The 57,671-nt window shown below is 35.3% G+C and carries 58 protein-coding genes, 2 tRNA genes and 1 riboswitch (2 of these 61 cut by a window edge); of the genes, 54 read left to right on the forward strand and 6 right to left on the reverse strand.

Annotated elements, in window-relative coordinates; genetic code table 11:
- The 6 genes from BN3004_RS05500 to BN3004_RS05525 all read left to right on the forward strand — a co-directional run.
- A protein-coding gene (locus BN3004_RS05500) for an ABC transporter permease subunit (RefSeq protein ID WP_082244100.1) crosses the window boundary here: on the forward strand, positions 1-82 show its 3' end. The gene continues 1,757 nt to the left of window position 1, outside the view; only the last 82 of its 1,839 coding nucleotides appear in the window; its start codon lies off the left edge, out of view; the stop codon is at positions 80-82.
- Between the two features lie 12 nt (positions 83-94).
- A complete protein-coding gene (locus tag BN3004_RS05505) occupies positions 95-1,090 on the forward strand; it encodes an ABC transporter ATP-binding protein (RefSeq protein ID WP_058260202.1) in 996 nt (331 codons plus the stop codon).
- On the forward strand, positions 1,080-2,498 hold the full coding sequence (locus tag BN3004_RS05510) for an ABC transporter ATP-binding protein (RefSeq protein ID WP_058260203.1): 1,419 nt from the start codon (positions 1,080-1,082) through the stop codon (positions 2,496-2,498). Before BN3004_RS05505 ends, BN3004_RS05510 begins: the two co-directional genes overlap by 11 nt.
- A complete protein-coding gene (locus tag BN3004_RS05515) occupies positions 2,498-2,704 on the forward strand; it encodes a hypothetical protein (RefSeq protein ID WP_058260204.1) in 207 nt (68 codons plus the stop codon). The genes BN3004_RS05510 and BN3004_RS05515 overlap by 1 nt, the downstream gene beginning before the upstream one ends.
- A 486-nt stretch (positions 2,705-3,190) precedes the next feature.
- A complete protein-coding gene (locus tag BN3004_RS05520; protein ID WP_058260205.1) occupies positions 3,191-4,072 on the forward strand; it encodes a hypothetical protein in 882 nt (293 codons plus the stop codon).
- A 33-nt stretch (positions 4,073-4,105) separates the two neighbouring features.
- Positions 4,106-4,489: an SdpI family protein gene (locus BN3004_RS05525; protein ID WP_058260206.1), complete on the forward strand. Its 384-nt coding sequence runs from the start codon at positions 4,106-4,108 to the stop codon at positions 4,487-4,489.
- Positions 4,490-4,532: 43 nt separating this feature from the next.
- On the opposite strand, the gene BN3004_RS05530 is transcribed toward BN3004_RS05525, so the two are convergent.
- A complete protein-coding gene (locus tag BN3004_RS05530) occupies positions 4,533-6,341 on the reverse strand; it encodes an ATP-dependent helicase (RefSeq protein WP_058260207.1) in 1,809 nt (602 codons plus the stop codon).
- A 133-nt stretch (positions 6,342-6,474) separates the two neighbouring features.
- Between BN3004_RS05530 and BN3004_RS05535 the strand changes: the two genes are divergently transcribed.
- From BN3004_RS05535 to BN3004_RS05660, 26 genes are all read left to right on the forward strand, one after another.
- Positions 6,475-7,272 carry a nitroreductase family protein gene (locus tag BN3004_RS05535; protein WP_058260208.1) on the forward strand — a complete coding sequence of 266 codons (798 nt, stop codon included), beginning with the start codon at positions 6,475-6,477 and terminating at the stop codon, positions 7,270-7,272.
- A gap of 8 nt (positions 7,273-7,280) precedes the next feature.
- On the forward strand, positions 7,281-7,922 hold the full coding sequence (gene fsa / locus BN3004_RS05540; protein ID WP_058260209.1) for a fructose-6-phosphate aldolase: 642 nt from the start codon (positions 7,281-7,283) through the stop codon (positions 7,920-7,922).
- A gap of 9 nt (positions 7,923-7,931) precedes the next feature.
- The gene (glpX, locus tag BN3004_RS05545) at positions 7,932-8,900 is read left to right on the forward strand and encodes a class II fructose-bisphosphatase (RefSeq protein WP_058260210.1); all 969 of its coding nucleotides are present in this window, start codon (positions 7,932-7,934) and stop codon (positions 8,898-8,900) included.
- Complete coding sequence (gene rho, locus BN3004_RS05550; protein ID WP_432416311.1) at positions 8,900-10,336, forward strand: transcription termination factor Rho; 1,437 nt, start codon at positions 8,900-8,902, stop codon at positions 10,334-10,336. The genes glpX and rho overlap by 1 nt, the downstream gene beginning before the upstream one ends.
- A gap of 109 nt (positions 10,337-10,445) precedes the next feature.
- Positions 10,446-10,895: a ribosome maturation factor RimP gene (gene rimP / locus BN3004_RS05555; RefSeq protein ID WP_058260212.1), complete on the forward strand. Its 450-nt coding sequence runs from the start codon at positions 10,446-10,448 to the stop codon at positions 10,893-10,895.
- 9 nt (positions 10,896-10,904) lie between these two features.
- On the forward strand, positions 10,905-12,032 hold the full coding sequence (gene nusA / locus BN3004_RS05560; protein ID WP_082244102.1) for a transcription termination factor NusA: 1,128 nt from the start codon (positions 10,905-10,907) through the stop codon (positions 12,030-12,032).
- Positions 12,019-12,279: an RNase P modulator RnpM gene (gene rnpM, locus BN3004_RS05565; RefSeq protein WP_058260213.1), complete on the forward strand. Its 261-nt coding sequence runs from the start codon at positions 12,019-12,021 to the stop codon at positions 12,277-12,279. The genes nusA and rnpM overlap by 14 nt, the downstream gene beginning before the upstream one ends.
- Before the next feature lie 4 nt (positions 12,280-12,283).
- A complete protein-coding gene (gene infB, locus BN3004_RS05570; RefSeq protein WP_058260214.1) occupies positions 12,284-14,575 on the forward strand; it encodes a translation initiation factor IF-2 in 2,292 nt (763 codons plus the stop codon).
- A 12-nt stretch (positions 14,576-14,587) separates the two neighbouring features.
- Entirely contained in the window at positions 14,588-14,977 is a 390-nt protein-coding gene (gene rbfA, locus BN3004_RS05575; RefSeq protein ID WP_058260215.1) for a 30S ribosome-binding factor RbfA, read from the forward strand.
- Positions 14,961-15,920: a DHH family phosphoesterase gene (locus BN3004_RS05580; protein ID WP_082244103.1), complete on the forward strand. Its 960-nt coding sequence runs from the start codon at positions 14,961-14,963 to the stop codon at positions 15,918-15,920. Before rbfA ends, BN3004_RS05580 begins: the two co-directional genes overlap by 17 nt.
- On the forward strand, positions 15,910-16,791 hold the full coding sequence (gene truB, locus BN3004_RS05585) for a tRNA pseudouridine(55) synthase TruB (RefSeq protein WP_058260217.1): 882 nt from the start codon (positions 15,910-15,912) through the stop codon (positions 16,789-16,791). Before BN3004_RS05580 ends, truB begins: the two co-directional genes overlap by 11 nt.
- On the forward strand, positions 16,778-17,677 hold the full coding sequence (locus tag BN3004_RS05590) for a bifunctional riboflavin kinase/FAD synthetase (RefSeq protein ID WP_058260218.1): 900 nt from the start codon (positions 16,778-16,780) through the stop codon (positions 17,675-17,677). Before truB ends, BN3004_RS05590 begins: the two co-directional genes overlap by 14 nt.
- Before the next feature lie 127 nt (positions 17,678-17,804).
- On the forward strand, positions 17,805-18,071 hold the full coding sequence (gene rpsO, locus BN3004_RS05595) for a 30S ribosomal protein S15 (RefSeq protein WP_058260219.1): 267 nt from the start codon (positions 17,805-17,807) through the stop codon (positions 18,069-18,071).
- A gap of 48 nt (positions 18,072-18,119) precedes the next feature.
- Complete coding sequence (locus tag BN3004_RS05600; RefSeq protein WP_058260220.1) at positions 18,120-20,216, forward strand: polyribonucleotide nucleotidyltransferase; 2,097 nt, start codon at positions 18,120-18,122, stop codon at positions 20,214-20,216.
- Positions 20,217-20,229: 13 nt separating this feature from the next.
- A complete protein-coding gene (gene dut, locus BN3004_RS05605) occupies positions 20,230-20,667 on the forward strand; it encodes a dUTP diphosphatase (RefSeq protein WP_058260221.1) in 438 nt (145 codons plus the stop codon).
- Positions 20,667-21,494 carry an undecaprenyl-diphosphate phosphatase gene (locus BN3004_RS05610; protein WP_058260222.1) on the forward strand — a complete coding sequence of 276 codons (828 nt, stop codon included), beginning with the start codon at positions 20,667-20,669 and terminating at the stop codon, positions 21,492-21,494. Before dut ends, BN3004_RS05610 begins: the two co-directional genes overlap by 1 nt.
- A gap of 24 nt (positions 21,495-21,518) precedes the next feature.
- Complete coding sequence (locus BN3004_RS05615; protein WP_058260223.1) at positions 21,519-23,903, forward strand: FtsK/SpoIIIE family DNA translocase; 2,385 nt, start codon at positions 21,519-21,521, stop codon at positions 23,901-23,903.
- Positions 23,887-25,212, forward strand: a complete 1,326-nt coding sequence (gene rimO / locus BN3004_RS05620; protein ID WP_242854199.1) for a 30S ribosomal protein S12 methylthiotransferase RimO — start codon at positions 23,887-23,889, stop codon at positions 25,210-25,212. The genes BN3004_RS05615 and rimO overlap by 17 nt, the downstream gene beginning before the upstream one ends.
- Complete coding sequence (gene pgsA / locus BN3004_RS05625; RefSeq protein WP_058260225.1) at positions 25,196-25,735, forward strand: CDP-diacylglycerol--glycerol-3-phosphate 3-phosphatidyltransferase; 540 nt, start codon at positions 25,196-25,198, stop codon at positions 25,733-25,735. Before rimO ends, pgsA begins: the two co-directional genes overlap by 17 nt.
- Complete coding sequence (locus BN3004_RS05630; protein ID WP_058260226.1) at positions 25,719-26,186, forward strand: CinA family protein; 468 nt, start codon at positions 25,719-25,721, stop codon at positions 26,184-26,186. The genes pgsA and BN3004_RS05630 overlap by 17 nt, the downstream gene beginning before the upstream one ends.
- 19 nt (positions 26,187-26,205) lie before the next feature.
- Positions 26,206-27,264 carry a recombinase RecA gene (gene recA, locus BN3004_RS05635; protein ID WP_058260692.1) on the forward strand — a complete coding sequence of 353 codons (1,059 nt, stop codon included), beginning with the start codon at positions 26,206-26,208 and terminating at the stop codon, positions 27,262-27,264.
- A gap of 9 nt (positions 27,265-27,273) precedes the next feature.
- Positions 27,274-28,275 carry a metallophosphoesterase family protein gene (locus BN3004_RS05640; protein ID WP_058260227.1) on the forward strand — a complete coding sequence of 334 codons (1,002 nt, stop codon included), beginning with the start codon at positions 27,274-27,276 and terminating at the stop codon, positions 28,273-28,275.
- The gene (locus BN3004_RS05645) at positions 28,262-29,425 is read left to right on the forward strand and encodes an AAA family ATPase (protein ID WP_058260228.1); all 1,164 of its coding nucleotides are present in this window, start codon (positions 28,262-28,264) and stop codon (positions 29,423-29,425) included. The genes BN3004_RS05640 and BN3004_RS05645 overlap by 14 nt, the downstream gene beginning before the upstream one ends.
- 10 nt (positions 29,426-29,435) lie before the next feature.
- Positions 29,436-29,672: a hypothetical protein gene (locus tag BN3004_RS05650; RefSeq protein ID WP_058260229.1), complete on the forward strand. Its 237-nt coding sequence runs from the start codon at positions 29,436-29,438 to the stop codon at positions 29,670-29,672.
- Entirely contained in the window at positions 29,665-30,321 is a 657-nt protein-coding gene (locus tag BN3004_RS05655) for a hypothetical protein (RefSeq protein ID WP_058260230.1), read from the forward strand. Before BN3004_RS05650 ends, BN3004_RS05655 begins: the two co-directional genes overlap by 8 nt.
- 4 nt (positions 30,322-30,325) lie before the next feature.
- Positions 30,326-30,514, forward strand: coding sequence for a hypothetical protein (locus BN3004_RS05660; RefSeq protein ID WP_058260231.1), 189 nt, complete (start codon positions 30,326-30,328; stop codon positions 30,512-30,514).
- 55 nt (positions 30,515-30,569) lie between these two features.
- Here the strand turns inward: BN3004_RS05660 and BN3004_RS05665 are convergent, their stop codons facing one another.
- Together BN3004_RS05665 and BN3004_RS08395 are read right to left on the reverse strand one after the other, a co-directional pair.
- On the reverse strand, positions 30,570-32,630 hold the full coding sequence (locus BN3004_RS05665; RefSeq protein ID WP_058260232.1) for a phospho-sugar mutase: 2,061 nt from the start codon (positions 32,628-32,630) through the stop codon (positions 30,570-30,572).
- A gap of 87 nt (positions 32,631-32,717) precedes the next feature.
- Positions 32,718-32,815: transfer RNA gene (locus tag BN3004_RS08395), tRNA-Sec, on the reverse strand.
- Between the two features lie 156 nt (positions 32,816-32,971).
- Between BN3004_RS08395 and rpsT the strand changes: the two genes are divergently transcribed.
- The 21 genes from rpsT to BN3004_RS05770 all read left to right on the forward strand — a co-directional run bounded on the left by rpsT (position 32,972) and on the right by BN3004_RS05770 (position 53,528).
- A complete protein-coding gene (gene rpsT / locus BN3004_RS05670) occupies positions 32,972-33,235 on the forward strand; it encodes a 30S ribosomal protein S20 (RefSeq protein ID WP_058260233.1) in 264 nt (87 codons plus the stop codon).
- Between the two features lie 107 nt (positions 33,236-33,342).
- Positions 33,343-33,418 (forward strand) — tRNA-Lys (locus BN3004_RS05675).
- A gap of 134 nt (positions 33,419-33,552) precedes the next feature.
- Positions 33,553-36,177, forward strand: coding sequence for a DNA polymerase I (gene polA / locus BN3004_RS05680; RefSeq protein WP_058260234.1), 2,625 nt, complete (start codon positions 33,553-33,555; stop codon positions 36,175-36,177).
- The gene (gene coaE, locus BN3004_RS05685; RefSeq protein ID WP_058260235.1) at positions 36,167-36,766 is read left to right on the forward strand and encodes a dephospho-CoA kinase; all 600 of its coding nucleotides are present in this window, start codon (positions 36,167-36,169) and stop codon (positions 36,764-36,766) included. Before polA ends, coaE begins: the two co-directional genes overlap by 11 nt.
- Positions 36,750-37,325 (forward strand): lytic transglycosylase domain-containing protein, encoded by a 576-nt coding sequence (locus tag BN3004_RS05690; RefSeq protein WP_058260236.1) that lies wholly within the window; start codon positions 36,750-36,752, stop codon positions 37,323-37,325. The genes coaE and BN3004_RS05690 overlap by 17 nt, the downstream gene beginning before the upstream one ends.
- Positions 37,322-38,863: an ABC transporter substrate-binding protein gene (locus tag BN3004_RS05695; RefSeq protein ID WP_058260237.1), complete on the forward strand. Its 1,542-nt coding sequence runs from the start codon at positions 37,322-37,324 to the stop codon at positions 38,861-38,863. The genes BN3004_RS05690 and BN3004_RS05695 overlap by 4 nt, the downstream gene beginning before the upstream one ends.
- A 51-nt stretch (positions 38,864-38,914) precedes the next feature.
- The gene (rsxC, locus tag BN3004_RS05700) at positions 38,915-40,270 is read left to right on the forward strand and encodes an electron transport complex subunit RsxC (protein WP_058260238.1); all 1,356 of its coding nucleotides are present in this window, start codon (positions 38,915-38,917) and stop codon (positions 40,268-40,270) included.
- A 9-nt stretch (positions 40,271-40,279) separates the two neighbouring features.
- A complete protein-coding gene (locus BN3004_RS05705; protein WP_058260239.1) occupies positions 40,280-41,236 on the forward strand; it encodes an RnfABCDGE type electron transport complex subunit D in 957 nt (318 codons plus the stop codon).
- On the forward strand, positions 41,233-41,796 hold the full coding sequence (locus tag BN3004_RS05710) for an RnfABCDGE type electron transport complex subunit G (protein WP_058260240.1): 564 nt from the start codon (positions 41,233-41,235) through the stop codon (positions 41,794-41,796). Before BN3004_RS05705 ends, BN3004_RS05710 begins: the two co-directional genes overlap by 4 nt.
- Positions 41,797-41,805: 9 nt before the next feature.
- Complete coding sequence (gene rsxE / locus BN3004_RS05715) at positions 41,806-42,402, forward strand: electron transport complex subunit RsxE (protein ID WP_058260241.1); 597 nt, start codon at positions 41,806-41,808, stop codon at positions 42,400-42,402.
- A complete protein-coding gene (gene rsxA / locus BN3004_RS05720; protein WP_058260242.1) occupies positions 42,403-42,978 on the forward strand; it encodes an electron transport complex subunit RsxA in 576 nt (191 codons plus the stop codon). It begins immediately after the preceding gene.
- 10 nt (positions 42,979-42,988) lie between these two features.
- Complete coding sequence (locus tag BN3004_RS05725) at positions 42,989-43,897, forward strand: RnfABCDGE type electron transport complex subunit B (protein WP_058260243.1); 909 nt, start codon at positions 42,989-42,991, stop codon at positions 43,895-43,897.
- Between the two features lie 66 nt (positions 43,898-43,963).
- Positions 43,964-44,347 (forward strand): NusG domain II-containing protein, encoded by a 384-nt coding sequence (locus BN3004_RS05730; protein WP_058260244.1) that lies wholly within the window; start codon positions 43,964-43,966, stop codon positions 44,345-44,347.
- Entirely contained in the window at positions 44,344-44,859 is a 516-nt protein-coding gene (locus tag BN3004_RS05735; protein ID WP_058260245.1) for a Gx transporter family protein, read from the forward strand. The genes BN3004_RS05730 and BN3004_RS05735 overlap by 4 nt, the downstream gene beginning before the upstream one ends.
- Positions 44,852-45,553: a RadC family protein gene (gene radC / locus BN3004_RS05740; RefSeq protein WP_058260246.1), complete on the forward strand. Its 702-nt coding sequence runs from the start codon at positions 44,852-44,854 to the stop codon at positions 45,551-45,553. The genes BN3004_RS05735 and radC overlap by 8 nt, the downstream gene beginning before the upstream one ends.
- A 4-nt stretch (positions 45,554-45,557) precedes the next feature.
- Positions 45,558-46,391: a rod shape-determining protein MreC gene (gene mreC / locus BN3004_RS05745; RefSeq protein WP_058260247.1), complete on the forward strand. Its 834-nt coding sequence runs from the start codon at positions 45,558-45,560 to the stop codon at positions 46,389-46,391.
- 4 nt (positions 46,392-46,395) lie between these two features.
- Positions 46,396-46,887 carry a hypothetical protein gene (locus BN3004_RS05750; RefSeq protein WP_058260248.1) on the forward strand — a complete coding sequence of 164 codons (492 nt, stop codon included), beginning with the start codon at positions 46,396-46,398 and terminating at the stop codon, positions 46,885-46,887.
- Between the two features lie 8 nt (positions 46,888-46,895).
- Positions 46,896-50,225 (forward strand): penicillin-binding transpeptidase domain-containing protein, encoded by a 3,330-nt coding sequence (locus BN3004_RS05755; protein WP_058260249.1) that lies wholly within the window; start codon positions 46,896-46,898, stop codon positions 50,223-50,225.
- Positions 50,226-50,235: 10 nt separating this feature from the next.
- Positions 50,236-52,089, forward strand: coding sequence for a TIGR03960 family B12-binding radical SAM protein (locus BN3004_RS05760; RefSeq protein ID WP_349267120.1), 1,854 nt, complete (start codon positions 50,236-50,238; stop codon positions 52,087-52,089).
- Complete coding sequence (locus BN3004_RS05765; RefSeq protein WP_058260250.1) at positions 52,073-52,759, forward strand: TIGR03936 family radical SAM-associated protein; 687 nt, start codon at positions 52,073-52,075, stop codon at positions 52,757-52,759. The genes BN3004_RS05760 and BN3004_RS05765 overlap by 17 nt, the downstream gene beginning before the upstream one ends.
- A 59-nt stretch (positions 52,760-52,818) precedes the next feature.
- Positions 52,819-52,911, forward strand: a riboswitch (THF riboswitch).
- A gap of 56 nt (positions 52,912-52,967) precedes the next feature.
- Complete coding sequence (locus BN3004_RS05770; protein ID WP_058260251.1) at positions 52,968-53,528, forward strand: folate family ECF transporter S component; 561 nt, start codon at positions 52,968-52,970, stop codon at positions 53,526-53,528.
- 95 nt (positions 53,529-53,623) lie between these two features.
- Here BN3004_RS05770 and BN3004_RS05775 read toward each other — a convergent pair whose 3' ends face one another.
- Genes BN3004_RS05775 through BN3004_RS05785 form a run of 3 tightly spaced genes read right to left on the reverse strand, consistent with a single transcriptional unit; the run spans position 53,624 to position 56,165 of the window.
- Entirely contained in the window at positions 53,624-54,949 is a 1,326-nt protein-coding gene (locus BN3004_RS05775) for a hypothetical protein (protein ID WP_058260252.1), read from the reverse strand.
- On the reverse strand, positions 54,928-55,713 hold the full coding sequence (locus tag BN3004_RS05780; RefSeq protein WP_058260253.1) for a prolipoprotein diacylglyceryl transferase: 786 nt from the start codon (positions 55,711-55,713) through the stop codon (positions 54,928-54,930). The genes BN3004_RS05775 and BN3004_RS05780 overlap by 22 nt, the downstream gene beginning before the upstream one ends.
- A gap of 8 nt (positions 55,714-55,721) precedes the next feature.
- A complete protein-coding gene (locus BN3004_RS05785) occupies positions 55,722-56,165 on the reverse strand; it encodes a DUF4190 domain-containing protein (RefSeq protein WP_058260254.1) in 444 nt (147 codons plus the stop codon).
- Between the two features lie 125 nt (positions 56,166-56,290).
- Here BN3004_RS05785 and BN3004_RS05790 point away from each other — a divergent pair, with 125 nt between their 5' ends.
- Positions 56,291-57,671, forward strand: partial view of a DNA polymerase III subunit alpha gene (locus tag BN3004_RS05790; RefSeq protein ID WP_058260255.1) — the 5' end (the start) only. The gene runs 2,072 nt beyond the window's last position; only the first 1,381 of its 3,453 coding nucleotides appear in the window; it begins with the start codon at positions 56,291-56,293; the stop codon falls past the right edge of the window.

The raw sequence follows: 57,671 nt of genomic DNA on the forward strand, positions 1-57,671 counted from the left end.
ACTAGGTGTTTGCGTAATTTGTATTAACTTAATAGGTGATGGCTTAAGAGACGCTATCGACCCTAGATCAGCTGAAAGATAGGAGGTAAGATTAATGGCATTATTAGAAATAAAAGACTTGCATACCTTTTTTACAACAAAAAAGGGAATAATCAAAGCTGTTAATGGCGTTTCCTATTCAGTAGAACAAGGTAAAACATTAGGAGTAGTAGGAGAAAGTGGTAGTGGTAAGAGTGTTTCTGCCATGAGTATCATTAAACTACTTGATGGTAATGGATATATTGACAGTGGTGAAATTTGGTTTAACGGAGAAAATATTACTGATATACCTAAGAACAAGATGGGTCATATCAGAGGTAATGATGTTTCTGTTATATTCCAAGAGCCAATGACTTCACTTAACCCAGTATTTACTGTTGAAAAACAAGTTAGTGAACCGTTTATTATTCACCAAGGTATGGATAAGAAACAAGCAGCTGAAAAAGTTGTTGAAATGCTTAGCATGGTTAAGATACCTAATCCAGAAACTGTTGCTAAACAATATCCTCACCAATTATCAGGCGGTATGAGACAAAGAGTTATGATTGCCATGGCACTTGCTTGTGTTCCTAAGCTTCTTATAGCTGACGAACCAACAACTGCTCTTGACGTTACTATTCAAGCTCAAATACTAAGACTGATGAATGACTTAAAGAAGAGAATTGGTACTTCTATACTATTTATCACTCATGACCTTGGCGTTATTAACCAAATGGCTGACGACGTTGCTGTTATGTATTGTGGACAAGTAGTTGAAAAGGCACCAAGAGAAACAATTTTCGAAGGAAAGAGCATTTACATGCATCCATATACTGAAGGACTTATGGTATCTATACCTAGATTGGATACTCCTCAAGGAACAAAGCTTGATGCTATACCTGGTTCAGTACCGCATCCACTAAACTTACCTAAGGGCTGTAAATTTGCTCCTAGATGTAAGTATAGAACTGAAAAGTGTGACAACTATCAACCAGATTTAGTTAAGGTAGACGAAAATCATGAAGTAAGATGTTTCTATCCTGAAAAGGGGGTAAGATCCAATGGAAAATAGAGAATTATTATTTAGAATACAAAACCTTAAACAATACTTCCCAGTACAAAAAGTAGGTAAGGAAGTTCAATATGTTAAAGCTAATGATGATATCTCTTTGGATATTTACAAAGGCGAAACTATTGGTCTAGTAGGTGAATCTGGTTGCGGTAAATCTACTTTTGGTAGAACTTTACTACAATTATACAAACAAACTGATGGTAGAACTATTTACTACGGAAGAACAAGATGGGAAGTTAACCCTAAATACGTTTATAAGCTTATAAATGGTTTTGCTAGTCACAAGAATAAGATTAAAGAGCTTGAAGCTGAACTTGAAAAGGAAAAAGCTGCTTATGATTCACTTCCAGATGGCAAGGAAAAGGGAGAGGCTCTTAACAAGCTTAGAGATACTGAAAAGAAACATAGACTTTTATATCAAGACCTTGCACAAATAGCAGGTGCTTTGATATATCATGATAATGAAAGTGAAGTTAAATCTTTATTATTAAAGGAACAAGAACTTAACGCTAAGATATTTGCAGCAAAGAAAGATGGCAAAGAAGACTCTTCAGCAGAAAGCGCTTTAAAAGATGTTGAAGCAAAGCTTGATGCGCTTAGAGAAGACGTTAAGGGCAATCCTGATTATGAAAAAGCAGAAAGCTATAGAGACGCTGGTATAAACCTAGCTGAACTTGAATATGAAGAAATGAGACACTTGAGAAAAGATATGCAACTTATCTTCCAAGACCCATACTCATCACTTAACCCTCGTATGACTGTAGGTCAAATCATATCTGAAGGTTTAGTAGCTCACGATATCTACAAACAAAAAGATAAGGCTCTACAAGATTACGTTGTAAAAGTTATGCAAGACTGCGGTCTAGCTCATTACTTTATACACAGATACCCTCACCAATTCTCTGGCGGTCAAAGACAAAGAATTGGTATCGCAAGAAGTGTTGCTTTAAAGCCTGACTTCATTGTTTGCGACGAAGCGGTATCAGCTCTAGACGTTTCTATTCAATCACAAATTATAAACCTATTGATTGACTTAAAAGAAAAAGAACACTTAACTTATCTATTCATTTCACATGACTTGTCAGTTATTAAATATATATCTGATAAGGTTGGTGTAATGTATTTAGGAAATATAGTTGAGTTTGCTGACTCTAAGGAGTTGTATGCTAGACCAGTGCATCCATATACAGAAGCACTTCTAGGCGCAATACCAACTACAGATTCTAAGAAAGAAATTCAAATTCTAGAAGGGGATATTCCAAGTCCTATCAATCCACCTAAGGGCTGTAAATTCCACACTAGATGTAAGTACGCTACTGAAGAATGTAGAACAATAGTTCCAGTATTTGAAGAAGTAAGACCTGGACACTTTGTCGCATGTCATCACAAGCTTAACTTGGATAAGTAATGTTTTTTCAAAAGAAAATAGATCGCGCGTTTGAACACCTTAAGAAGACCTCAGGTAAGTATGATGAAAAAGGTAATTTAATTAATAAAGACCAAGAAGATACTGAAAAAGGTGACTTCGCTGCTATGTTTTTAGCAGCAGCAAAGGTATTCGGCCCGATATTTATAGTTTTGATTATAATTTTAATATTAACTAGACCAAGATAAAGGATAAAGCTACGAGCAATCGTAGCTTTATTTTTGTCTATAATAGATGAGTATGTAAAATGAATGGTCAATAACGATTAATCAGTGCTGAGTGGGGTTAAGGAGTGTTGGATAGGTAGAAATAAATAATAAAGAATAAGTTATGAAAATTGTGTATTGAATAATGAGTAATTAGTAATTAGTAATTAGTAATTAGTAATGTAAATTACAATTAGAAGTGAAAATTAAAATAGAATTGAATAATGAATAGTGAATAGTGAAAAATGAACAATGAGCAATAAACAATGAATAATGAATAATGAATAATGAATAATGAATAATGAATAATGAATAATGAGTGCCAAATAATGAATAAGGTTTACTTAGCTACGATATTGAGTAAATATATATATATAAAATCAATTATAATTTAAATACTTTATTAATTCTTGTTTAGTTTAACGCGCTTAAGGGTAAATAGAGAGTGAGGATAAAGGAGGTTTTCTTATGAAAAGAAAAGTATGTTTATTATTAATATTTTTACTTATGCTTACAAATGCCGCATATGCAGCGGACTTAAAGGTTAGTACACCAAATGGGTATGTATTAAGTGACTCAGAAGTAGAAAGACTAAGCTTAGTCATCAACAACAAGATGAAAGAAGAGAACAACGAGAGAGAAAATTTGGTTGGCTATGTAATACCCGTTTACAATCTTTCAACAGAGTACTTATTTAACAACGCTAACAAGACATTAGAAGATTCCTTTGTCAACAAGGGAAATGCAATTATGATTATTAAAGATAAAGTTGGTCCATTCATGCAAGCTGGTCTTATAAAGTCAAATAAAGGACTTATAGTAGAGACATATTCAGATATAAGCGATGGCCTACTTGAAGCCATTACATTACTTAAAACAAAAAGCATGACTAATGCAAGATACCTAAGCATAGATCAAACAAGTAAGCCAAGCATAATACTTGCTAATGAAGGCAAAGTAGCTAAGGCGATAGCTATAGATTTATTAAACGATAGAGAGAAAAATGATTCAAAACTTGAAGACGCCATACTTGATACAAATGATGTTTATGAACAAATCAAGCAAAACAAGATAGCTGACATGGAATTAACAGTTGAAAATCTTAAGAAAGGCGAGCCATACAAGACTGATCAAGTATCCTTATTTAAGCCAGTTGAGGTTCAAAAGACTGAAAAGAAGAGCTCAATCAAAATTATAATCATTATACTTATAGTAATACTACTAATACTAGGAACTTACTTCATCTTGATGCAAAAATCTTCAAAGAAGACAGCATTTAAGAAGAAAAAATCAAAGAAGACAAAAGATGATTATGACGATATTGATGACGATGGAGATTATTTAGTATAGAGATTCTTTTGCATATAAAGAAAGGTGATAACATTGTTAAAAGTAATTTATCTTATATCAGTGGCTTTTATTCCACTTTTACTAATAGTAATAGGAAAGATATTTGAAAAATATCCGAGCAAAGAGCCAAACATAGCTATAGGCTTTAGAACAAAACTTTCAATGATGAATAAAGAAACTTGGGACTTCGCACAAAGGCTATTCCCAAAGGTGTGGATAAGCTTAGGAAGAATAATGCTTCCACTTAGCCTCATCATACTTTTCTTACTATATAGCGAGGACAAGGACTATACAGGAAACTTAGTTCTAATACTTATGCTAGTACAAGTAGTTCTAATGCTAGGCTCGATACTTTATGTAAACTTAAAACTAAAAAAGGCTTTCAATAGTGACGGAAGCCGCAAAGAAATTCAATAAAATACAAAGGTCAAAGTTTTAACTTTGACCTTTTCTTATGGCGTTAGCCCTTAATTTCGTTTATAAATGGACTTATATCGTAGTCCGTGTTGTTTCTTTCTTTAAAAGCAAATATATATAGATTCTCTCTCGCTCTTGTCATTCCAACGTAGAAGATTCTTCTTTCTTCTTCAAGTTCTGCATCACTCGCGTTATTTGAGCCAGGTATCTCCTCATCAACTATATCAATCAAAAATACCGTGTCAAACTCAAGTCCCTTAGCACCGTGTATAGTTGAGAGCACCACATTAGAATCATTTTGGCTATAGATTTTGCTTCTTAAAACATTGAGCCTTAACTTAAGCTCATCCATGCTCTTAGTATAGAGAGCGATTTGCTTTAAAAAGTAGAGCATAGTAAGAAGTTTATTGAAGGACTCACTGTTGTCGCGGCCCTTTGTCCTTAAGTAGCCTCTGTAATTCATGTCGTTTTCAATATAATCAATGACATTTGACGGTTTCATCTTTCTTATGGCCTTGAAGTCTTTCATTAATTCAAGAATATAATCTTTCTTGTAGCTTTGAATCGATTCGGACCTATATAAGGTCTTTAAAACATCGACATCTGTCAAAGTGCTTATCTCATTTATATCTTGCTTCGATAAATAGCCTTTAATCTTGTAGTAAATCTTTCTAAATAGGGCAGCGTCATTCATATTTTGCGAAAAATTATATATATCGAAGATGTCTTCTATAAACCAGTGAGTAAAAAATCTGTCTTTCTTATCATAGGAAGTGAAGTTAATCATGTAGCGCTCTAAGTACTCAGCAAGTGGTATCTGAGAGATGTTGTTCCTATACAAGACGGCTACAGTGCCAGTGGCGTCCTTCAAGTACTTTGCTATGTAGCGGTACTCGTCAAGGTCCTTGTTAAAGAGCTTTACATTGACAGGTGCGCTTCCAGATTTGTGTGCACTTAAGTCTTTAGTGTATCTTAGTTTATTGTTCTTAATCAGTCTATTAGATGCAGTGATTATGCTGGGAGTCGACCTATAATTTTCGCTAAGCCTATAGATATGGGCGCCTTTATAATGTTTCTCAAAATTCAGTATTCTCTCAGGGCAAGCGCCTCTAAACCTATATATCGATTGGTCGTCATCAGCTACCACGAAGAAGTTATTATCCTTATTAATAAGCTTATCAAGCATCATAAACTGAATAGACGAAGTATCTTGACCCTCGTCAAGAAGGATGTACTCGTACTTATCCTTAAATTTTGAAATTATATGCCTGTCCTTTTCAAGCAAGTCGTTTGCAATCACAAGCATATCGTCAAAGTCGATAAGCCTCTTTTTCTTCTTATAAGCTTCGAAGTCATCGACAACGACTTTGTATTCAAAAGGCCCGTCCGCATCAATATAGTCCTCGTTTGAGTTCTTGATGTAGCCAAGTATAGACTGTATCTGATCAAGCTCTTCTTCGCTAGGGTAAGTTTTTAGCTTATCCATATATATCTTTCTAAGTATATTTCTTGATTTTGGTGCATTTTCAACGTCAAGCAAGGTGTATTTAATTTTTTTGTATCGCTCGTACTCTCTGATTATCTTGTATGATAGGGCATGTATAGTCAAAACGCCTACTTCCTTCGCATAGTTTTCATCAAGCGCCTCAAGTATCCTTTTTTGCATATCAAGCTGCTGGGACTTGGCAAATGTTATAGCGAGTATCTTATATGGGCTTACGCCTTTGTCTTCAATAAGATGCTTTATACGATTAACTATAACAGTCGTTTTACCAGAGCCAGGCACAGCAAGAACAAGCGCAGGACCCTTGTCATGCCTCGATGCTTCGAGCTGATTTGGATTTAGTTTCATTTCATCACCACAGATATTATATAACAAAATTAAAGAAAAATAAAGGTTTGCCAAGTAGTTCTACATGTGGTATAATATAGACGTAATTCAATTTATTTTACATATTATTCTAAGGGGGAGATATATTTTGTTAATGAATAACTTTCTAAAATCTAGAAAATCAGTTAGAGATTTTAAGCTTAAGGATCTAAGCGACGACACACTTATTAAAATTAAAGAAATTTGCAGTGAGGTATCTAAGGAAGACGGTCAAAATTCTGTAAGCTTCAATATCGTTAAAGATGGTAAGATGGTTTATGAAGCGTTAGATGGCATCGCAGGCTACTCAGGCGTTATGATTAAGTCACCTCACTACATCGTTATAAACAGAAGCGATGATTCACCAAAATCAATGATCTTACAAAGCTACTACACAGAAAGCTTAATCACAAAACTACATGCACTAGACATCGCAACTTGCTGGGTTGGTCTATTCAACGCGACTGAAGACACTAAGAGAAAAGTTTTTGATATGTACGCAAATAATCTTGACTTTATCTTGGCAATAGGCTACGAAAAACCATCGAACCCATTTGACCTTGATAAATATTCTGAAAGAAAGCCAGTTGAAGAAATCGTTTTCGATGGCAGCTTTGCGAATAGCATGGACATAGAAATGCTTGAAAACCTTGGTTTAGACGACGTTTTCTACTACGCAAGATTTGCACCATCAACATCAAACCTTCAACCATGGAGATTTGTAATCAAAGGAAGCTACGTTTATTTATATATCGACGATAACAATGGAAAGCCATCATATGTTGATGCAGGTATCATGATGTACTACTTAAGAAGTATGTTACTTATGAGAAATGACAAGAACATGTGGGAATTAGCTGAAGACGAAGAGATCGTTGACGGCTACAGATTGATAGCAAAGATTAGGTTATAGGAGGTCATATGAAATTATTTATTGATACAGCTAATGTTGACGAAATTAGAGAGATTGCTGAATGGGGCGTGGTTGACGGAGTTACTACAAACCCAAGCCTTATCGCTAAAGAAAAAAGAGATTTTAAGGAAGTTGTTACTGAAATCACTGGCATTGTAGATGGACCTATATCTGCGGAAGTTGTTTCACTTAAACATGATGAGATGGTAGAAGAAGCAAAGGAACTTGCTAAGATACACAAAAACATCATCATCAAAGTGCCAATGACAGAAGAAGGACTTATAGCTGTTAAAGAATTACACGCTATGGGCATTAAGACTAACGTAACACTTGTATTTACATCAACACAAGCACTTCTAGCTGCAAAAGCTGGAGCTAGCTACGTAAGCCCATTCTTAGGAAGACTTGATGATATATCAACAAATGGACTTAATTTAATCGAAGAAATTATGGACATATTCAACAACTATAGCTATGATACTGAAGTTATAGCTGCCTCTATTAGACATCCAATGCATGTAGTTGAATGCGCTAGACTAGGCTGTGATATAGCTACAGTGCCATATAAGGTATTTAAACAAATGCTACATCACCCATTAACAGATAGTGGTATAGAAAGATTTTTGAAAGATTGGGAAAGCGTTAAATAGGAGAGAAGTATGGATAGAAATTTAGTAATGAATTTAGCCAGAGTTACAGAAGCGGCTGCACTAAAGTCTGCTCCTTGGCTTGGTAGAGGAGAAAAGAACGCCGCTGATGGCGCTGCAGTTGAAGCAATGAGAAGAATGTTTGACACTGTTGACATCGACGGAACTGTAGTTATAGGTGAGGGCGAGATCGACGAGGCACCTATGCTATATATAGGCGAAAAGATCGGTGATCGCAAGGACGGAGCGCTTAAGGTCGACATCGCGGTTGACCCACTAGACGGAACGAACTCCATTGCCAATGGTATGCCAAACGCAATATCAGTAGTTGCTGTAGCACCAGCTGGCTGCTTATTACACGCTCCTGATATGTATATGAATAAAATTGCTGTTGGACCTAAGGCAAAGGGCGTTGTTGACATAGAAAAGTCTGTTACAGAAAACTTAAAAGCCGTAGCAAAGGCGCTTAACAAAGAAGTTTCTGAAACTACAGTAGTTATGCTAAACAGACCAAGACACGACGCTATAGTTAAAGAGCTTAGAGAAAATGGCGCTAGAATTAAATTTATAAACGACGGTGACGTTATTGCTGCTATACAAACTTGCTTTGAAGACACTAACGTTGATATGCTTCTTGGTAGCGGCGGTGCACCTGAAGGCGTTTTAGCTGCAGCAGCACTTAAGTGCATGGGCGGTGAAATGCAAGGCAAACTACTACCAAAGGATGAGAAAGAAAAAGAAAGATGCATCAAGATGGGTATAAATCCAGACAAGATACTTCACCTTGATGACCTTGTTAAAGGCGACGAAATTGCTTTCTCAGCAACAGGCGTATCGCACGGCGAACTTCTTGATGGCGTTAAATTTATCAAGAAAAACGTATGTGAGACAGAAACTCTAGTACTAAGAGCTGAAACAGGCACAATCAGATTCATCAAAGCAACTCATATACTAGACAAAAAACCGGAGTATGCTAAATGATTGTAGATAATCACTTAGATGATTATAAACTAGTAGAGCTACAAAATTTTGCAAAAAACTACGGACTTAAAAACTTTACTAAATATAAAAAGCTTGAGCTTATTGAATATATTCTTAAGAGCATCCGCGCGAATCACGATGAGGATGCTTTTAAGTCGTGTAAGAGCTTAGATGATTTTCTTCATATGGTTAATGGGGATAATAGTATTGCCAAAAATGATATGCCAAAAGAAAGAAGTAATCTTAGTGAGGCAAATGGAGAAGAAAAAACTACAAAGACTAGTTCGAGCTCTATAGATGGGCTTGAAACAGTTGAAGTAAGCGGAATCTTAGAGATACTTCCTGATGGTTTTGGCTTTTTAAGGAGAGAAAATTATTCTCAAAGCGACAATGATTATTATCTGTCACCAACATATATAAAGAAATTCCTTTTAAGACAAGGCGACGAAATCACAGGCAAGGTAAGAAAGAGGGACGAGGCAAGCGAAGAAAATTCGAAAAACGCTATAGTCTACATTAACAAAGTTAATGGTGACAGCATAGATACATGCTTTAAGAGAGCTGACTTTGATGACTTAGTTCCTGAATATCCAGATGAGCTAATTAAGCTAGAGACGACAAAGGATGAACTATCGACAAGGTTCATCGATCTAATCTCACCCATTGGCAAGGGTCAAAGAGGACTTATAGTTGCCCCACCAAAGGCGGGTAAAACGACTCTTATAAAAAAGATAGCCAACGCCATTAACATAAATCATCCAGAGATAGAACTTATAGTTTTATTAATTGATGAAAGACCGGAAGAAGTTACTGATCTTAAGAGATCAATTAAGGGCGATGTTATCTACTCGACTTTTGATGAGGACCTTGAAAATCACATCAAGGTATCGCAAATGACGCTTGAGAGGGCGAAGAGACTTGTTGAACACAAGAAGGATGTAGTAATACTACTTGATAGTATCACAAGACTTGCAAGAGCATATAATATGATGATAACGCCAACTGGTAGGTCGCTATCGGGCGGCTTGGATCCAGGCGCGCTATTTGGGCCAAAGAAATTTTTTGGAGCGGCAAGAAACTTCAAGGACAAAGGCAGTCTAAGTATACTAGCAACTGCGCTTATCGACACTGGCTCGAGGATGGATCAAGTTATTTACGAAGAGTTTAAAGGCACTGGTAACATGGAGCTCTACCTTGATAGGGACCTATCGAACATGAGGCTCTTCCCAGCCATTGACATATTAAACTCGGGTACGAGGAAGGATGAATTGCTTCTAGACGAAAAGACTTTGAACATACAAAGGAAGTTTAGAGCGATGATGACTAAGAACGGCAATGAATACGCAGTTGAATACCTTCGCAAGTTTATGATGAATACTAGGTCTAATAAGGAGCTTATTGACAGTTTAGATAAAGCTCTCGTTAAGAACGATTAATTTGATAAAAGACTTGTAAATAGTCTTCTTATATGATATAATATATAAGGTAATATTTTTGCATTGAAGAGTGGCTCGCCACTCTTTATTTTATAAGAGGGGTGAGGATATGAATTACAAAAGTTTAAAAGAAAAGCTTAGTCCTAAGTTAGATAAGGCACTTGAGGACTTAAAGGCAGAGCTCGTTGATATTGCTTTTACTAGGCACAAGGGCGAGATGACGGTAAGTGTATACATATACAAGAAGGAAGGCCTTGACATAGACCTACTTCAAAAGGCGACAGAGAGATTAAATCCAATATTCGATTCAGTAGAAGAACTAAAGGACAAGTACTACTTAGAAATATCATCTCCGGGCATAGATAGACCCATCAAGACGGATGATGATTTCAGAAGAAACATGGACATGAAACTCGATGCAAAACTAAAGAACAATGAAAAGTATATGGGCATACTTAAAAATTATGACGAAGAGTCATTCACACTTGATTGTGATGGCGAAACTATTGATATAAAGAGGGCCGATGTAAAGAAACTTACTCAGGCTATAGAATTTTAGGGGGTTATGATGAACAAAGAGTTTATAGAAGCTTTAGATGAGCTAGAAAAAAGCAAGGGTATATCAAAAGATGTAATTTTTGATGCTTTGGAGACTGCACTAGTATCAAGCTTTAGAAAGAATTTCCAAAGTGAACAAGATGTTTTCGTTGACATTAACAGAGAGACTGGCGATATAAAACTATATTCACAAAAGACTGTTGTTGATGAAGTAGAAGACGATGTTAATGAAATTTCACTAGAAGATGCTAAGAAGATCAACTCAAAGTACCAAGTAGGCGACATTGTTAACTTTGAAGAAGCTCCAAAGGAATATGGCAGGATAGCTGCTCAAACAGCTAAGCAAGTTGTGATACAAAAGATTAAGGACGCTGAGAGAGAAAAAATTCATGATGAATTTATAGTAAGACAAGGCGAAATAATCACAGGACAAATACAAAGAATATCAAATAAGAACATATTTATAGACATGGGCAAGGTAGAAGGCATAATTCCACCAAGTGAACAAATCCCAAATGAAGTCTACAAGATGGGCGACAGACTTAAACTAGTTATCTCTGAGATAAGAAAGACTAATAAGGGACCGCAAATAGTATTATCAAGATCAAAAGCACTTTTAGTAAGAAGACTTTTCGAGCTTGAAGTACCAGAAATAACAGAAGGACTTATCGATATCTACTCTATAGCTAGAGAAGCTGGATCAAGATCAAAGATTGCTGTTTACGCAAAAGATGATAGTATAGACCCATTAGGAGCTTGCGTTGGACAAAAGGGACAAAGAGTTAACTCCATCGTTGAAGAGCTTAACGGAGAAAAGATAGATATAATTATCTACAATGAAAATCTAGAGATATTCATCAAGAATGCTCTATCACCAGCTGATGTAGTTAGTTGCGAAATCAACGAGGAAGAAAAATCCGCCATTGCCGTAGTACCAAACTCACAAATCAGCTTGGCCATCGGTAAGCAAGGCCAAAATGTAAGACTTGCAGCTAAGCTTACTACTTGGAAGATAGATATTCATCCAGAAGATCCTGACACATTTACAGGACCAACAAGTGAGCCATACTACGATGCGGACAATCAAGAGATATTAAATGATTCATTAATTGATTTATTCAGAAATGACGAAGAATAAAACTTTTGATAGAAAATGTGTTGCATGCAGAAATTTTCACAATAAATACGAGATGATTAGGCTAGCAAAGACTATGGACGGCGTATTTATTGACAAGGAGCAAAAGATACAAGGCAGAGGAAGCTATGTGTGCAATAATGAAGAATGTATAAATAATGCGATTGAAAAGAATTTACTCAAAAAATCTTTAAAATGCAATATAGATAATGAAACCTTAGAGGAGCTAAGAAATGTAAAGAAGGAGTGATTATATGAAGACAAGAGTTTACGAATTAGCAAAAGAATTGAATATGGAAACAAAAGAACTACTAGATAAACTCCAAGAATTGAACCTACCGCCAATGACTCACTTAAGTGGCGTAGATGAAGAAACAGCTAATATGGTAAGAGATCTTTTCCTAGAAGAAGATAAAGTAGCGGTTAAAGAAAGACCAAAGAAAAAGATCCGTAAAGCAAAAGAAGATACAGAAAGTATAGATAAAAATGCTAATAAAGCTAAGAAAAACGCAAAACCTGAAGTAAAGAAGACTAATGTAAAAGAAGATAGAAGAGAAGAAGCTAAGAAGGAAAGCGCTGAAAATAATAATCAAAGAAGTAATAAGAAGAAGAGAAACAATAATAACAATAATAACAATAAGAATAACAATAACAATAATAACAACAACAACAATAATAACAATTATAATAACCAAGCAAATAATAAAAAAGGCAAGAAAAACAGACAAAACAATAAAAATAACGACAATAAGCCTCAAGAAGTAAAAGAAGAAAAGCAAGAAGCAAAAAAAGCTAAAGACGAAGTTGTTTATATACAAGATCCAATCATAGTTAAGGACCTTGCGGAAAAGCTAGGCGTTGGTGTAAACGAGCTAATTACAAAGCTTATCATGCTAGGATTAATGCTTAACCAAAACCAAAGCGTTGACTTTGATACAGCATCTTTAATGGCTGATGAATTTGGTGTAAAAGTAGAATTAGAAGTGCCACAAAGCGAAGAAGAAGCACTTGAACTTGACTTCGAAGACAGTGAAGACACTCTAGTTACAAGACCACCAGTAGTTACAGTTATGGGTCACGTTGACCACGGTAAGACATCACTTCTTGATGCTATCAGAGAAACAAAGGTACAAGCAGGTGAAGCGGGTGGTATCACTCAAAGAATTGGTGCCTACAGAATCAACGTTAAAGGAAAAAAAGTAGTTTTCCTAGACACACCAGGTCACGAAGCTTTCACACAAATGAGAGCCAGAGGAGCTCAAATCACTGATATATCTGTAATAGTTGTCGCAGCAGATGACGGTATCATGCCACAAACAAAGGAAGCCATCTCACATAGTAAGGCGGCTGGTGTACCCATCATCGTAGCGATAAATAAGATAGATAGACCAGAAGCAAATATTGAAAGAATATATCAAGAGCTAGAAGATAACGATTTACTTCCAGAAAAGTGGGGCGGCTCAACTATAACCGTAGAAGTATCTGCAAAGAAAAGAATCAATATAGACGAATTGCTTGAGATGATCATCCTAGTTGCTGAGATGGAAGACATCAAGGCAAATCCTAACAGAAGAGCCATGGGTACTGTAATTGAAGCCCAACTTGACAAGGGTCAAGGACCTACAGCGACTGTTTTAGTACAAAAAGGAACTCTTAAGAAGGGCGACTACGTTGTATCAGGAACTGCTTGTGGTAAGATTAGGCTTATGGTTGATGACAACGGTAAAGGCATCATGAAGGCGACTCCTTCTACACCAGTTAAGATCATGGGCTTAAGCGAAGTGCCTGAAGCGGGTGAATTTTTCTACGCAGTTGAATCTGAAAAGAAGGCTAGAGCCATAGCTGATATGAGAAAAGAAAAGCAAAGAGAAGAAATGATTACAGCAACTCAAAAAGTTTCTTTGGATAATCTATTCGACAGAATCAAAGAAGGCGAGTTAAAGGATCTAAACATCATAATCAAGGCTGATAACAAGGGTTCAATCGAAGCCATCAGCTCATCTCTTACTAAGCTTTCAAACGATGAAGTAAAGGTAAGCGTTATACACAGCGGCGTAGGCGGAATTAGTGAATCAGACGTTATGCTTGCTAGTGCATCAAACGCCATCATCATAGGCTTTAATGTAAGACCAAATAACGGCGCAATGGATTTAGCAAACGCTGAAAGCATTGAAGTTAAGACATATAGAGTTATTTATGACATAATAGACGATATCAAGAACGCTGTTAAGGGTATGCTAAAACCTAAGACTAAGGAAACTGTTTTAGGTAGAGCGACTGTACGTGCTACATTTAGACTACCTTCTGGACAAACTATAGCAGGTATCTATGTTGATAACGGCAAGATTACTAGAAACTCAAGCATAAGACTTCTTAGAGACGATGTGGTTATTCACGACGGAGGCATCTCTTCATTAAAGAGATTTAAAGATGATGCTAAAGAAGTTGCCACTGGTTATGAAGCTGGTCTAGGCCTTGATAATTACAACGATGTCAAGGAAGGCGACGAAATGGAAGCCTACATCATTGAAGAAATAAAAGCATAATTAGGTGATACTATGGACAAGAAAAGATTATATAGATTACAAGCTGAGATACAAAGAATTGTATCAGAGTTATTAATTGAAGGACTTAAGGATCCTAGGATTGATCCAATGACTAGCGTATCTAAAGTTGAGCTAAGTAACGATACATCGGTTGCCACTATATATTTTTCGATATATGGCAGTCAAAAGACTAAAGAAGACACTCTTGATGCTTTAGAAAATGCTAAAGGCTATATCAGATCTCGTCTTGCAAAGGTTTTAGAGATAAGACAAGTGCCTGAATTAAGATTTAAAATTGATGAGAGCGTTGAATATAGTATTGAGATACAAAAGATTTTAAATAAATTAAATTCAGAGAGTGAAGAAAAAGCAAACAAAGAGTTAGATGCAGATGAAGAATAATCACAGCATAAAAGATATTGGTCTAGCTATAGAAGAAGCTAATAGCATAAATATAATCTCTCACAAGTCTCCAGACGGGGACAACATGGGCTCAACGCTTGGCCTTTATCTATCACTAAAAGAAAAGTATAAGAAAAAGACTATAAATATAATAAAGCCAGATGACATTCCTAGCAAATACATCTTTATTGAGGAAAAAAAGTATTACAAAGAAAGCATGAGCGAGTGCGATTTGCTCATGGTTATTGACTGCGCTGATGAGAGAAGGCTTCTTAATGAAGATAATCTTAAAAAAGCGAAGAAAGTTATTAACATAGACCACCACAAGAGCAATAAGTATTTTGGCGATATAAACTACGTTTTAGAAGAGTATTCATCCAGCGCAGAGATAGTATACGACATCATAAAAGAGCTTGAGCTTCCTATGAACAAAGAAGTAGCTACTATGCTCTACATTGGCATAGATACTGACACTGGCAGGTTTATGTACTCATCGACAAGTGACGACACTATGCAAAAAGTTTCTAAGCTTATGAGCTACGGCATCGATATAAATGAAATCAATATCAAGCTTTATAGAAGCATGAATAAAAATATTTTTGAGCTATATAAGCTCGCTATAAATAAGATTAATTTCTATAAAGACTTTGCCTACCTTGTCTTAGATAATGATGATTTTAACAAGACTAAGACTAGTAGAGACGATACGGACGATATACTTGCCTTTCTACAAGGCCTTGAAGATTATGACATGATAGCCATAATCAAAGAAGTAAAGGACATTTACAAAGTTTCTTTAAGAAGCAAGTATAAATACGATGTAGGCAGCATTGGTGAGGACTTTGATGGCGGCGGACATAAGTACGCTGCGGGTTTAACGTACAAGGGAGAGCTTGACGAGCTAATTAAAAAGCTGAAAGGATATGTAGACGATGCAAATTAGTGGCGTAGTCAACGTGTTTAAGGAGAAGGGAAAGTCCAGTAGATACTACACAAACAAGGTGAAGCAGCTTAGCAAGATGAAGACTGGACACGTAGGAACCTTAGACCCCATGGCCTTTGGCGTCTTGCCTATAGCGCTTGGAGAGGCAACTAAGTTTATAGATTACTTAGGCTTTGATAAAAAGGCCTATATATATAGAATAATTTTTGGTAAAACTACAGAGACCTTAGACGCCGAGTCAGAGATTAGCGATGAAGAGGCATGGAACTTTGAAAAGAATGATTTACTAAGAGTATTAGAAGAGATGGAAGGTGCATACGAGCAAGTTCCACCAAAGTATTCAGCAAAGAAGATTGATGGCGTTCCTATGTATAAGCTAGCGAGAGAAAATATTGACGTAGACACTGCTTCAAGAGCAAAAACTGTTCAAATTTATAAGAACAGACTATTGAAGTTTAATAAGGAAAAGTCATACGCCATAGTCATGAGCGAGGTTTCTACTGGAACTTATATAAGGACTCTTGCCTTTGATATAGCACAAAGACTAGGGACTATATCGTATATCGATTACCTTATGAGGTACTACAGCGGCCCATTAAATATTGACGAGGCCATATGCATAGACGATATAGATGAAGATGATCTTATTCCAGTAGATACGCTTATAGATTTGCCAGTCATAAAGCTTCACGAAAAGAGGTTTAAGGCGGTTCAAAACGGCATGAACTCATATGTTAATGATGCCTACAATGAAGAGCAATACAAGGTTTACTGTGCTGATAAATTCTGCGGCATTGGCTATGTGAAAAAAGATGAGAATGGCAGAAAAAATATTTATATGAAAAAGGTTTATAAATATGAGGATAATTAATTTAAAAGATGAGTTTAGAAGTGAAGAATGCTATATAGCGCTTGGCTACTTCGATGGCATGCACTTAGGTCACTTAAAAATAATTAAGAGCTGCATAAGTGATGCTAGAAGAGATAAGCTAGAGTCAGCTGTTTTGCTGCTTGACTTTAAAGGCGCTAAGAGCATCACGCCAATTGATGACAAGATTAAGATACTTGAAGAGCTTGGCATAGATACTGTTTATCTAATTGACTTTACGGATGAGCTTAAAAGAACAGATCCAAAAGCTTTTGTCAAGGAGATACTACTAAATAGATTAAATGCGATTAGGACTTACTCGGGTGAAGATTATACCTTTGGTATAGACAGACTTGGGGACACTGCACTTCTTAAAGAGATGATGAAAGAGGCAGGCGGCGAAGCAGTAGTATTAAATTTTGAACTTGATGAAGAGATGCAAAAGATTTCATCGAGCAATATAAAAAAGTTAATACTGTCAGGCGAAGTGATGAGTGCAAACAAAGACTTATCGAGGTACTACTCAATAAAGTCAAAGGTTATTCACGGCAAAAGATTTGGCTCATCGGTCGGCATACCAACTGCAAACCTCAATATTAATACAGGCTACATCATTCCGTATCAAGGCGTATATGTAACAAAGATTAAGATCAAGGACCGTATTTATAAATCAGTTACTAGTGTAGGCAAAAACCTAAGCTTTAACGAAGACTTTGTTAGTGTTGAGACTAACATATTTGACTTCGATGATGATATATATGATGACACAGTTAGATTATATTTCATCTATAGGATTAGAGATATGTTAAACTTTGCTGACAAGGATGATTTATTTAAACAGATTAGAAGCGATATTAATTTTGCGAAAAATTTTGAAGATTATTTATAATTATGAGTATAAAATGCTTTACAAATGCTAAAGTTCATGATATACTAATATAGGTACCTTATGCTACGTATATCGTTCCCGTCGATACACTTGGCTGAGGCAAATATTATTAAGGGGGAAACATTAAATGTTAACAAAAGAAGAAAAATCAAAAATCATTGACGATTTTAAAATGCATGAAGGAGACACTGGTTCTACAGAAGTACAAATAGCTATACTTACTAAGAGAATCAATGATCTTACAGAACACTTAAAGACACACAAGAAAGACCATCACTCAAGAAGAGGATTATTTAAAATGATTGGTAAGAGAAAAGGTCTTCTAAAATATTTGTATGACACTGATATTAACAAATATCGTGAATTGATAGAAAGATTAAATATCAGAGGATAAAGAGGGCGGGGCTATCCCGCTCTTTTGTTAGATTAAAGGAGATGTGAGATGCAAGAAAATTTTAAAACTACCTTAGCAGGTAGACCTTTAGAAATTGAAACAGGAAAGATGTGCGAGCAAGCTGGTGGTTCTTGCTTAGTTAAGTATGGAGATACTTACGTTTTAGTTAATGCGACAAGCACAAAAGCACCTAGAGAAGGGGTAGACTTCTTCCCACTAAGTGTAGACTACGAAGAAAAGTTTTATTCTGTTGGTAAGATACCAGGAGGATATATAAAGAGAGAGGGAAGACCTTCAGAGAAAGCAGTTTTAACTTCAAGGCTGATTGATAGACCAATTAGACCTTTATTTCCTGAGGGCTTTTTTAATGATGTACAAGTTATAGCAACAGTTCTTTCAGTAGACCCTGACAATAGTCCAGAAATCGCTGCGATGATTGGTTCATCAGTAGCTCTATGTATTTCTGACATACCATTTAACGGACCAACTGCAGCAGTTTACGTTGGACTTATAGATGGAGAATATGTAATCAACCCAACTCAAGAAGAGATGGAAAAGTCAGACATAAACCTATGTATATCAGGAACAAAGGACGCCATCATGATGGTTGAATCAGGATCAAATGAAGTTTCTGAAGAAGAAATGATTAAGGCTATACTAAAAGGACATGAAGCTATCAAAGAAGTATGTGCATTTGAAGAAGAAATCATTAAAAAGATAGGCAAAGAAAAATATTCGTTCGAAAAATTTGAAGCTAAAGAAGAAATTTTTAAAGAAATAGATGAAGAATTCAGAGAAGATATTAAAAACTCTATATTTGAAGCTGATAAGGTTCAAAGAATAGAAAATAGTGAATCACTTAAGGATACTATAGTAAATAAATATCTTGAAAAGTATCCAGATGATCAAAAGAGCATACTAAAGACTATTGACGATATTACAAGTGAAGAGTTCAGAAAAGGTATACTTGAAAGAAACTTAAGACCAGACGGAAGAAATACTGAACAAATCAGACCACTTTCTGCTGAAGTTGGCTTATTACCAAGAGCTCACGGATCAGGACTATTTAAAAGAGGTCAAACTCAAGTATTAACTATAGCTACACTTGGCTCATTCGGCGACAGCCAATCACAAGACGGCCTAGTTGAAGAAGGCGAAAAACACTACATGCATCAATACAATTTCCCACCATATTCAGTAGGAGACGTTAGACCGCTTAGAAGCCCTGGTAGAAGAGAAATTGGTCACGGAGCACTTGCTGAAAGAGCTCTAGTTCCAGTTATACCTTCACTTGAAGACTTCCCATACACAATTAGACTTGTATCAGAAGTACTAAGCTCAAACGGCTCTTCATCACAAGCAAGTATCTGCGGTTCAACACTAGCTCTTATGGATGCGGGTGTACCTATTAAAAAACCAGTAGCAGGTATTGCCATGGGACTTATTAAGTCAGAAGAAACTACTAAGATATTAACAGATATACAAGGTCTTGAAGACCACCTTGGCGACATGGACTTTAAAGTAGCTGGTACTAAGGACGGTATCACAGCTATGCAAATGGATATCAAGGTTCAAGGTATAGATGAAGAGATAATGAAAGTTGCTCTAGAACAAGCAAAGGCAGCAAGATTCCAAATACTTGATGTAATCAGATCAGCTATCGATGCACCAAGAGCAGAATTATCCGAGTACGCTCCAAAGATTGCAACTATCAAGATTGATCCAGACAAGATTAGAGATGTTATCGGCTCAGGCGGAAAGGTAATTAACAAGATTATCGAAGAAACAGGCGCTAAGATTGATATCACTGATGACGGTGACGTATACATCTCAGCTGATACTATGGATGGCGTTAACGGCGCTAAGAAGATGATTGAAGACATCGTTAAAGAAGTAGAAGTTGGCGAAGTTTACTTTGGTAAGGTTAATAGAATAACTAATTTCGGTGCCTTTGTTGAAGTATTAAACGGCAAAGAAGGCTTACTACACATCTCACAAATCTCAAAAGACAGAGTAAACAAAGTTGAAGATGTATTAAAGCTAGGCGACGAAATCATGGTTAAGGTTACATCTATTGACGAACAAGGTAGAATCAACCTATCAAGAAAAGCATTAGTAGAAAATTCAGAAGAAGAATCTAAATAATTAGGATAAAAAGATGGTAAAAGTTAAGATAATAAATAAGAGTAAAAACGATATACCAAAATACCAAACAGAAAACTCTGCTGGCGTAGATATAAGAGCTTCACTTGATGAGGACCTTGTATTAAAGGCAGGCGAGTTCAAACTAGTAAGTACAGGTATCTATCTAGAGATACCTTCCTCTTACGAGGTTCAAATCAGAGCAAGATCGGGCCTTAGTATTAAGCACGGCATTGGTCTTGTCAACGGTATAGGCACTATTGACAGTGATTACAGAGGTGAAATAAAGGTTCCTCTAATAAATTTTTCTAAAGAAGATTTTACTATTGAGAATGGTATGAGAATCGCTCAAATGGTTTTATCTAAGTACGAAAAGATAGATTTTGAAGAAGTAGATGAGCTTTCAGACTCTGAAAGACAAGATGGCGGCTTTGGTTCGACAGGAGTAAAATAATGACATTATTTAAAGCAATAATACTCGCTATCGTTCAAGGCATAACAGAGTTTTTACCAATAAGCTCATCAGGCCACTTGGCCATACTACAAATATTATTTAATGTAAAAGAAGGTAATGTATTTTTCTCGCAAGTTTTACACTTCGGAACATTGCTTTCTATTTTACTTGTTTATCATAAACAAGTTATAAACATGATCGTGGAGTTTTTCAAAATGCTTGGCTCTTTAATAAAAAGAGAAAAGATCGAGCTAAACCACTATCAAAAACTAGCTCTATACATTATATTAGCGACTATACCTACAGTTATCATCGCTTTATTTATAGAGAAGTATTTGGATCAATTATACATGTCTTCATTAATCATAGGACTATGCTTTATAATAACAGCCTTTATGATATACTTCATCGACATCAATATTCATGGCAAAAATACTATGAGAATTACAAATGCTGGCGTGCCTAAAGTGCTTGCTATAGGAGCAGTTCAAGGCGTTGCAGCACTACCAGGCATATCAAGATCAGGCTCAACTATATTTATCTCACACATATTGGGAATAAATAAGAAGGATGCGGTAGATTTTTCTTTTCTACTAGCTATACCAGCCATGCTTGGCGGCTTTATACTAGGTTTAAAAGACATATTCAAAGAAGGATCACAAGTAAGCTTCGACATAAATGCGATTGTTGGACTTATTGTGAGCTTCATAACTGGAGTTTTAGCGATCAGATTAATAAAAGTGCTTATTAAAAAGAAAAAATTCCATGTATTTTCATATTACTTAGTTGTACTAGGTATTATTTGTATAGTATTAAATTTTATATAAAAGATATATAAGCGAAGGGATTGTATGAGAACTACAAATAAAAGAACAAACAAAAGAACTAAGAGTAAAACAAATAAAAAGGTAGATAAGAACGAATCTTTATTGATATCTGGTCTTATAATACTTTTTGCGTCCATATTTTTGCTAATTTTTGCAAATAGTGATGCAACTGGTGTTTTTGGCAGATGGATAAAGAGCAGTCTTGTCTACCTTTTTTCTATTGGATACAATATATTTTTATTCTATTTAATGGCAATATCTTTAGTATTATTAATACCAAAGTCGAGGAAATATGCTAGCAAATTGATTATATCTTTAAGCATAGTCTTCCTAAGCCTTTTAGTTATATTCGACTCATCGACAGTAGTCATGAGCTCATTCTCTTCGCACGTCTCACAAGCGACAGAGCTAGCAAGTGAATTAAACTCAGGCGGGCTTATAGGCGGAGTAGTAGGTTACTTGTTCTACAGGCTTTTTGGTGGCGTTGGAACAGTTATCGTTCTAGTTATTATCAACATAATTAACATATATACATTAACTAGCATCAACAGAGCTGATATAGTTAAAACAACAGATAATACTATGAATAAGCTTCAAGATGGCGTTGAAAATAGCATAGAGAAGATTAAAGTAAAGAGAGAAGAGAAGAAGAACAGAAAGATAATGTCTTCTGATGACATATTTAATGACGAAGATGATGTAAAAGCTATAGACAATGTTAATAATAAGACTTCAAGTCATAACGATATTAAGATTGAAGGCCTTGATGATGGTCTTTTCGATATAAATATTAATGACTCATCAAGGGCTAATAGCCTTGACACAATTGATAAGCCAAGTGAAGATAAAAAAGCAAATGAGGATAAAAAGCCTGAGAGAAAAGCTAAGCCTAGTAAAAAAGAAAGTGAAAAGACAGAAGATACTGGTGGAGAAATTGATATAGAAAAAGAAATTCATAATGAAGACATAATTCATTACGAATTTCCATCACTAAATCTTCTAAAAGAAGTTGAAGTAAGTAACACTAACTCAAAGGGCAGAGAGATTAAGGACAATATCAAAATTATTCAAGATACACTTAATAACTTTGGCGTCGATGCAAAGGTAATTGGCGTTAACAGCGGTCCGACTATTACCTCATATGAAATAAGTCTAGCAGCTGGCGTAAAGGTAAGTAAGATACTAAGCCTATCAGATAACTTAGCTCTAGCACTAGCAACGACTGATATAAGGATACTTGCGCCTATACCAGGCAAGAGCGCAGTCGGCATAGAAGTGCCTAATAAGCATAAGGATACACTTCTACTAAAAGAAATTTTGGATAGCGATGAATTTAGAAATCTAAAATCAAAATTGCCGCTTGCTCTAGGAAAAGATGTTACAGGCAATACCATCATCAGTTCTATCGCCAATATGCCTCACTTACTTATAGCAGGGGCAACGGGTTCAGGTAAGAGTGTTTGTATCAACACCATAATCATGAGTATACTTTACAAGGCAAGACCTGATGAAGTTAAATTAATCATGATTGACCCGAAAGTTGTTGAATTAAACGTTTATAACAATATACCTCATCTATTGATACCAGTAGTGACAAACGCTAAAAAGGCGCAATTCTCACTAAATTGGGCTGTTCAAGAGATGGAGAGAAGGTACCAATTATTCGCAAAGAACAATGTTAAGGACATGCAAAGCTATAACGAGCTTGATACTATCACTGAAAAGATGCCTCAAATCGTTATAATTATAGACGAGCTTGCTGACTTAATGATGGTTGCTGCAACAGAGGTCGAAGATGCTATCTGTAGACTTGCTCAAATGGCGAGAGCGGCGGGCATGCACCTAATTGTAGCGACACAAAGACCTTCGGTCGATGTAATTACAGGAACAATAAAGGCGAATATACCTTCGAGAATTTCCTTCCAAGTTTCCTCGCAAATAGACTCAAGAACTATACTTGACATGAGCGGTGCAGAAAAACTACTAGGCAAGGGCGATATGCTTTATTACCCATCGAATTTATCAAAGCCAATCAGAGTTCAAGGCGCCTTTGTCAGCGATAAAGAGGTTAAGAGTGTTTGCGACTTCATCAGAAATCAAGGTGAAGCAAACTACAATCAAGAAGCGGTTGAATCCATCACAACAAATAACACTAGCCAAACAATGCAAGATGATAAGGATGAACTTTATGATGAAGCAGTTAGGCTTGTTGTAGCTGATGGACAAGCGTCGATATCATACTTACAAAGAAAGCTTAAGATAGGCTACTCACGTGCCGCGAGAATCGTCGATCAAATGGAAGAGATGGGCGTTGTTAGCGGCTACGATGGATCAAAGCCAAGAAAAGTACTTATTGAAGAGGAAGACTTAGAAAATTTATACGGTGAAAGCGGTGACGGACTTGAATAAAGTATTTATACTTACTATGGGATGCTCGAAAAACGATGTAGACTCAGAAACTATGGCATATAAATTAAAGAATCATGACTACACTATAATAAATAATCCAAATGAAGCTGATTATATAATCATAAACACTTGTTCTTTTATAAATGCAGCGAAGGAAGAGTCGATAGAGGCTATCTTTGATATGATTAATCAAAAAAAGGAAGGCGCCAAGATTATAGTTAGCGGCTGCCTTGCTCAAAGATACTCAAAAGAGTTAAAAGAAGAGATTCCTGAGATAGATATAATAGTTGGTACAGGTAATTTTCAAAATATTTCCGAAATAATTAAAGAATACGAAGATAATAATGATGATGTCTACATCGATAACATCAACGCAGATATTGAATATATAGAGAAAGATGCAGCAGACATTACTGAATACGTCAAGATAGCTGAGGGCTGTAACAATAACTGCTCTTACTGCATAATACCAAAGCTTAGAGGCAGACTTAGATCGAGGTCCATTGATGACATAGTTAATGAGATTAATCACTTATACAAGCTTGGCACGAGAGAAGTTATACTTATCGCGCAAAATACAACAGATTACGGCATGGACATATACTCAAGGCCATCTTTAGATATGCTTTTAAAAGCGATGCTTGAAAGGACTAAAATGCCTTGGATAAGAATTATGTATCTATATCCAGATAATATTACTGATGAATTAATCGAAACATTTAAGTCATCAGATAGGATACTTAAGTATATGGATATACCACTTCAACACGCATCAGACCACGTTCTTAAGATGATGAATAGACATATCAATAAAGATGAAATTCATGATTTAATCACAAAACTAAGGACTAATATAGATGATTTAGTTTTAAGAACTACCTTCATAGTTGGCTTCCCAGGCGAAAGAGAAGAGGATTTTGAAGAGCTACTTGATTTTATTAAAAAAGAAAAATTCGATAAGCTTGGCGTCTTTGAATATAGTGATGAAGAAGGCACAAGGAGCTACTCTTTTAGCGAGAAGCTTGATGAAAAGACTAAGAGAAGTAGAAGAGACGAGATTATGGATGCGCAAATGGATATTTCCAGAGAGAGTCTTGAGAAGAGAGTGGGAACAGTTATGAAGTGCTTAGTTGAAGACGGTGAAGCTGGCGAATACACTTTAAGAAGCTTTATGGATGCTCCTGATGTCGATGGAGTAATTTACTTAAGTAGCGATGAGGAGCTAAGCCCAGGTAGTTTTGTAGATGTCAAGATTACAGAAGCACTTGACTATGACTTAAGAGGTGAAATTTATGAACCTAGCAAATAAAATTACAATGTTTAGGATATTCTTATTACCATTTTTTGTAATAAGCTGTTACTATGATCAAAGCGGCATATCAAGTCTTGCAATATTCCTTTTGGGATCTTTTAGTGATTTTCTTGATGGACATATAGCCAGAAAGTACGATATGATTACCGATTTTGGTAAGTTCATAGACCCCATAGCAGACAAGATCCTTGTACTAAGCGCCTTCATCATGTTTATAGAAAGGGGCTTCGTTGAGCCATGGGTAGTCATAGTAGTTTTATTTAGAGAATTACTTATCTCGGGCTTTAGGATGCTTGCTGCAAAGAAAAATATATCCATAGCAGCCGATATCTTCGGTAAGCTTAAGACGACAACACAGTTTTTTTCAGTGATATTTTTCTTTTTAACAATAATCTTGATTAGTGGTAAAATGTATATAATAGGAAAAGTTTTGCTATATATATCCGTAGCACTAACAGTCTTATCAATGATAAATTATCTATATAAAAATAGGGAAGTATTCAATGGAACAATGCAATAAGATTATTGAAATATTAAAAGAAAATAATTTAAGCATTTCAGGCGCTGAATCAATAACAGGAGGCCTTGTATCGAGCGAGCTAGTTAAGGTAGCTGGCGCATCAGATGTCTTTTGCGGAACATTGGTTTCATATCAATCATCGGTTAAGATAAATACACTAAAGGTGGCTAGCGACTTGATTGATAAATATACTCCAGTATCTATCGCAGTACTATCGGCCATGCTTGATGGAGCTAAGGCGCTCTTCGCTAGTGACATTGTCTATGCTATAACAGGAAGCGCTGGACCAACATCATATGACGGGATTCCAGTTGGGCTTGTTTACTATGGACTAAGCTATAAAAATCATCAATATTTACATAAAAAGATTTACAGCGGCTCAAGATGTGATATAATAGAAGAAGCGAAGAACGATTTAATCGATTTAATATTAGAAATAATAAGTAAATAATAGAGGTGAAAAAATGGACATGAACGAAAAAGAAAAAGCTCTTAATGAAGCTTTGAAAAAGATTGAGAAAGATTTTGGCAAGGGCTCAATAATGAGACTTGGCGACCACGCTAAGCTTAATATTGAAAGCATCCCAACTGGCTGCTTGTCACTTGACATGGCTTTAGGCATTGGTGGTATACCAAAGGGAAGAATCATCGAGATTTACGGACCAGAATCAAGTGGTAAGACTACTTTAACACTACATGTAATAGCAGAATGTCAAAAGAAAGGCGGCACAGCTGCTTTCATAGACGCAGAACACGCTTTGGATCCTCAATATGCAAGAAACTTGGGTGTTGACATCGATAAGCTCATAGTGTCTCAACCAGACAATGGTGAACAAGGTCTTGACATTGCTGAAGCACTTGTTAGGAGCGGTGCTGTTGATCTAGTTGTTGTTGACTCAGTTGCAGCCCTTGTACCTAAGACTGAAATCGAAGGAGCTATGGGGGATGCGACTATAGGTCTACAAGCAAGACTTATGTCACAAGCAATGCGAAAGCTTTCTGGTGTTATATCAAAAACAAATTCAACAGTAATATTTATTAACCAATTAAGAGAAAAGATTGGGGTCATGTTTGGCAGCCCTGAAACAACTACTGGTGGTAAGGCGTTGAAGTTCTATTCATCAGTTAGACTTGATATAAGAAAGTTTGATGTAATCAAGCAAAAAGAAGAGACTTCCGCAGGTGGTAAAAAAGAGGATGTAATCATAGGTAATAAAGTTCGTGTTAAAGTTGTTAAGAACAAAGTTGCTCCTCCATTTAAGGTAGTTGAATTTGATATTATGTATGGTGAAGGAATATCCAAGGAAGGTGATATCTTGGATGTTGCGGTTAGCAAAGGTATAGTTGACAAGGCTGGTGCATGGTTCTCATACAATGACGAAAAGCTTGGTCAAGGAAGAGAAAATGTTAAACAATTATTCAAAGAAAAACCTGAGCTTATGGAAGAGATAGCATTAAAGGTTAGACAAGCTTGCAAAAGAGAAGACGAAGTAGCTGTAGAAGAAGCAGAACAAAACACAGAAGAATAAGTTGATATAATGAAATTTGTATTTATAACAGATACACATATAAAAGAAAAAAATCCTATAAATAGACTTGATAATTATTTTGAAACGGTAATTAATAAGATTGACGAAACTGCTCACTTTGCAGTTGAAAACAATGTTAATTTTATAGTTCACGGTGGAGATCTTTTTGATACTCCAACCGTTTCAACTATTTGTCTTGTCAAATTTAATAGGATTCTTTTTTATTTAAAAGAGCATAATATAAAATTTTACATCGTTAGCGGCAATCACGACATCTATGGGCGTAATCCTGATACGCTTCCTAGAACGCATTTAGGCTTACTCGAGTCATTTGGCGTAGTTAAGATGCTTGATAGAGAAAGTACCATTGAAGAGAACTTTGCTAATGGTAATAGCATTAAAATCATAGGCACGCCATATATATACAAGATGGACGCTGAAGATAAAGAAGCCTATTTATTAAGTGAATATGATAAGAAAGATGGCGAGTTTCTAATCAATGTTGTTCATGGGATGCTATTAGAAAAGCCATTTATAAAAGAGATAGAACACACTGTTGTTACTGATATAATCAATACTAAGGCCGACCTTACACTTTCAGGCCACTATCATACAGGCTTTGGCATAATTAGTCTCAATGGCAGGACCTTTTTAAATCCAGGTTCACTTACAAGGTGCTCAAACACTACTGAAGAGTACAAGAGGATGCCTCAGTATGCCTTAATCAAGATCAATGATGATCTAAAGCCAAAGATTGAGCTTATTGATGTAAAGTGCGCAAAACCTGGATATGAGGTCTTAGATAGAGAGTATATCGAAAAGCACAAGAATGATAAATTAGAAGTTCTTAATTTTGAGAACACCATAAAAAAAGCTGCTGACTTTGATAAGTATGACTACTATAGCGTTTTCGAAGAGATTATCAAGGCTGAAGGCGTTGAAAAAGAAGTTATAAATGAGGCGAAGAAGCGTTTAGAGAAAGCGGAGGAAGATATTCATGGTCAAGATTAATAAGATAGATCTAATAAATTTTCAGTCGCATAAATTCACTTCGCTTGACTTTGATGATGGACTAAACGTCATCGTCGGACCATCTGACAATGGCAAGACAGCTATACTAAGAGCGATACGCTGGGTACTTTTTAATGAGCCACAAGGCATGGGCATGCTAAGGAACAACGAAGACTTTGTTTCAGTCAGACTTTACTTTAACAATGACTACTCGGTTGAAAGAAAGCGCTCAAAAAAAGAAAATCTATACATTATTTACAATGAAAAGACTGGCGAAGTTCAAGAGTTTAACAGCTTAAGAACAGGGCTTCCACCTGAAGTATCAAACGTGATGAAGATAAAAAAGATTACGCTTGATAAGTCTAATGATATAAACTTCAATATACAGTTTCAGCACGATGGACCCTTTATGTTTAGCTTCACAGCGACACAAAAGTCGGCCCTTATCGGCAAGATGTATAATTTAGATGTTGTTGACAAAGCCATTGACGATACGAACAAGGATATAAAATCGCAAAAGTCTGATATCAAGAGAATAAATGAAGAGATTAAAGAGCTTGATGAAAAGATATTAGCATATAAGGATATTGAAAAGGAAGAAAAATTACTTAAGGATAGAGAGGAAATTACTAAGAATATAGAAGACTCAGTAGAAAAATTAAAGCTGATAAATTCACTTAAAGCTAGACTTGATGATAATAAGCAAAATAAAGACTATTTACTTGAAAGAATAAAGGACTTCGACAAAGTGTTATCAAACGAAGCGCTTATATTGAGCACGGCGAAGGCTTACGAAGTTTTGGAAAGCTACAAAAATTACAAGACAAAGCTCGATAAGATTAAAAATGAAATTAATAATACTGAGGCTATTTACAAGAAAAGTAAAAATATAACAGAAAAGCTCGACATTGACAATACCATAGTCAAAAACTTAAATGCATTTACTAAGCTAAATGAACTCAAAAAGCGTTTGGATGATGTATCAGCATCCATTGACAAGGGTAGATACTTTATTAAGGATAACGATGAAAATCTAAACAGAGACTTAAAAGAGTATACAGAGCTATTAATAAAGCTAAAGAAGTGCCCATATTGCAACTCGGACGTTGATAAGGCACATATTGACATGATAGTTAAAGAATATTTATAAAGGTGATATTATGGATTATACAAGTAGACTTGAGGCCTTGAAGGACAGTTTAGACAAGGCAAAACTGAATAAGGTTAAGTACGAAGAAAGGCTTAATATACTTCTTAATGATAGGGAGAATATCCTTAAAGAGATAAAAGCGCTTGGTATTGAGCCAGAAAATCTTGAAGCAGAGATAAAGAATTTAGAAAATAAAATAGCTACAGACATTACTAAGGCAGAGGAGCTTTTGAAAGACAATGAATAATTACGCTTTAGAGATAGACAGAATTAAAAAATTTAATAAGTCTCTAGAGAACAAGATTTTGCAAGACAAGACCAAGAAAGAGATGCTCCTTGAGAAGAAGGCATCGCTTGCGAAAGAGGCAGAGCGCCTTGACGAGAAGAACATGATTTTCGAAAAGACCAAGCTGCTTTTAGAAAAGACGAGTGACTACGCTAGGAAACAAGCTATAAAGAGCATTGAGAATATGGTTACGGGCGCGCTTCACGAGATATTTGTTTCGCAAAGCAAGTTCGTTATAGAAGAGAAAAGTATCAATGGTAAGGTAGCTGTTGACTTTTTTCTAGAAGACGAGGTCGATGGCGAGAAGATCATGACAGACCCACAAGAGCAAAGAGGCGGGGGCTATGTTGATATAATCTCACTTGCACTGCGCTTCGCCATGATAGAGGTTTTTAATCCCAAGATTGAAGGACCGATACTGCTTGACGAGCCAGCAAAATTCGTTTCAGAAGACTACATCTACAATGTTGCTGAATTTTTATCCAAGGTAAGCGAAAGCTTCAACAGGCAGATAATCATGGTTACGCACTCAAAGTATCTATCGAACATTGGCGACAAGACCTTTGAAGTAATTAAGCGCGACAATGTTTCGGAAGTAGTGGAGAAGTAGGCTTATGATTATTAAGATCTTAATTGGATTCGTAAAAGTAATCTTTATGATAGTGTTTTTCCCTATAGTATTACTTCTATCTTTATTTAATAATGATAAAGATACTAAGCATAAAAAAGCAAAGAAGCAAGATAAAGACGATCTTGCTTGGATAGATAGACTTGAGGAGCTAGACGCACTTATAGAAGACTAATTGAATATAAAAAACAATGGCTATGATTGATTTCATAGCCATTTATAATGTAAAATTATTTTATTTTTTCTAAAACAATAGTTTTAATTCTATCTAATTCTTTTTTTGCTTCAGCTTCATTATTTGCTCTTATCGAGAAATAGAACTTAATCTTTGGCTCAGTACCCGATGGCCTGATTGCTATCCATGAGTAGTCATCGATGTAGTACTTAAGCACGTTTGACTTATCTAGACCAGTTTCATCATTTAAGTAGTCGACTCTCTTAATAAATTTAAGCCTATCGATCCCCGTCTTGTAATTTTTTCTGAACTTATCCATAATTTTAGCCATCTTGTCCTTGCCGTCAAGTACTTCAAAGACTATGGACTCTTGCGCTTGAACGAAGTAGCCGTACTTTTCGTAAAGACTATTTAAATGATCCAAGATATTTATATTTTGCTTTTTATAATAAGCAGTCATTTGAATAAGAATCATAAAGGCGTTAACAGCGTCTTTGTCTCTTACAAAATCTCTATAGACATAGCCGATGCTCTCTTCAAAGCCAAATAAAAAGTGCTTGTCACTCACAGTTTCAAAGTCATTAGCAAGCTTACAGATATTCTTAAAGCCGGTCAAAACGTCAGCCGATTCAAGACCATGGTCCTCGGCAATGGCTTTCGCAAAATCTGATGTAACGATGGACTTAACAAGATATGAAGTTTTTGACACTTTTGTATGATTAAGAATAAAGTCAAGCATAAGAGCTCCGACTCTGTTGCCATCCAAAATCATATATTCATCATCTTTTTTCACAGCCATATTAATTCTGTCGCAATCAGGGTCGCTTGCGAATATCGCGTCAGCATTTTTTTCTTTCGCAAGCTTTATAGCCTCGTTAAATGCTTCTTTAAACTCAGGATTAGGGTAAGGGCAGCTAGTAAAGTCAGGGTCAGGATGCTCTTGAATTTTAGGTATATGATAATTTGTGAAGCCAAAGTCCTTAATCACTTTGACAATAGGCTTAAGACCAGTACCATTAAGAGGTGTGTAGACAAAATTTATATTTTTATCCATATCTACATCCATTTTGATAGAGTAGAGGTCCTTATAATAAGAGTCAAAAAATTCATCGTCAATCATTTTTAGATATTTATCATTTTTCTCTCTAATAGAAATTTTATCAAAGTTTACAGATTTCATCTTGCTTTGCACAAGCTCAGCCATTTCCTCAAGTATTTGAGATCCGTGCTCGTTGTAGACCTTGTAGCCGTTGTAATCCTTTGGATTGTGGCTCGCAGTAACCATAACCCCAGCAGATGCCTTGTAATGCCTTATGCCGTAGCTCACGAAAGGCGTTGGAAGAGCCTCATCAAATAGATATACCTTTATGCCTTCATTTGTGAAGATGTTTTTGCTAAGATGAGCAAAGCCCTCTGACATATGTCTTGTATCGTAGCCAATGACAACAGATGGCGCATCAAATTTTTCTTTTAATACTAGGGCAATGGCTTTGGCAGCAAGTTTAACTGTGTAGACGTTCATCATGTTTGTGCCGAGACCAAGCTTACCCCTAAGGCCAGCCGTTCCAAAGACAAGATCACTCGCAAAATTGTTTTTAATTTCATCTTCGCTCATCTTTTTAAGAGCCGCATCGTCCTTAGTGCTAATGCTTGAGTAGCTTAGCCAGGAGATATATCTTTCGTTTGCGCTATTAATCTTAAGTTTCTTTTTATTTGATAATAGATAATAATTAACGCCGCAAAGTTTAGCTAGCTCATCCATTAGCTTAAGCAGCTTTTTCGTTTCAAGCTTTGTTTCAATATAGACACTTATAAACTTATAAGGTCTAGTAAAGTCAGAGCTCTTAGTAGAATTTAAGGCATTTTCATCAAAATATTTTAATATAGCCTCACCATAATCTTGAGAAAGAATTTTAAGCATAAGCTCATACGCTTCGTAATAGCTCTTCACCTCATAAGACTTGTCATTTATATATATATAAGAAAGGATAAGTCCACTTTTGTAATTAGCGTAAGTGAATTTGTATGGCTTAGTTGCAATGGTTTTTGTATATGATTTATTATCTTTTGCGTTTTGATCGTCGTTCTTATTTTTGAAATTCAGTATTTTACTCATTGAATCACTCCTTCATATCTATATTATAATACATATGGGGGAGATAAACAATAAAAAAGATCAAACTAAAACTAGTTTAATCATATATGGCGGGAGTATGTGCGAATCGAACACACCTATGAAGCTACAAACCCCACATGCACGGTTTTGAAGACCGGAGAGCCCACCAGGACTCATCTACCCCCAGACTTATTTATTATAGCATAATTAAAGCTATTTTACAAGTATTTTATATTATTAAGACATTTTTTAGAAAAAATAAAGAAAATTTAAAAAAAGTCTTGCTATTTCTATAAATTTATGGTAAAATATCAATGTTATGAAATTTGGAGGTGAGATTATTGGCAAACATTAAATCTGCGAAGAAAAGAATATCAGTTATTAAAAATAAAACTTTAGTAAATAAATCTAGAAAGACTGAGCTTAAGAACCTTATAAAGAGATTTGAATTATTGGTTAACGAAGGCAAAACAGATGAAGCTAGAGAAGTACTTAAAGTTATAGATAAAAAATTAAAGAAGGCTGAACAAAGAAACTTATTCCACAAGAATAAAGTAGCTAGAAAGATGAGTAGATTAACTCACAAGTTAAATAAGGCTGTTTAGTTAGAAGAGACCTTATTGTCTCTTTTAACTAAATTAAATTTTTTAAAAAATTTTAAAAAAACCCTTTACAAATTAGAATTCTTGTTGTATAATGGTAAGGTAGTTTTGGACCATTAGCTCAGGTGGTAGAGCAACTGACTCTTAATCAGTGGGTCCAGGGTTCGAGTCCCTGATGGTCCACCACGAAGAAACGTGTATTTGCACGTTTCTTTTTTTATGCTCAAAAGTATTTAATGAGCTTATAAATCAATGTATTTGTGATCTTAATTAATTGACAAATACCTCATTTAATGTTAAGATATTAGCAGGTGATGATAGTGGAAAATTTTGTAATTATAGACGGTTCAAGCTTACTTAACAGAGCTTTTTATGCAATTAGATTATTGAGTAACAAGAAAGGCATATTTACTAACGGTATCTATGGTTTTTTAAACATGCTTGACAAGATTAAGTCTGACTACGATCCAAAATACATCTGCGTGGTATTTGATAGAAAAGAAAAAACTTTCAGAAAAGATATCTATGATGATTATAAAGGCAATAGAATGAAATTTCCTGATGAGCTAAGTGTTCAATTCCCAATACTGAAAGACATTCTTACTAAGATGGGCATTAAGGTTTTGGACAAGGCTGGCTTTGAGGCGGATGACCTTGCAGGCACTTTGACTATGATTGATGATAAGAACGTCAAGAAAGTGCTTATAACAGGTGACAAGGACTACTTACAGCTAATTAAGGACGATACAGACGTTATCATCACTAAGAGGGGCGTAAGTGAGTTTGATACATATAATATAGAAAAGATGAACGAGGTTTATGGTCTTAGTCCCGACGAATTTATCGACTTAAAGGCTCTTATGGGTGATCAATCTGATAATATTCCTGGTATTTATGGCATTGGCGAGAAGACTTCTTTAAAAATACTTAGTGAGTACAGAACTATAGAAAATCTTTATGAGCATATTGACGAACTTAAAGATAATAAGACTAATCAAAGGATAAAAGACGGCAAGGACATGGCCTTTCTATCTAAAAAGCTTGCGACTATAGTTAAAGACGTTGATATATCAATGAACATCGATGATTATAAAATAAACGATGCTAACAATGATGCGCTTAGAGAAATTTTTGAAGAATTAGAACTAAATTCTAGACTTAACTCTCTAGAAGGCAGTAAAAAAATTGAAGTAGCAGAAAATAATTTAGAAGTAGAAATACTTGATGAAGATAATTTAAAAGCTCTTGATAAAATAAAGGATGAATTCATCTTTAACATCACTACTGATACAGATAAATACTTCACTTCAGATATTTTATATATAAGTTTTATACTAGACAAAGTTTATATAATTAAAACTGATAATTTATCTTGCATTAAAAATATTTTAGAAAATGAAAATATTAAAAAAGTTTCACACGATATCAAAAAGGCTTATGTCTTAGCACAAAAAGAAGGTATATTGATTAAAAACTTTGCCTTTGACACAGCCATCGCCTACTATTTAATTGATTCAAACAAATCAAACTATAGCATACAAAACATGGCTATGGACTATTTGCAAAGACAAATAAATTCATTTGACGATATATATAAGAAGGAAAAAATTAGGACTAAAGTGGTTTCAGCCATTGACATGGATGTGGCAAGCGAAGTCCTAAGTAATGAGATCAAGACTATAAAAGATGTTTATCCAATACTCAAGGGAAAGATTGACAGTCTAGACGAAAAAACTCTTTTCTACGATATAGAGCTTCCGCTTAGTGAAGCTTTGGCAGATATGGAATTTACAGGCTTTAAGGTCGACAGAGATGAACTTTTAAGGCTTGGAGAGGAATACGACGAATTTATTAAGGAAAAGGAAAGAATTATATTTAGCTTAGCAGGTGAAGAATTTAATGTGAATTCACCTAAGAAGCTAAGTGAAATACTTTTTGATAAGCTTGGTATTAAGCCTATCAAAAAGACTAAGACGGGCTATTCGACTGATGCGGAGGTTTTGGAGAAGCTTTCAAATAAGCATCCAATTGCGGATCAAATCGTTGAGTACAGAACTTATCAAAAGCTTAAATCAACATATATTGACGGTCTTAAGGACTTAATTGACGAGACTGGCAGGATACACTCCTACTTTAATCAAACAAATACAGCGACTGGAAGGATTTCATCGCAAGATCCAAACCTTCAAAACATTCCTATAAGGACTGAGGCTGGTAGAAAGATTAGAAAAGCCTTTGTGAGCGAGGATGGCTACACACTGCTTGATAGCGACTACTCACAAATCGAGCTAAGGATACTTGCCTATATTGCAAATGATGAAAAGATGCTTCACGCTTTTGAAGAGGGCTTAGATATACACAGAAAAACAGCTTCGGAGGTCTTTGGTATTCCATTTGACGAGGTTGATAGTGAGCACAGAAGTAGAGCAAAGGCTGTTAACTTCGGCATTGTTTATGGTATAAGTGACTATTCATTGTCACAAGACTTAGGGATTTCAAGAAAAGAAGCAAAAGAATACATCGATAATTACTTTGAAAAGTTCTCTGGCGTTCACAAGTATATGAATGACGTGGTTGAAAAGGCTAAGGAAGATGGCTATGTAAAGACACTTTTCAATAGAAGAAGAAATATACCAGAGCTTCAAAATTCAAATTACAATATAAGAGCATTTGGCGAGAGAGTTGCGCTTAATATGCCTATACAAGGCACAAGCGCGGACATAATTAAGATCGCCATAGTTAAGATATTCAATAAATTTAGAGAAGAAGATATAGCTGCTCATATAATTGTAACTGTTCATGACGAAATCGTTGTTGAAGTAAAGAAAGAAGAAGCGGATAGAGTTAAAGACATAATCAAGGATCTAATGGAAAATATTGATGGCCTTGATATGGATCTAAAAGTTGATATCAATCAAGCGGATAATTGGTACGATGCAAAATAATTATATTTTGACTGGCTCCATTGCTTCGGGAAAGTCATCTGTATTGAAAATCATTGCTGATGAAGGATATATGACCATCAGCGCGGATGATGTTGTGAAGGAGCTATATAAGGATGAAGAATTTTTAAAGAGCTTTAAAGAGCTAATAGGCAAAGAATATTTTACCGAAGGCTTAAAGCTTGATAAAGATAAGATGAGATGCGCTATATTTACAGATACTGCCTTTAAAGAAAAGGTGGAAGCCTTTGTGCATCCTCTTGTTTATAAAAAAATCAAAGATATGCTAGTAGATGGCATTAATTTTATCGAAGTGCCAGTATTTTTTGAAGCGAAAAAATATTTTGATGAAGCAAATATTGAGATAAAAGGCATAATCTTTGTAGATATTGATAAAGATATACAAGTTGAAAGACTTATGAGTAGAAACAATATTACTAAGGAAGAGGCTGTGTCTAGGATAGATACTCGTGTTACGAATGATGAAAAGGCTAAGTTAGCTGACTACATTATATTAAACAATTCTACTCATTCTGATTTAAAAATAGAGGTCTTGAAAACTTTGGAGAGAATAAATGAAGAAGCTAATTAAATTTTTAATAAAACTATTCTTAATAATTTTTGTTATTGAGCTAGTTTATCTACATTTTATACCTAGAAAGTATGATGATATCATAGATAAGTACTCTACAGAATACGGTGTAGATAAATCATTTGTCAAGGCAGTTATATTTAAGGAGTCACGCTTTAAGGAGACGGCGGTTTCATCAAAGGGTGCTATAGGCCTTATGCAGCTTATGCCGTCGACAGCTATGTGGCTTATGGACAAGCTAAATATAGATGATTACAGGATAGAAGCTGCTGATAACAATATTAGACTAGGGACATATTATTTGTCATACTTAATGAAGCTTATGGATTCAGATGAAGAGCATGCGCTCCTTGCATACAACGCAGGTCCTGAAAATGCTAAGCGCTGGATAAATGCTGAAGGCTACAATAAAAATGAAATGGATAATTACGTGGATTTCGAAGAGACAAGAAAATATGTAAGAGAAATTAGATTGACAAGAAATATCATTAACTTTATGGATAAGTATGGAATTTTTCTAGATGAGCTTTCAAGTATATTGGAGGACTTTAGCAAATGAAGAAGAAAATATTATTAATATTAGTATTAGTGCTTTGCGTAAGTCTAATTTCTTGCAAGAAAACTGATGATAACGAAGGCGCACAAAACGAGGCGAGTGAAGCTTATCTACTATCTCAAGGAGGCAATATCAATCTGCCTTTAACACCATTTAAGACATTTAATCCTATACTTAATGACAACCTATACTATTATTACTTTAAAGACCTTATTTACTCAAGCCTTTTAGAAATCAATGATGATTCATCATTAAATAATTTGCTAGCGAGTTCGGTAGAAAAGGTGGATGAGAGAACTTATAGAATCAAGTTAAGAGAGGGCGTTAAATTTCATAATGGCAAAGTTTTAAGCGCGGATGATGTTATCTTTTCATATAATTATATCTTAAATAATAAGGATAGGTCCTTTTATTATAATTTGATAAATGACGAAGGAAATAAAATTTTTAATGGATCAGCAAATTTCACTATCAATAGACTTGATAATAACAGTGTAGAAGTTAAATTTGCAAGTGCAAGTCAAAATAATTTGTATAAATTAACTTTTCCTATCATATCAGCAACAGATGACTACAATAATTACACGCCTAATGGCACAGGGCCATTCAAGTTTAAGTCATATGAGAACAATAAATTACTTATCTTAGAGAAAAACAAGTCCTACTTCAATGGTCAAGCATCTATTGACACAGTTACAGGCATAGTTATAGAGAACCCTGCTAATATTGAGGGCATATTCGAAACTGGTAAGCTTGATATATACACAGCTTTTGATTCAAATTACTCAGCGTTTTTAAACAGCTCAAAGTATTCTGTAATTGAATTTCCATCGAATAAGCTTTATTATATTGGCTTTAACCATAAGAAGAAGCCATCAATTGACTTAAGAAAGCTAGTTGAAGCTAGCATAAATAAGGAACTGATCAATAAAGAGGTTTTCTCAAGCAATTTAGCTTTATGCCAAGGCTTTTATCCTGAAGAATCAATTTTTGGCCTTCACGATATAAAAGAGAAAGAGGATTTATCTAAGCTAAGTATAAAGAAGAACGAAAATCATCAGTACGTCGATGAAAATAATAAGCTTATTAAGCTAAGCATACTATATAATAAAAACGACGCGAAGAAAAGAGCGATTGCAAATATTATTTACACACAGCTTGATAACGCAGGCTTTAAAGTAGAGATGCTTGCAAAGGATGCGAGCGAGATTAGCTTTAATGAGAACTATGACATCTATGTTGGTGAGTACCTAGTTAACAACGCCTTTGATCTAAGCTATATGTTTTCAAATAGATCCGCTAATAACTTTATGGGCTACTCAGACGATAGATATGAGGCTCTACTTAATAATTTATATACTAATAAGATAGAATACAAAGAAATAAATAATTTTCTTCAAGATGAAAAGATATATATACCACTTGGATATGAGAAGAATGCTTTAATATTTAAAGAGAATATGATTTTTGATGGCAAGATTAATTTTCAAAACCTTTATTCGAAGATAAAAGATTTAATTATTGTGAGCGCAAAGTCTTGATATTATTCGAATTTAATGTTATAATATTTATTTGTGAAATGGGGTGATTTTATGTCAATACTTAAGACCTTTACTGGAGGCGTTCATATGCCCGAGTACAAGGAATTATCAGAAAAACAAGCTATTGAAGAGCAAAAAGAGCCTAATAAAGTTGTTATTCCACTAAATCAACACGTTGGTGCTGAATGTACGCCGCTTGTTAAAAAAGGCGACTTCGTTAGAGAAGGCCAAAAGATTGGTGACAGCGATGCATCTTTATTTGCTCCTGTTCATGCAAGTATTTCTGGTATAGTTAGAGATATTGGCAAAGTTTACACTACAGGAGGCTGGCTAGTTAATTCAATCACTATTGAAAAAGCAAGTGATGAAGAATTAGAAGCACTAGGCAATCCAAACAGTAGTGAACTTTTAATGGAAGGTTACGGTGACTTTAGAAACTTATCTAAAGAAAAAATCATCGAACTAATTAAAGAAGCAGGAATTATAGGCATGGGTGGAGGAGCGTTCCCATCATTTGCAAAATTACAATCGTCTGATGATGGCACCATAGACACTATAATCATCAATGCTGCTGAATGCGAGCCGTTCTTGACATGTGACCACAGAATGATGCTTGAATATTCAGACAGAATGATAGGCGGCCTTAGGATAGTTATGAAATATCTTAATGTTAGCAGTGCTTACATAGGAATTGAAGATAATAAACAAGACGCTATTGACCTACTAGAAGAAAAATTAAAAGATGACAAGTTCATCAAAGTAGCAGTACTTAAAACTAAATTCCCTCAAGGGGACGCTTATAGAATGGTTGACTCTATCTTAGGTAGAAAAGTTCCTCAAGGAGGAAGAACTAAGAATGTTAATACATTTGTAAGTAATGTTGGTACCTTCGTAGCTATCTACGATGCAGTAACATTTGGTCACGTATCACATAAGAGAGTAGTTACAGTTACAGGTAACGGAGTAAAAACACCTAAGAACATCAACGCATATGTTGGAACATCTATTAGAGATCTAGTTGAACAATCTGGCGGCTTTAATGGCGATGTTACAAAAGTTATAGTTGGTGGACCAATGACAGGTGTTGCTCAATATTCATTAGATACTCCTATATCAAAGAATACATCAGGTATAATCCTATTAACTGATAACGACTACAAAGATGAAGAAGAAAGCCAATGCATAAAATGCGGTAAGTGCGTAGAAGCTTGTCCAGTACACTTAATGCCACTTTATATCTCAAGATATCAAGAGCTAGGCAACCTTAAGATGTGCGACAAATACAACGCTCAAAGCTGTATTGTATGCGGATCTTGTTCATATGTTTGTCCTGCAAAGAGATTCTTAGCTGAAAGAATTTCAGTAGCAAAGAGAGAGATAAAACAATCTCTAAGAAGATCTAGATAGGAGGGAAATATGGAAACAAATAAAAATTTACAAGAAGAAAAGCTTTACAGAGTAAGCTTAGCTCCATATTTGCGTTCTAAGGATACTACTCAAAAGATGATGCTAGACGTTATCATAGCATTACTACCAGCTTTAGCAGCAAGTATCTACTTTTTCGGTATGAACGCTTTAATGCTAACAGTAGTATCAGTAGCTTCATGCGTTGTAGCAGAAGTACTTATGCAAAAGTTATTCAAAAAGAAAGTTACAGTTAGTGATTTATCAGCTGTAATTACAGGAATTTTATTAGCATTTAACTTACCAGCAAGTGCACCATGGTGGATGCCAGTATTTGGCGGTTTCTTTGCTATATGCATAGTAAAACAAATCTTCGGTGGAATCGGTTCAAACTTTATGAACCCAGCACTTGGAGCAAGAGCAGCTATCATGGCATCTTGGCCAGGACTTATAACTAATTACATCACACCTGACGGAGTAGCATCAGCTACACCACTTCAACTAATGAAGTCAGGTACAACAGCTGAATTGCCATCACTTATGGACATGGCAATTGGTAACATCGGTGGAGTTATAGGTGAAACATGTTCTATACTATTGATTCTTGGCGGAATCTACTTAATAGTAAAGAAAGTTATTGATTGGAAAATACCTTGCTTATATATTTTAACTACAGCAGTATTATTACTAGCATTTGGTGTCGACATAAGCTTATTGCCATACCATATACTTGGCGGAGGACTTATACTAGGTGCCTTCTTCATGGCAACAGATTTCGTTACATGTCCTGTAACACCTAATGGTAGAATCATATTTGCTATAGGCTGCGGTCTAATCACTGCTATAATCAGAATATATGGCGGTATGGCAGAAGGTGTTTCATATGCGATCATACTTATGAACACAGCTACACCATTAATCGAGTCATTAACTACACCTAAGGTATTTGGGGAGGTTAAGAGCAAATGAAAGAAACATTAAAACTTGGTTTAATATTATTCATCATTGCAGCTTTCTCTGGTGGAGTTTTATCTTACACAAACAGTTTGACTAAGCCTATCATAGACCAAAGGGAATATGAAGAAACTCAAGCTGCTTTCAAAGAATTAATTCCAGAAGCTGATAGCTTTGATCAGCTTGATGCAGCAAAACTTGAAAGCTTAAAGAGTGAAAATAAAAAGATTCAAGATATATACGAAGCGAAAAAAGATGGTTCAGTTATAGGATACACATTCAAAACTTCTGGATCAGGTTATGGCGGAGACGTTGTTATATTAACAGGCGTTGCAGAAGATAAGATTACTAAGATACTTGTTTTATCACACAAAGAGACACCATCACTAGGCGATAGAATCGAAGATGATGAGTTCAAAGATCAATTTGTTGATAAAGATGCAAGCAATGAATTAGTTTTATCAAAGAGCGCTTCTGGAGAAGAAATACAAGCTATATCAGGCTCAACTATCTCCTCAAGAGCAACTGTAGAAGCTGTTAATCAAGCAATTGACGCATTAAGTAAGATAAAGTAGAGGTGCGAGATGAAGATATCAAAAATATTTAAAGACGGTATGGTTGACGGCAACCCAATATTGTCACAATTAGTTGGTCTATGCTCAGTACTTGCCATCTCTAGTACTCTTAAAAACTCAGTTACAATGGCAGTTGCTGTAATGATAGTTACAATCCTATCGAACATATTTATTTCTTTATTAAGAAAGATTATTCCTTCAAAGATAAGAATACCTATATATATAGTTATCATAGCAACATTCGTTACTATCATAGACTTAGTATTACACGCATATTTACCAGATATGTATAAGCAACTAGGCTTATTCATTCCACTTATCGTAGTTAACTGTATGATACTTGCAAGAGCAGAAAGCTTTGCATCAAAGAACAACGTTTTCTACTCAATGATAGATGGTTTTGCATCTGGTCTAGGTTATGCTATCGCAATATGCGCATTAGGTTTTGTTAGAGAATTAATAGGCGCTGGATCAATCTGGGGCAAACAAATCTTCCAAGGAGCTAGTTTATTTGTACTTCCTCCAGGAGCATTCATTGTTCTAGGTATATTCGTAGCCATCTTTAACATTTACTTATTAAAGAGCAAAAAGAAGGAGGAAAACTAGATGGGAACAATATTTAAGATTTTAATTTCTACAATTTTTGTAAACAACTACGTTTTCGCTCAATTCTTAGGAATTTGTCCGTTCCTTGGTGTTTCAAGTAAGGTAGAGACAGCTACAGGTATGAGTGTGGCTGTAACATTCGTTGTTACACTTGCTTCAATCATAACTTATTATGTACAAATACTATTACTTAACCCATTTAACTTAGGATATTTACAAACAATTGTATTTATACTTATCATAGCATCCTTAGTACAATTTGTTGAAATGGTTATAAAGAAGATATCACCAGCACTTTACGGAGCTATGGGTGTATTCTTACCACTAATCACAACAAACTGTATGGTACTTGGTGTTGCTATACTTAACATTCAAAGTGAATACAACATATTTGAAGTAATTACAAACGCTATAGGCGCATCACTTGGTTTTGGTTTAGCACTAATACTACTTTCTTCACTAAGAGAAAAGCTTGAACTTGTTGATGTACCTGAGCCACTTAAGGGAATGCCTCTTGCACTAATCGCAGCTGGACTTATGTCTATCGCGTTTATGGGCTTCTCAGGACTAGTATAGGAGGTAGAATATGGAAGTATATTTAATACCTATAGCAGTCTGTGGTATCATAGGCTTGATATTCGCTGTTTTACTATCAATAGCTTCAAAAGTATTTGAAGTAAAACTAGATCCAACTGTAGATAAAGTATTATCTGCACTACCAGGAGCTAACTGCGGTGCTTGTGGTTTCCCTGGTTGCGAAGGACTTGCAAATGCAATCGCTAAGGGCGATGCACCTGTTAATGCATGTCCAGTAGGTGGAGCAACATGCGCAAGTAAGATAGCTGAAATACTTGGTGTTGATGCAGGTAGCTCTGAAAAGATGGTTGCCAATGTATTATGCCAAGGCGATTGCGACAAAACAAAAATTAAATACGATTATAAAGGCATAGAAAGCTGTTCATTTGCATCACAAATATCAGGCGGACCAAAGTCATGTGAGTTTGGATGCGTTGGTTGTGCATCTTGTGTTAAGGCATGTCCATTCGATGCTATAGAGATGAGAAATGGTGTTGCATTTGTTCTAAAGGATAAATGTAAGGCTTGTAAGATATGTGTTGGCGTATGTCCAAAGAAAATTATCGAGATGGTTCCATACAAGAGCAAGGTATTTGTTAAGTGTAAAAACACTAATATGGGCAAGAAAGTTAAAGAAGCATGCAGCGTAGGTTGTATCGGCTGCAAGATATGCGTTAAGAACTGTCCAAAGGATACTATAGCTTTTGAAAATAACTTAGCTCACATTGTTTACGAAGGATGTATCAACTGTACTATATGTGCACAAAAATGTCCTACAAAGGCAATTCATGCTGAGAACTTGAAACCAAAGCCAGCAGCTCCAAAGGTTGAAGCACCTAAGGCAGAGGCTCCAAAAGCCGATGCGCCTGCAAAGGAAGAAGCAAAGGCAGCTGAAACTGTTAGCAAAGAAGAAAATTAATCAATATTATCTTTTAAGGGTATGGTAGAGCCATACCCTTAAAACGATAAATAAGAAGGTTATTATATGAAAAAATTAGACGTTGTTTTAATAATATCTTTAATATTATTTTCATTTATCTTTATCATTAAAGATAAATTTTTCGCGCCTAATACAAATGATATATACATATCCATCTCAGTAGATGGCAAAGATTATAAGAGATTAGAATTTAAAGATGAGACATATACATATCCATTAAAAACGCAGTTCGGCTTTAACAAAATCGAAGTTGCTAAAGACTACGTAAGAGTATTGGAGGCGGACTGTCCAAATAAGCTAGACGTTTTGCAAGGAAAGATACATAGTACAAATCAAAGCATAGTTTGTATACCAAATAGGATGATTATTGAGATAAGATCAAAAACTGATCATAAAGATGATGACGAAATGGATGCAGTGATTAAATGATGAAGACTAAAGATTTTATATACATCGCTTTATTCACTGTATTTGCAGTTGTTTTAAGCATCATAGAAAACTTCATACCACTTTCGTTTAGTATACCAGGCTTAAGAATAGGGCTTGCGAACATCGCTGTTTTAGCAGTTTTGTATCTCTACTCATTTAAGTACGCTATATTTATTATCATTATAAAGAACTTATTAGTATTTCTTCAATTTGGTAACATCATAGCATTTTTGATGTCAATGACTGGGGGGTTACTTAGCGTAATCTTTATGTATATATTTAAGCGCTACTTCGATAAGTACTTTAGCATATATGGCGTAAGTGCAGTCGGCGCATTCTTTCACAATTTTGGTCAAATATTATGCGCATCGATATTATTATCAAATAATGTCATATTTGGATATTTGCCAATACTTGTGATTATCGGCACATTTACATCCATACTTATAGCTAAAATTGCAGAACTTTTTATCAATAGATTTAAGAATATCAGAGGGTTTATAAATGAATGATTTTGAAGAGAAAAAATTAATGATGCAAGACATAAAGCTTGACGAAAGGCCAAGAGAAAAGCTTATTAGCCGCGGAAGAGAAGCACTTGAACTAGCTGAGATCCTTGCTATAATCATAGGTACAGGTACTACAAACAGTAGTGCGATTGATTTATCTAAAGAAATTTTAAAAAGATTTAATAACTTAAATGGCTACGCTTCACTAAAGGTAGAGGACCTTACTGAGGTTAATGGCATTGGCAAGGCAAAGGCATGTCAAATAATTGCCGCACTTGAATTAGCAAGGAGACTTACAGGACCATCTAGCCTATATGAAGCAGAAAGCTTAAACGATCCAAAAAAGGTTTACAAAGCCTATAGAAATGAGTTTATGAACGAGCCACAAGAAAAGTTTATAGTTCTTGCACTTGATACAAAACTTAAACTTATTAAGATAATCGAAGTCTCTAAAGGCACTGTGAACTCAACGCAAGTACATCCAAGAGACGTATTTAGAGACCTTGTAAAGTGCAACGCAAGCAGCTGCATACTTATTCATAACCACCCAAGTGGTGACTCGAGCCCATCTAATGAGGATAAATTATTAACTGACAGACTTGTAGAGTGCTCGAAAATTATTGGTATATCTATTTTAGATCATTTAATTATTGGAGATACATTCTTTAGTTTTAAAGAACATAATCTCATGGAGTGATAGAATGAATTTTATTAAGAAACATAAAGTATTTTTCACAATTTTAATTTTATTATTAGCCATAGTCTTGATTATTAGCCTTAACAATAAAAAGAAAGGGCTTAATAGTCTTGAGTCTGCTCCTAGCGATATTATGAGTAAGGTATCGGCCTTCTTCTATGATGGAGCAAACAGAATTTCTAATGGTTTTAAAAATTTATTTTCAAAAGATGATACAAGTAGCAAGATCAAAGAGCTTGAAGACAAAGTAACTGTGCTTGAAGACAAGAACAGAGAGCTCGAAACAGTTATTATGAAGTCATCTTATCTTAAAAAAGAATACAATTTACTACAAAATACAAAATATGATTTAACAAAGGCCAAGATAGCGTCTATGGATCCTGATGAATGGTACAAGAGATTTACCATCAACAAGGGAACAAAAGACGGTATTAAAGATGGTGACATAGTTATAGGCGCTTCTGAGATACAAAACAATGTATATATCGAAGGCCTATTAGGCAAGGTTACTGACGCATCAAAGGATTCATCCAGAGTTATTTCGCTTAACGACGATAAGTTTAAAGTAAGTTTTAATATACTTAGAAACAACGAATCGGGCGTTATGGGCGGCACTTTCGACTCGACTATCGAAGGTTACATGTTTGACTCAAACGCAGACGTCCTTGTTGGTGATAAGCTTATCACTTCTAGCTCATCTGATGAGTATCCAGCAAACATCTACCTTGGTGAAGTAGTTGAAGTAGTTAATGATGAGTCCAATCTTAAGAAGATTATCAAAATAAAAGCAGCAGTAGATATAAAAGACGTTTCCAATGTATTTATAATAAAAAGGTAGCGAGATGAAAATATTAGCGTTTTTAATTTTTTTATTTATAAACTATATATTAAAAGCAGCGATTTTGCCAAACTTCTTGCCGCCTAACTTTGTCTTTAACTTAACGCTGTGTATAATTGTTTCGCTTGCCTTACTTGCAAAAGAGAGAGAAGGCTTAGTTTGGACAGTGCTAGTAGCCACTCTAAACGATTTACTTGCACATGAAGTATTGTTTGTAAATTTATTTTTATTTACAATAATCTATCTAATGATATATTTCATCAGAGACAACATTAACATGGAGAATTTATTAAGCATAGCTTTAATTAATATAGTAGTTTATATATTCTATGTGCTCGCTACATATGTACTTTTAAGCTTTATGAGAGTAAATGTAGTTATTGCGCAGCTTGCAAGAAATATTTTCTCTATAAAGATAGTATTCGTAGCTCTATATGGGGTACTTTCATATCTAATATCAAAGAGGATATTCAGGTATAAGAACTATGATATCTAGGTGATTTCATGAATAATATTGAGAAGAATAAGAGATATACATTTATAAATCTAGTTGTTATCGTCGTCTTGAGCATATTAGTGCTTAAGCTTGCTCACTTGACCTTAATCGAAGGTGATCACTACAGATATATCTCGGACAATTCTAAAATTAGAACAATAACTGTTACAGCTCCAAGAGGTGAGATTAGAGACAGGTATGGAAGGTTAGTAGCTGGCAATCTTCCTTCTTTTACTGTGCAAATTTATAAGGACGATATGCTAAACTTAGAGGCAGAAGATAGGAACAAGGCACTTCTTGAGCTTGCTACAAGCCTTGAAGAGGATGGTGTTATCTATCAAAATGATTTCCCGATAGACTTTAATTACTTTGCCTATAAAGATGAGGCTGATTACATAAGCACAGACAAGTCGCCTCTTAAAACGGTTATTGATTTTATGAAGAATAAAGAAGTTTTAGACAGCTGTCTTGATATGTCTATGACATTTAAAAACGAAGATAAAGAATATGTTGTAAGGCTAGCAAACAGGGCACTTTATGCGATAAAATCAAAGTTTGTTGACTTTCCAGTTGAGTATAAAAACACTGGGGAAAGGTATGAATTCGTTGCTAATGACAAGTTCTTAGACTTTAAGCAAAAGAATGAGTTTAATGAAGACTTAAGTCCAAGAGCCTTAGTTACTGAGATTATAGTTAGTGATGACACAGTGCTTAATAGGATATTTTCACATCCTATGATTAGAAAGTTAGTTTATGAAAAGTATAAGAATGATGGTCTTGAAAAGATTGCACTTAAAGACTGCGTAAACACTTTGTATGAGTCATATCTTGAGCAAAAGAGATCACTTATGAAAGAGTACCCAGACTATGTTACTTACGATACAAGTGCTAAGGAAGACTTTATTAATATATTTAGGAACACATCGCTTAAAAATATGCTTGGCAAAGCATATAAAAACGAAGATGATGAAGTAATAGCGCCAGGCAAGATACTTATAGACCTAATTAGGTCAAAAAATATCGAGACAAAGGTCGAAGCTATAATCAATCCAGACACATTAGACGTTTTATATAGATACAAAGACCAAAATCTTGATCCTGATATCCCTGCTATCGATGAGCTAATTAAGGAAGCGGACAATAAAGAGATCATGGAGCAATTTATTAGCAATAATAAGATTAGACCATATGCCCAAAAATGCATGCTTGAAGACGAAATTCAAACAAGGATATCCATAGCAGGTGACTTCGAGTACGTTGACTTAATTCAATACAGGACTTTCCTAGACAGGATTTTCAAATTTAAGAATGATTTTGAAGAAAAAACTCCTGAGGAAACTCTTCAAAAAGCTATGGAGAAATACAGCATAGACGAAGATTATGCCCGTTATGAAGCAAAAACACTTCTAAGTATATACGAATTATTCTTAAAGCAAGGTCAACTTGCTTATCAGCCAATCAACTTTGCTTATGGTATAAAGCCACAAACAGTTGCTAAGATTGAAGAGAAACTTTATTTAAATACTGGTATAAACATATCCATAGAGCCAATTAGGTATTATCCTATGGGCTCGGTGATGTGTCACGTTATTGGCTCCCTAGGAAAGATCTCGACAGATGCTGAGATAGAAAAGTATATAAATCAAAAGAAATATTTACCTGATTCCATAATTGGTAAGACTGGTATAGAAGAGGCTTATGAAGATTTACTTAAGGGTAAAGATGGGGAGATGGTTGTAGAAGTCGATAGAATCGGTAATAAAACTAGAGTTATTTCTGAGACAAAACCTGTCAGAGGCAATACCATCTACCTAAGTATTGATGCTGAATTACAAAAGAACTGTGAAAAACTTCTTGAAAGAACTATAAAGACCATACCAAAGAGTGGCACTTTTGCTAGTAAGTACGGCGATTTTAAGATGGAGTGGGATAGAAAGAGAAAGAGGACTTATGATAATACTACGTCGGGCTCCATCGTTTTAAACAATCCAAATACGGGTGAAGTCTTGACTATGGCAAGCTACCCAGGCTACAATCTAAACTTATTCGCAACTGGTATAAGCAAGAATGATTGGGACAGCTTAGAGCCTACTGAGGTCAAAAACTCGCTTGCAGCAAGACCACTACTAAATGTTTCAACACAAACTGCCGTGCAACCGGGTTCTATATTTAAGATGTGTACAGGACTTGCGGCTCTTGAGAAAGGCTTAAGTCCTGAGACAAGAATCACGGATATGGGATACGCTGAGCTTGGCGCTAAGAAGTTTAGATGTCTTTTGTGGACAGACTATCATAGGACTCACGGCTCAGTCAACTTAAGCGATGCCTTAAAGGTATCTTGTAACTACTTCTTCTATTCTTTGGCAATGGGCGAAAACCAAAGGCTAGGCAAGAAACTTGAAGTAAAGCTATATATTGACGACATAGTTGATATGGCGAAGAGATTTGGTCTTAACGACAAGACTGGTATAGAGATAAACGTGCCAAATGAATTCTCAGGCGGAGTTCCAAACCCAGAAAAGAAACTTCAAAACATGAGATTTTACTTAAGAAACTATTTAAATGACAATCTTCATAATTATGTGAAAGATGATGTAAGATATGATGAAGTATTTAAAGATAAGGCTATAAACGAAATATTATCATGGCTTGAAGAAGGACCTAATATGACTAGAAATCAAGTTATCGAAGGCCTTGACAAGCTTGGACTTGACACAGAAAAGAAGCTTCCAGGCAAGCGTGAGGGCTTAGCTGATATAATCAAATACACTTACCTAAATCAAGCTACATGGAATCTTGCCGACACGCTATATGTAACTATCGGTCAAGGTGACTCAGCATATACGCCAATACAGATGTCAAACTATGTTGCCACTATTGCCAATGGAGGTTTTAGAAACAAATTAACCCTAATTGATTCGATAAAATCATATGACGGTTTAGAAGAAATTTATAAATTTGAAAGACAAGGCGAAGACATTGGTCTTAAGAGCAAAGACGAATTAGATGTTATTAAAAATGGTATGCATAAGGTAAGTAAACTTGGCTCTGCGAAAGCTGTTTTTAAAGATTTCCCTATAAATATTGGATGTAAAACTGGTACAGCGGAGAAAAATGGTGTTAATCCATATACAGGAAGAACATATGATCCATTTGCATGGTTTGTTGCCTTTGCACCATATGAAAAGCCGGAAATAGCTGTGAGCGCATTAATCTTCCAAGGGGGAACTGGTATAAACGCTGGACCTATGGTTAGAGAAGCCATAGCCGAGTACCTTGGTATGAACAAAGAAAATATTTCTAATGATTTACCGCTTGTAACAAAGGTATTAAAGTAAGGAGAATATATTGATAAATAGAAAGAAATTAGAAAAGATACTAAAACTTGTAGAGAAACCCGCAAGATATATTGGCATGGAGAAGAATTCTATAGTCAAAGATTTTGATAAAACAAAAGTAAAGTTCGCTTTTTGTTTTCCTGACACATATGAGCTAGCAATGAGCTACTTGGGACTTCATATACTTTACTTTTTGATCAATCAAAACGAGGACTACTTATGCGAGAGAGCCTTTTTGCCTAATTATGATATGGAAAGAAAGATGAGGGAAGAGGGTTTAGAATTATTTTCACTTGAAAATAAAGAAGAGCTTAAGAATTTCGACGCAATAGGCTTTACTTTGCAATATGAACTAAGCTTTCCTAATATCCTTAGGATGCTTGACTTAGCTAATATTGAATATAAAAGCGCAGACAGAAAAGAAAGTGACCCCATCATAGTAGCGGGCGGACCATGTGCAGTAAACCCCGAGCCGATAGCTGAAATCATTGACGTCTTCCAAATAGGCGAAGGTGAAGAGATGATGCTAAGGTTTTTGGAGCTAGTAAAGATTAAAAAAGATAAAAATCAAACGAAAGATGAGTTCCTTGAAGCACTTGCTAAGGAAGATGGCTTTTACGTGCCAAAATTTTACAAGCCTCATTACAATGAAGACGGCACTGTAAAAAATTATGAAAAATTAAATCCAAACTGTAAAGATAGAGTTAAGAGAAATTACATCTCAAGCGTTGATAAGATGTTCCAAATCGATAGGATGATAGTTCCATACATCGATGTGGTTCATAAAAGAGCTGTAGTTGAGATATTTAGAGGCTGCACAAAGGGATGCAGATTCTGTCAAGCGGGCATGTTATACAGACCTATAAGAGAAAAGTCTGAAGAGAATATTAAAAACATTGCAAAGACTATGATAGATAATACTGGCTACGACGATGTTAGTTTATTTTCACTAAGTACTTGCGACTACACAAACCTTAGAGAAGTGGCTGGGGAGATGAAAGAGTACTTTGTTAAGAACAATGTAAGCGTCTCGCTGCCATCACTAAGACTTGATTCACCAAGTATAGACGTTTTAAAGGATCTTTCCGACGTAAGAAAGTCTTCACTAACATTCGCTCCAGAAGCAGGCAGCCAAAGGCTTAGAGATGTTATAAATAAAAACGTTACAGAAGAAAATTTAGTTGACGTAATGAATTATGTTTTTGGTGAGGGCTGGTCAAAGATTAAATTATATTTTATGATAGGCCTTCCTACAGAGACAGAAGAGGACGTTAAAGGTATTCAAGAGCTTGCTTATTTGGTTCGTGACCTATTCTTCAAGAGAGATAGGGAAGAGATTAAAGGTGATTTTAGACTTGTTGTGAGCACATCATGCTTTGTTCCTAAGCCGTTTACACCATTCCAATGGTTTAAGCAAGATAGCATTGATGAATTTTATGAAAAGATAGGCATACTTCGCTCGAGTATTAAGGATAAAAAGGTCGAGTACAACTACCACGATCCAGAGCTTAGCTACATCGAAGCAGTCTTAGCAAGAGGCGATAGAAAATTAGCTGACGCACTTATCTACGCTTATAAAGAAGAGTCAAAGGCCGAGAAACTTGATAATGAATTCATTTATGAAAACTATTTGAGTGCGTTTAAAGAATTTGACCTTGATCCAGACTTTTATGCAAGACGTGAAAGATCTTATGATGAGGTCTTGCCATGGGATATAATCGATGTAGGTGTAAGTAAAGAATTTTTGATTAGAGAGTATGAAAAGTCAATGAAGGCTGAAACTACTAAGGACTGTAGAATCTCATGCAACGCTTGCGGCATAGAGAACTGTGAAATGAGGGGTAAGCATGAAAATTTTGTGTAAATTTACAAAACTAGGCTACTTGAAATTCATATCGCACTTGGACCTTGTAGACCTATTCCAAAGGACACTCTTTCAAAACAAGGTTGATGTGAAATTCTCAGAAGGCTTCAACCCGCATCCAAGGATGTCTATTGCATATCCACTACCTTTGGGCATAGAATCGAATAGCGAGTACATGGAGATATATCTTAACTCAAAAATTGATTTAAAAGATTTTTTGATTAAGATGAACGAGAGACTTCCTCAGGGAATCAAGATTGCAGAAGCAAAGTACGATGACGACGAGTCCATATCCAATAAGGTAAAATCAGTTGTATACGCTTTTAAACTATTAAATACTTTTTACGATAAGAACAAAGATATAGACATAGCAAAAGAACTTGGCAAGGTCAACGCCATGGACATAGTTGAGATTGAAAGAAAGAGAAAAAAGGGTAAGAAGAGAATTTTTGTTAAAGAAAATGCAAAAGACTATCTCAATAGACTTGAGCTTAAGGATGAGGCCATATATGCTTATATCAAGATGAGCGAGCAAGGCTCTTTAAAGCCGGCACTTGTTTTTGATATACTTAATAACTACACAGACATAGTTATGGATGAGCTTGATATTGATCTTGAACGAATAGGTCTATATCAAGATGAAGAAGGACTTAAGGAAATATTTTTATAAGTATAAAAAATATCTATAAAAGACTTGTAAATTATAAAGATTAATGATATAATATGAAATACAGAGTAGAGGAAATGCGTTAGTGTTAAAAGATGGGATGTAGCTTTTAAACGAATGGCATTAAGCCGCGGTGTTTCTTCGCTTCCGCTGTATAAATATTATATTATTTAGAACAGCCTCTGGAATTTTATTTTAGGAGGATTTTTTTATGCAAAAAGGAAGGACTAATACTAAAAAATTAGTATTAAGTGCATTGTTCGTTACCTTAGCTCTTTTAATGTCAAGATTCTTGAAATTAAAATTAGCTCCAGGTTTATCACTATCGTTTGGTGGCTATCCGCTAATGTTCGGAGGTATGGTCCTTGGACCTTATTATGGCTTTATGATGGGGATTGTTACAGACGTTCTTAACTACGCTTTAGCACCAAGCTCTTTTGGTTTCAACGCTTTCTTTACTATCTCAGAAGGCTTACTAGGATGGTTCCCAGGCTTTATCTTGTGGAAGTTATCAAAGGGCGAAGGCTTTGCAGCTATGCAAAACGATAGAAAGCTTCAAAACAAAGTAATTATTTCAACAACTTTATTTAGAGCGATATTTTTAAATATCATCTTGAACACAGCTCTTTTATATCCTTACATGGGCAAGGGTGTTCTAGCACTACTACCAGCAAGAGCTACAAAGAATGCAATTGAAATATTCACAGTATATTTTGCTTTAACAGCTATGGTTGAAGCTTTAAGAGCAAGAAAAGTAAGTTTCGAAATGTAATTAAATCAATATAGACAAATGCCTCACTACATACCGATGAGGCATTAGTTTTGTGTAAACTAGAAGGGCAGAACATTTAAGTTCTGCCCTTAGTCTTATTTATCTTGTCTATCTTTTATAATTTTCTCAATAGCTTCGTTAATGACCTCTTCATTAGTCTTTCTGAAGTTACCATCGACAATGTAGATGTCATCTTTGAATCTAAATACAAGCGAGGATATGTGATGTTTGCTCGCGATGTAGGCTTCTACAAAGTCATCATCAAATTTATTGCCAAAGCTTAAGTATTCAATATCGCCTTGATTGTTAAAGATGTTTCTGTCTTTAATAACCTTGTAAATATAATCAAGTATGTGAGTCTTTTTGCCGTGATAGTGCTCACTAGTCATAATGAGCAGCTCGCCGACCTTATGTTTATCAGTAGTAAAGCTATAGTTCTTAGTGTATTCATCGATGAAAAAGTTTCTGCTTCTGTATTTGTTATTGTTGTAGTACTTGTTATTACTTATATTGCTATCGACTTGGAAGATCTCTTGATTAATAGCATTGTTTATAGGCATGTCAAGTAGTTTTGTTTGCAAGTTCGTTACCATAAACAAAGATATCGCTATAAATAGAAATCTTGGGAAGAACTTATCAAAAACCTTTTCAATCAATAGCTTATATATTAAAAATGTTAGTGCTGATCCGATTAGGAAGAAATATGAGGAGAATAGCTTGATTAGTGTAATATTACCAACTGAAAAGTTATATATATCTAAAGCCACATATGAAAGCGCCATAAGTATTAGTAGTGCGATTAGTGCTATCATCAAAACTCTACCGAAGTTAAAAGCCTTCTCGCTCGCAAATTTTTTACGCAAAGCTTTTGAGTAGAAGAAAATAATTCTTCTTAAGTACATAATTGAGAGCGTCAAGAAGATCAGTGGTATGAAGACAATAAACATAAACTGTTTTAAATTTATAAACTTGTCAATATTTGGCCAAAACAAAAACACGCTGCTCGCTAAAAATATCATGAAGAATGATATAAATACTGATATCGAGAAAAATCTTATGTTTGAGATGTTCTTCCAGCTTTTTTCATCAGCATCGCGAATCGCTTTTTTGCTCGCACTGTGATTTTCAAATATGTTTATGTCCTTAAAGCCGCAGACAAACTCAAAGCCTTCGCTCTCCATATCATAAAGGTGAGTGGAGAAGGCACCGAATTTGTTCTTTCTTGACTTTGTAAATGGATAGCTTTCACAAAAATACTCAAAATTATTAGCATCGACAGCTTTCTCCAAGCTAATCGATGCTTTTTTAATATCTTTAATCTTGTATCCTTCTTTTCTTAATTTATTTAGATGCACTTCAAGACCTTTGTAATCAATGTTTTGAAAGAGCATTAGCTCTTTTATTTCTGCTTTTTCTTGCATAAGTATTCACCCTTTTTATATAGTAGTATGCCGAATGGAACAAGTAGTATCGATATCCATTGTGATGTTGAGAAAAATAAGAAGTGTCCTCTTACGTCATCGTATCTTAAAAATTCAACTAAAAATCTTGCTATGCCGTATAAAATTATATACAGACCAGTTACTTTTCCTTTTTCTCTATCCTTCTTTGAGTAGATGAATAGAATGATAAATATGATTATATTGCCTAGTGCACTTAATAGCTGAACAGGGAAGAGTTTTATTCCACTAAGTCCAACGCTCTCCTTTGGGAAGATTACAGAAAGTTTGCTGTCGCATGGCATGCCATAGCAGCAGCCTGCCATAAAGCAGCCGATTCTACCAAAGGCATGTGCAAGTGGCACTTCTGGCGCTAGTGAGTCAACTATGTCTAGGTAGCTCATATTGTATTTTTTTGCGTAGAAGTATATCGCTATAAGCGCTCCTATGATACCTCCATAGAATACATAGCCGCCTGCTAATATATTCTTAAGCGTTGTAAGTGTATCAGTGGAATTCTTAAAGCTATCTACAACAAAATTAAAATCTGTTATTAGGTATAGTAGTTTTGCTCCGATGAAGCCGCCTATCATACCATAAACAATGGAGTAAAATATAGTTTCTTTATCACCTGGGTAATCTTTTTTTCTATACCAATAGACAAGGCTCGCTACAATTATGCCAAGCGCTATAAGTGAGCCGTAGCTAGCTAGTCTTATTCCGAATATAGTGTAAAATGGTTTCATACCTTCACCTAAAAGCGACCAGCGTAATTAAAAATTGAGCAGCCTACGCATGATAGACATGCTATACAAGCGATAGTTACTAATAATGTAGCAGCAAGACCTATAGTGTTAAGTATTATGCCTGTCTTAGCATAAGTTCTGTCACCGTTGTTTCTTGCATCGACACCCATAATCAAGCCAACTATAGCAAGTATACTTCCTATGAATGAAGCTTGTCCTAAGAATATACAAAATAGTGATATAATTCCTAGTACTAAGGATGTCATTCCTTTGTTAGTGGCATTACTATTGCCATTGTTGTAACTATTGTTTTTTGAGCCGTTATAATAATCATTCTTATTATAGCTGTAGTATTGGCCCTTAGCTCTTTTCTTTTCTTGTCTTTCTTTTATTTCATCTTCGCTTAAGACTTCTTGTTCTCTGAAGTCATTGTCTTCATAATTGTTTGTCATATTATCCCTCCTATGATGTATATACCCAATTTAAGAATATTATACATAAAAGAACAAAAAATTACAAGAAAATTGAATATTAAAATGACTAATTATATGGTATAATAAATATTAGAGGTGATTTTATGAGTTTTACGCATCTACATTTACATACTGAGTACTCTTTGCTTGATGGCTCAAACAAGATAAGTGAGCTAATTGACAGAGTTAAAGAGCTTGGCATGGACGCATGTGCCATAACTGACCATGGCAACATGTATGGCGTAATCAAATTTTATAAGGAAGCGAAGGCGAAGGGCATCAAGCCAATCATTGGCTGCGAGGTCTATGTTTGTGATGACAAACTTGTTAAAGACAAGGAAACGCCTTACTATCACTTAATACTTTTATGTGAGAACGAAAAAGGATACAAAAACCTTATAAAGATAGTTTCTGACGCCTCTATTAACGGTTACTATTACAAGCCAAGAACTGATTTTAAATACCTTTATGAGCACAGCGAAGGACTCATAGCCTTGTCAGCCTGCTTAGGCGGCGAAGTGCAAAAGATGATACTTGATCAAAACCTTGATGGAGCGAAGAAAGCGGCTCTTAGGTATAAGGATATATTTGGAGAAAATAATTTCTTCTTAGAGCTTCAAGACCACGGCATCAAGGAGCAAGCTTATGTGAATAATTATCTTATGGAGCTTTCTAAAGAGCTTGATATTGGTCTAGTCGCTACAAACGACTGCCATTACTTAAGGAAAGAAGATGCCAAGGTTCATGATGTGCTTTTATGTATACAAACTCTTTCAAAGATTGACGACGAGAACAGAATGCGTTTCCCAAGCGAAGAGTTTTATGTGAAGAGTCCTGAGGAGATGGCGAAGCTATTTGCATATGCGCCTGAGGCCATAAAAAATACTGAAATTATTAAAGATAGATGCAATATAGAAATTGAATTTCATCAAAAACATTTACCAAACTTTGAGATAGAAGAGGATATGACTCACGCTGAATACTTACACAAACTTTGTGAAGAGGGCTTAGTAAAGAGATATGGAAATGTAAGCGATGATATCAAGAACAGGATGGAGACTGAATTTAAGATTATTGACTCCATGGGTTATGTTGACTACTTTTTGGTAGTTAGAGACTTTATTATGTATGCTAAAGAAAATGGTATACCAGTTGGCCCAGGAAGAGGCTCGGCGGCAGGAAGTGTTGTTTCATACGCCTTAGGCATAGTTGATGTTGATCCATTAAAATACGATTTACTTTTTGAAAGATTTTTAAATCCTGAAAGGGTTTCCATGCCCGATATAGACGTAGACTTTGGTTACGAAAGAAGATCTGAAGTTATTGACTATGTTATTAGGAAATATGGAGAAGATAAAGTTAGCCAGATAATTACCTTCGGTACACTAGCTGCGAGAGCCGTTATTCGTGACGTTGCTAGAGCTTTAGATGTGCCGCTAAATAAGGCAGATGCACTTGCTAAGATGGTTCCAAGGGACCTAGATA

Source organism: Fenollaria timonensis, from assembly GCF_001457835.1.
Taxonomy (GTDB): domain Bacteria; phylum Bacillota; class Clostridia; order Tissierellales; family Peptoniphilaceae; genus Fenollaria; species Fenollaria timonensis.

Excerpts from the sequence above, each read along its gene's own strand:
- BN3004_RS05505 (WP_058260202.1), top strand. The coding sequence starts at position 95 with ATGGCATTATTAGAAATAAAAGACTTGCATACCTTTTTTACAACAAAA.
- BN3004_RS05510 (WP_058260203.1), top strand. The coding sequence starts at position 1,080 with ATGGAAAATAGAGAATTATTATTTAGAATACAAAACCTTAAACAATAC.
- BN3004_RS05515 (WP_058260204.1), top strand. The coding sequence starts at position 2,498 with ATGTTTTTTCAAAAGAAAATAGATCGCGCGTTTGAACACCTTAAGAAG.
- BN3004_RS05520 (WP_058260205.1), top strand. The coding sequence starts at position 3,191 with ATGAAAAGAAAAGTATGTTTATTATTAATATTTTTACTTATGCTTACA.
- BN3004_RS05530 (WP_058260207.1), bottom strand. The coding sequence starts at position 6,341 with ATGAAACTAAATCCAAATCAGCTCGAAGCATCGAGGCATGACAAGGGT.
- BN3004_RS05535 (WP_058260208.1), top strand. The coding sequence starts at position 6,475 with ATGAATAACTTTCTAAAATCTAGAAAATCAGTTAGAGATTTTAAGCTT.
- fsa (WP_058260209.1), top strand. The coding sequence starts at position 7,281 with ATGAAATTATTTATTGATACAGCTAATGTTGACGAAATTAGAGAGATT.
- glpX (WP_058260210.1), top strand. The coding sequence starts at position 7,932 with ATGGATAGAAATTTAGTAATGAATTTAGCCAGAGTTACAGAAGCGGCT.
- rimP (WP_058260212.1), top strand. The coding sequence starts at position 10,446 with ATGAATTACAAAAGTTTAAAAGAAAAGCTTAGTCCTAAGTTAGATAAG.
- nusA (WP_082244102.1), top strand. The coding sequence starts at position 10,905 with ATGAACAAAGAGTTTATAGAAGCTTTAGATGAGCTAGAAAAAAGCAAG.
- rnpM (WP_058260213.1), top strand. The coding sequence starts at position 12,019 with ATGACGAAGAATAAAACTTTTGATAGAAAATGTGTTGCATGCAGAAAT.
- infB (WP_058260214.1), top strand. The coding sequence starts at position 12,284 with ATGAAGACAAGAGTTTACGAATTAGCAAAAGAATTGAATATGGAAACA.
- rbfA (WP_058260215.1), top strand. The coding sequence starts at position 14,588 with ATGGACAAGAAAAGATTATATAGATTACAAGCTGAGATACAAAGAATT.
- BN3004_RS05580 (WP_082244103.1), top strand. The coding sequence starts at position 14,961 with ATGCAGATGAAGAATAATCACAGCATAAAAGATATTGGTCTAGCTATA.
- truB (WP_058260217.1), top strand. The coding sequence starts at position 15,910 with ATGCAAATTAGTGGCGTAGTCAACGTGTTTAAGGAGAAGGGAAAGTCC.
- BN3004_RS05590 (WP_058260218.1), top strand. The coding sequence starts at position 16,778 with ATGAGGATAATTAATTTAAAAGATGAGTTTAGAAGTGAAGAATGCTAT.
- rpsO (WP_058260219.1), top strand. The coding sequence starts at position 17,805 with ATGTTAACAAAAGAAGAAAAATCAAAAATCATTGACGATTTTAAAATG.
- BN3004_RS05600 (WP_058260220.1), top strand. The coding sequence starts at position 18,120 with ATGCAAGAAAATTTTAAAACTACCTTAGCAGGTAGACCTTTAGAAATT.
- dut (WP_058260221.1), top strand. The coding sequence starts at position 20,230 with ATGGTAAAAGTTAAGATAATAAATAAGAGTAAAAACGATATACCAAAA.
- BN3004_RS05610 (WP_058260222.1), top strand. The coding sequence starts at position 20,667 with ATGACATTATTTAAAGCAATAATACTCGCTATCGTTCAAGGCATAACA.
- BN3004_RS05615 (WP_058260223.1), top strand. The coding sequence starts at position 21,519 with ATGAGAACTACAAATAAAAGAACAAACAAAAGAACTAAGAGTAAAACA.
- pgsA (WP_058260225.1), top strand. The coding sequence starts at position 25,196 with ATGAACCTAGCAAATAAAATTACAATGTTTAGGATATTCTTATTACCA.
- BN3004_RS05630 (WP_058260226.1), top strand. The coding sequence starts at position 25,719 with ATGGAACAATGCAATAAGATTATTGAAATATTAAAAGAAAATAATTTA.
- recA (WP_058260692.1), top strand. The coding sequence starts at position 26,206 with ATGAACGAAAAAGAAAAAGCTCTTAATGAAGCTTTGAAAAAGATTGAG.
- BN3004_RS05640 (WP_058260227.1), top strand. The coding sequence starts at position 27,274 with ATGAAATTTGTATTTATAACAGATACACATATAAAAGAAAAAAATCCT.
- BN3004_RS05645 (WP_058260228.1), top strand. The coding sequence starts at position 28,262 with ATGGTCAAGATTAATAAGATAGATCTAATAAATTTTCAGTCGCATAAA.
- BN3004_RS05650 (WP_058260229.1), top strand. The coding sequence starts at position 29,436 with ATGGATTATACAAGTAGACTTGAGGCCTTGAAGGACAGTTTAGACAAG.
- BN3004_RS05655 (WP_058260230.1), top strand. The coding sequence starts at position 29,665 with ATGAATAATTACGCTTTAGAGATAGACAGAATTAAAAAATTTAATAAG.
- BN3004_RS05660 (WP_058260231.1), top strand. The coding sequence starts at position 30,326 with ATGATTATTAAGATCTTAATTGGATTCGTAAAAGTAATCTTTATGATA.
- BN3004_RS05665 (WP_058260232.1), bottom strand. The coding sequence starts at position 32,630 with ATGAGTAAAATACTGAATTTCAAAAATAAGAACGACGATCAAAACGCA.
- coaE (WP_058260235.1), top strand. The coding sequence starts at position 36,167 with ATGCAAAATAATTATATTTTGACTGGCTCCATTGCTTCGGGAAAGTCA.
- BN3004_RS05690 (WP_058260236.1), top strand. The coding sequence starts at position 36,750 with ATGAAGAAGCTAATTAAATTTTTAATAAAACTATTCTTAATAATTTTT.
- BN3004_RS05695 (WP_058260237.1), top strand. The coding sequence starts at position 37,322 with ATGAAGAAGAAAATATTATTAATATTAGTATTAGTGCTTTGCGTAAGT.
- rsxC (WP_058260238.1), top strand. The coding sequence starts at position 38,915 with ATGTCAATACTTAAGACCTTTACTGGAGGCGTTCATATGCCCGAGTAC.
- BN3004_RS05705 (WP_058260239.1), top strand. The coding sequence starts at position 40,280 with ATGGAAACAAATAAAAATTTACAAGAAGAAAAGCTTTACAGAGTAAGC.
- BN3004_RS05710 (WP_058260240.1), top strand. The coding sequence starts at position 41,233 with ATGAAAGAAACATTAAAACTTGGTTTAATATTATTCATCATTGCAGCT.
- rsxE (WP_058260241.1), top strand. The coding sequence starts at position 41,806 with ATGAAGATATCAAAAATATTTAAAGACGGTATGGTTGACGGCAACCCA.
- rsxA (WP_058260242.1), top strand. The coding sequence starts at position 42,403 with ATGGGAACAATATTTAAGATTTTAATTTCTACAATTTTTGTAAACAAC.
- BN3004_RS05725 (WP_058260243.1), top strand. The coding sequence starts at position 42,989 with ATGGAAGTATATTTAATACCTATAGCAGTCTGTGGTATCATAGGCTTG.
- BN3004_RS05730 (WP_058260244.1), top strand. The coding sequence starts at position 43,964 with ATGAAAAAATTAGACGTTGTTTTAATAATATCTTTAATATTATTTTCA.
- BN3004_RS05735 (WP_058260245.1), top strand. The coding sequence starts at position 44,344 with ATGATGAAGACTAAAGATTTTATATACATCGCTTTATTCACTGTATTT.
- radC (WP_058260246.1), top strand. The coding sequence starts at position 44,852 with ATGAATGATTTTGAAGAGAAAAAATTAATGATGCAAGACATAAAGCTT.
- mreC (WP_058260247.1), top strand. The coding sequence starts at position 45,558 with ATGAATTTTATTAAGAAACATAAAGTATTTTTCACAATTTTAATTTTA.
- BN3004_RS05750 (WP_058260248.1), top strand. The coding sequence starts at position 46,396 with ATGAAAATATTAGCGTTTTTAATTTTTTTATTTATAAACTATATATTA.
- BN3004_RS05755 (WP_058260249.1), top strand. The coding sequence starts at position 46,896 with ATGAATAATATTGAGAAGAATAAGAGATATACATTTATAAATCTAGTT.
- BN3004_RS05765 (WP_058260250.1), top strand. The coding sequence starts at position 52,073 with ATGAAAATTTTGTGTAAATTTACAAAACTAGGCTACTTGAAATTCATA.
- BN3004_RS05770 (WP_058260251.1), top strand. The coding sequence starts at position 52,968 with ATGCAAAAAGGAAGGACTAATACTAAAAAATTAGTATTAAGTGCATTG.
- BN3004_RS05775 (WP_058260252.1), bottom strand. The coding sequence starts at position 54,949 with ATGCAAGAAAAAGCAGAAATAAAAGAGCTAATGCTCTTTCAAAACATT.
- BN3004_RS05780 (WP_058260253.1), bottom strand. The coding sequence starts at position 55,713 with ATGAAACCATTTTACACTATATTCGGAATAAGACTAGCTAGCTACGGC.
- BN3004_RS05785 (WP_058260254.1), bottom strand. The coding sequence starts at position 56,165 with ATGACAAACAATTATGAAGACAATGACTTCAGAGAACAAGAAGTCTTA.